This is a genomic window from Serratia sp. HRI (assembly GCF_010119335.3).
Classification (GTDB): domain Bacteria; phylum Pseudomonadota; class Gammaproteobacteria; order Enterobacterales; family Enterobacteriaceae; genus Serratia; species Serratia nevei.
Window position 1 is genome coordinate 1,946,479 of the sequence record NZ_CP083690.1, and the last position, 57,671, is coordinate 2,004,149.

Consider the following 57,671-nt stretch of genomic DNA (forward strand, 5'->3'; position numbering starts at 1 on the left):
CACCGCCGCCAACAACATCTCCTGCAACAAGGCCCACAGCAGACTCATGACCACCCCCGCAGATCCCACAGCGACATCGCCATCACCACCCCGATGCAGGTCGCCAGCGTCAGCAGGCTGGCCATCGCCCAGCGCGCCAGCCCGGTGTTGACGTGCCCCTTGAACATATCGGCCACCGCGTTGATCAGCGGGAAGCCCGGCACCAGCAACAGCACGCTGGCGGCCATCGCCACGCTCGAGGTGTCCTTAAACGCCGGCAGGCGCAGCAGCAGCCCGGAGATCGACGTAGCAACAAACGCCGTCAGGCAAAAATTGATCAGCGGATTCATATGGCGGGCGGTGAGAATTTGGCGCACCAGCATCGCCGTGCCGCTGGCGATAAAGGTCACCAGGAAGGCGTCAGCGCCGCCACCGTTGAGCATGCTGAAGCACCCGCAGGACAACCCCACCATCAGCACCACCAGCCAGCGCGGGTAGCGCAACGGCCGGATCCTGTCAAAACGGCGCGCCACGTCGTGCGCATCCGCCAGGTGGTGCTCGGCGAGGATCACGATATGCTGCACTTCGGTCACCACCTGCATATTGATGCCGCGATCGACGTTCTTGCGGGTGGTGGTCAGACAGGCGCCGTGGCTGAGGGTGGTCAACACCACCGCATTGGCGGAGATCGAGCTTTCCACGCTGTCCATCCCCAGCGCCAGCCCCAGGCGGGTCGACAGCTGTTCCACCACCGTGCTCTCGGCGCCGTGCTGCAACAGCAGCAGCGCGCATTGAATGCACAGGCGGGTAATTTCACGCTGTTGCCGGTGCGGCTCCGGCCTCTCTGTGGCGGTAGTCTGCTGCATGGTGCTCCATCGCTGGCGGTAGATGAATAATTATCATAGAGCCTAACAATACCTCATTGGGTTGATGCGCATCAGAGGAAGCGGCGTTATTATCGCCAGAACTCTGTCTTTTGCGCGAGACGTCCCCATGCTTGAAACTTCGCTGTTCGTCGCCGGCATTGCCGCCCTCGGCATGCTCTCCCCCGGCCCGGATTTTTTCCTGGTGATCAAAAACGCCGCCCGTTATCCGCGGCTGGCCGCCATGATGACCGCCTTCGGCGTGATCTGCGGCGTCGCCACTCACATGTCCTACTGCGTCGCCGGGCTGGCGGTGGTGATCACCACCACGCCGTGGCTGTTTAACCTGCTGAAATACGCCGGGGCGGTCTATCTGGTGTGGATCGGCATCCAGGCGCTGCTGTCGCGCGGCGGCGGCAAGATGAACATCAGCAATCTGCCGCAGCAGCAGGTCAGTCTGAAGAGCGCCTTTGCGCAAGGCTACCTGTGCAACCTGCTGAACCCGAAGGCCACCCTGTTCTTCCTGGCGGTATTCACCCAGGTGCTGCAGATCGATTCCGGTCTGGGCGACAAGCTGTGGTACGCGGGGATTATTCTCGGCCTGTCGGTCATCTGGTGGCCACTGCTGGTGTTCCTGATCCAGAGCGGGCCGGTGCGCCGCGGGTTGGAAAAGACCCAGAAGATCGTCGACAAGCTGCTGGGCGGTATGTTGATCGCCTTGGGCATCAAGGTCGCACTGAGCTAAGCAAAAAAAGGGGCGCCGATCTGGCGCCCCTACTCTTATCCTTTGGCTTCCACCACTTCATCCTCCGGCGCCTTGCCGTCGATACTGCCGCGCCAGCCGGTCTGCTGCACCCGCGCCAGCCGATTCTGATCCTGCTCGATGGCCGCGCTGAGCATCTCCTTGGCCCGCTGCAGGCTGGCGATGCGGAACTCGGTGTCCTGATAATTCTCCAGCGTGTCTTCCAGCATCTTCAGGTTATAGCGGCGGAACGTATCCGCCTTCTCGCGCGCCTCATAGGCGTCCAGCCCCAGCAGCTCAAGCGTTTCACGGCCGATACGCAGCGAGCTTTCAAAGGTTTCGCGCTCCGGTTTTTCCACCCCCAGCTGCCGTAGCTGATACCAGTGATCGACGTCGCGCGCTCGCGCCACCACCTTCAGATGCGGGAAGTGCTGCCTGGCCAGCTCGGTTAACGCCAGGCTGTCTTCCACGTCGTCGATGGCGTTAATCAGCACCTTGGCGTGGGCGGCGCCGGCGGCCTCCAGCAAATCCGCGCGCGTGGCGTCGCCGTAGAACACCTTGGTGTCGAATTTGCGCAGCGTCTCGATATGGTCCGGATCGTGATCCAGTACCACGGTGTGTACGCCGTTGGCCAACAGCAAGCGGCCGGCGATCTGACCGAAACGGCCGAAGCCGGCGATGATCACGCTGGCATTCTCGTCGTCGATAACGTCAGCCGGGCGCTCCTCTTTCGGCGCATTTTTCTCCAGCTGCGCGGCAATCACCAGCAGCAGCGGCGTGGCCGCCATCGACAGCGCCACCGCCAGCGTCAGCGACTTGGCCCATTCGACCGGCAGGACGCCGGCCAGCTGCGCGGCGCTGAAGATCACGAAGGCGAATTCACTGCCCTGCCCCAGCAGAATGGCGAACAGGCCGCGCTGGCGCTTCGGCACGCCGAGCAGCGGCCCAATCAGCCACAGCAGCGCCGCCTTGATCAGCATAAAGCCCAGCAGCAGCGAGGCGATCAGCAGCGGGTGATGGAACAGCGTGCCGAAATCGATCGACATGCCGACGCCGATAAAGAACAGCCCCAGCAGCAGCCCCTTGAACGGCTGAATATCGCTCTCCAGCGCGTGGCGGTATTCCGAGCTCGCCAGCAGCACCCCGGCGAGGAACGCCCCCATCGCCATCGACAGCCCGGCCATCTCCAGCAGGATGCCGAAACCGAACACCAGGAACAGCGCCACGGCGCTGAACACCTCGCGCATGCCCGAACGGGCGACGAAGTGCAGCAGCGGGCGGGTGACGTAGCGGCCGAGCAGCACCACTATCGTTAACGCGCCCACCACCTTGGCCGCCGACAGCACGAAAGCGCCCAGCGTGGTGGTGGCGCCGCTGCTGGCCAGCAGCGGGATCATCGCCACCAGCGGGATCGCCGCGATATCCTGGAACAGCAGCACCGCAAATGCGCTGCGGCCGATCGGCGACGGCGTCAGGTTGCGCTCGCTCATCGCCTGCATGGCGATGGCGGTGGATGAGAGCGCCAGCGTCAGGCCGATCAACAGCGCCACCTTCCAGTTGAGGCCGAGGAAGTAACAGAAGGCGCTCAGCGCCAGGCCGCAGCCCACCATCTGAATGCTGCCGCCGCCGAACACCGAGGCGCGCAGCGTCCACAGCCGCTTGGGATCCAGCTCCAGGCCGATGATAAACAGCATCAGCACCACGCCGATCTCGGCGAAGGTCAGGATCGACTCGGCGTCCGACACCAGCTTCAGCCCCCAAGGGCCAATGATGCAGCCGGCAATCAGGTAGCCGAGCACCGAGCCCAGCCCCAGCCGCACCGCGATCGGCACAAACAGCGCGGCGGAGCCGAGGTAGATCAGCCCCTCGATCATCATGTGGTGGTTATCCATGGCTGGCCTCCCGTGTTTCCGCTTCGGCATGTTCCATCAGGTAGTCGACCAACCGCTGCCGGTAGGCTTCGCCGGCGGCGAGCAGCGCCGGTTCGTTGCAGGTAAAAGTGTTATGCAGGGCGAAATAAGGCTGCCAGTTCATGCCGCAGTAAATCGCCGTGGCCTGCAGCGGCTGCGCCAGCGCGGCGAAGTTGGGAAAGTCGCCCAGCTCGAAGTGGTGCTCGTCGCCGCCGCTGGTCACCGCCCACAGGCAGTCTTTACCCACCAGCGCGTTGCCGTCGTGGCCGTAGGCCCAGCCGTGCTCCAGCACTTTGTCGATCCACAGCTTCAACAGCGGCGGGAAGCTGTACCACTGCATCGGATGCTGCAGCACCACCAGGTCGGCGCGCTCCAGCGCCCGCTGCTCCGCGTTGATGTCGATATTGAAATCGGGGTACAGCTCATACAGCGAGCGCACCTCTACCTCAGGGAGATCCCTCACCGCCTGCAGCAGGCGCTGATTGGCATGCGAATGCCGGGGATACGGGTGAGCATAAATTATCAGAATCATTGTTATCGTCGTTCCTTCGTTCCTTGCCAATACACCAAGCATATACCAATCACACAGGATGACAGTTTGCCCACTGATTGATAGCGGAAATTTTTAACGCCAGCCGACAAATTCGCTGAATAAAAAAGGCGCTGCATCTGCAGCACCCCTGGCGTAGCGTTATCGCGCGGTTATTTGCCGATGCGCGCGTGCATTTCCTGCACCGACGTGACCTGCTCGGTCGGATCCGCTTTCAGCGCCATCGCGGTGGCGAAGCCGCCGTTCAGCGTGGTGTCGTAGTGCACCTTGTACTGCAGGGCGCTGCGGCGAATCAGCTTGGAGTCTTCAATCGCCTGACGGCCGGCCGTGGTGTTGACGATGTAGGTGTACTCGCCGTTCTTGATACGGTCCTGAATGTGCGGACGCCCTTCGTGCACCTTGTTGACCAGGCGCGGGTTGATGCCCGCTTCGCCCAGCACCACCGCGGTACCGTGGGTGGCGTCCAGCTCGAAGCCCTGCTTCAGCAGGCTGGCGGCCAAATCGACCACGCGAGCCTTGTCGCCTTCACGCACCGACAGCAGCGCGCGGCCCTGCTTTTTCATGCCCGAGTTACTGCCCAGCATCGCTTTGGAGAAGGCTTCCGCGAAGGTGCGGCCCACGCCCATCACTTCCCCGGTAGAGCGCATTTCCGGCCCCAGAATCGGGTCGACGCCCGGGAATTTGTTGAACGGCAGCACCACTTCTTTCACCGAGTAGTACGGCGGGATAATTTCTTCGGTCACGCCCTGCTCAACCAGCGTTTTGCCCGCCATCACGCGCGCGGCCACTTTAGCCAGCGGCACGCCGGTCGCTTTGGACACGAACGGCACGGTACGCGCGGCGCGCGGGTTCACTTCAATCAGGTAGACTTCGTTGTCTTTCACCGCGAACTGCACATTCATCAGGCCGCGTACCTGCAGCTCGAACGCCAGTTTTTCCACCTGGCGACGCATCACGTCCTGAATTTCCTGGCTCAGGGTGTACGCCGGCAGCGAACACGCGGAGTCGCCGGAGTGCACGCCCGCCTGCTCGATATGCTCCATGATGCCGCCAATCAGCACGCGTTCGCCGTCGCAGATGGCGTCGACGTCCACTTCCACCGCGTCGTCCAGGAAGCGGTCCAGCAATACCGGCGCATCGTTGGACACGCTGACCGCGGTCTGGAAGTAACGGCGCAGGTCGGTTTCGTCATAGACGATCTCCATCGCCCGGCCGCCCAGCACGTAGGAAGGGCGCACCACCAGCGGATAGCCGATGCCCGCCGCCTTCTCCACTGCCTGCTCGATGGCGGTGACGGTGGCGTTGGCCGGCTGCTTCAGGCCCAGACGGTTAACCGCCTGCTGGAAGCGCTCCCGGTCTTCGGCACGGTCGATGGCGTCCGGGCTGGTGCCGATGATCGGCACGCCCGCGGCTTCCAGCTCGCGCGCCAGCTTCAGCGGGGTCTGGCCGCCGTACTGCACGATCACGCCCTTCGGCTTCTCGATGCGCACGATTTCCAGCACGTCTTCCAGCGTCACCGGCTCGAAGTACAGGCGGTCGGAGGTGTCGTAGTCGGTAGAGACGGTTTCCGGGTTGCAGTTGACCATGATGGTCTCGTAGCCGTCTTCGCGCAGCGCCAGCGAGGCGTGCACGCAGCAGTAGTCGAACTCGATGCCCTGGCCGATACGGTTCGGCCCGCCGCCCAGCACCATCACTTTCGGCCGGTCGTTGGTCGGGTTGGACTCGCACTCTTCTTCATAGGTGGAGTACATGTAGGCGGTGTCGGTGGCGAATTCCGCCGCGCAGGTATCCACACGCTTGTACACCGGATGCAGGCCGTGGCTGTGGCGCAGCTTGCGAATTTCGCTCTCGGCGACGCCGGCCAGCTTGGCCAGACGCGCATCGGCGAAGCCCTTGCGTTTCAGGGTGCGCAGGAACGCTTTGTTCAGGCCGTTGATGCCCGCTTCGGCCACCTGTTCTTCCAGGCGCACCAGCTCTTCAATCTGCACCAGGAACCAGCGGTCGACGTTGGTCAGGTTGAAGACGCCGTCAACCGACAGACCGGCGCGGAAGGCGTCGGCGATGTACCAGATGCGGTCAGAGCCGGCGTCTTTCAGCTCGCGGCGGATCTTGGTCAGCGCTTCCGGATCGTCCAGGCTTACTTTCGGGTCGAAGCCGGTGGCACCCACTTCCAGACCGCGCAGCGCTTTTTGCAGCGACTCCTGCTGGGTGCGGCCGATGGCCATCACTTCGCCGACCGACTTCATCTGGGTGGTCAGGCGGTCGTTGGCGCCGGCGAACTTCTCGAAGTTGAAGCGCGGGATCTTGGTCACGACGTAGTCGATGGACGGTTCGAACGATGCCGGGGTGCGGCCGCCGGTGATGTCGTTCATCAGCTCATCGAGGGTGTAGCCCACCGCCAGCTTGGCGGCGATCTTGGCGATAGGGAAGCCGGTGGCTTTCGACGCCAGCGCCGAAGAGCGCGACACGCGCGGGTTCATTTCGATAACGATCAGGCGGCCGGTTTTCGGGTTGACCGAGAACTGCACGTTGGAGCCGCCGGTTTCGACGCCGATCTCACGCAGCACCGCCATCGAGGCGTTGCGCATGATTTGGTATTCCTTGTCGGTCAGGGTCTGGGCCGGTGCGACGGTGATCGAATCGCCGGTGTGGATGCCCATGGCGTCGAAGTTTTCGATGGAGCAGACGATGATGCAGTTGTCGTTCTTATCGCGCACCACCTCCATCTCGTACTCTTTCCAACCGATCAACGATTCATCGATCAGCAGCTCGTTGGTCGGCGACAGATCCAGACCGCGTTCACAGATCTCTTCGAACTCTTCGCGGTTGTAGGCTATGCCGCCGCCGGTGCCGCCCATGGTAAAGGAAGGGCGGATGATGCACGGGAAACCGACGTCAGCGGCTACCGCCAGCGCTTCTTCCATGGTGTGCGCAATGCCGGAACGCGCGGTGTCCAGACCGATTTTCTTCATCGCCACGTCGAAACGGCGACGGTCTTCGGCCTTGTCGATCGCATCGGCGGTCGCGCCGATCATGGTAACGCCGAACTCGGCCAGCACGCCCTGACGCTCCAGCTCCAGCGCGCAGTTCAGCGCCGTCTGGCCGCCCATGGTCGGCAGCACCGCATCCGGGCGCTCTTTTTCGATGATCTTGCGCACCACTTCCCAGTGGATCGGCTCGATATAGGTCGCATCGGCCATTTCCGGGTCGGTCATGATGGTCGCCGGGTTGGAGTTGACCAGAATGACGCGGTAACCCTCTTCGCGCAGCGCTTTACACGCCTGGGCACCCGAGTAGTCGAACTCACACGCCTGGCCGATAACGATCGGGCCAGCGCCGAGGATCAGGATGCTTTTTATGTCTGTACGTTTTGGCATTTTTTACTGCTCCTGATTATTTGGCGTTAGAACGGTAAGTCTCAATCAGTTCGATAAAGTGATCGAACAACGGCGCGGCATCGTGCGGGCCTGGGCTGGCTTCCGGGTGACCCTGGAAGCTGAACGCCGCTTTGTCGGTGCGGTGAATGCCCTGCACCGTATGGTCGAACAGCGATTTGTGCGTGACGCGCAGGTTCGCCGGCAGGTTGTTTTCATCGACGGCGAAGCCATGGTTCTGCGCGGTGATCATCACGGTGTTGTTGTCCAGATCCTTCACCGGGTGGTTGCCGCCGTGGTGGCCGAGCTTCATCTTCATGGTTTTCGCCCCGCTGGCCAGCGCCAGCAGCTGGTGGCCCAGGCAGATGCCGAACACCGGAATGTCGGTTTCCAGGAACTGTTTGATGGCAGCGATGGCGTAGTCGCACGGCTCCGGGTCGCCCGGGCCGTTGGACAGGAAGATGCCGTCCGGATTCATTTTCAGCACCTCGTCGGCCGGGGTCTGCGCCGGCACCACGGTCAGACGGCAGCCGCGATCCACCAGCATGCGCAGGATGTTGCGCTTGGCGCCGTAGTCGTAAGCCACCACGTGGAACGGCAGTTCCGCGGCGGTTTTGGCTTCAGGCAGGTCGCCTTCAAGCGTCCAGCTGCCTTGCTGCCAGCTGTAGGCCTCTTGGGTGGTGACCTCTTTCGCCAGATCCATGCCCTTCAACCCCGGGAAACCTTGCGCCTTGGCCAGGGCCAGCGCGGCGTCCGGCGAGTCGGCGGCGATGATGCAGCCGTTCTGGGCGCCCTTCTCGCGCAGCAGGCGGGTTAATTTACGGGTATCGATATCGGCGATTGCCACGATGTTGTGACGCTTGAGGTAGTCGGACAGGCTTTCTTCGTTGCGGTAGTTGCTGGCGATCAGCGGGAGGTCACGAATGACGAGGCCTTGGGCGTGTACTGCGGAGGATTCTTCGTCGGAAGCATTGGTGCCGACATTGCCGATATGAGGATAAGTAAGAGTAACGATCTGGCGGGAATAGGAAGGATCAGTGAGGATTTCTTGATAACCGGTCATCGACGTATTGAAGACCACTTCCCCCACTGCCGTTCCCTCTGCCCCGATGGCCCGACCGTGGAATTGGGTTCCGTCTTCCAGAACCAATAGCGCTGACTTTATCAAAACACCCTCCGAGGAATAATCAATCACAATATTTGCATATTAATTCAGATATCGCGATCTAAATCAATGCAAAAACCGTCCGCGAGGCCAATTTTTGGCAAATTGGGCGCATTTTAATGATGAGTGCCCGGCTTGTCTACCCAAACTGCCATTTTTTGTTTTATTTTTGCAGTTCTCACCGCTCATGCGGCTTGAGCGGCGATAAAAACACAGAAAACCGGGGCTGGAAAACGGTTGCGAGGCTGAATGACGAAAAATGGCGCCAGAATGGGCTCCAAAGGACGCTAAAATGGGATCTGGTGGATAAAAACGGGATGATTAGCAAGGTAAACATCAACAAATAACAATCAATAAAATAAAATCACACCAACGCTTCATTTTTCATGTTAAAAAAAAGGACAATAAAATTATTGTCCGATTATCATAGCATTATGACAAACACAACCACATCACGATGGTATGCAAATCAATTACAACTGGTCCAAATTCAACACGTCACGCATATCAAACAGACCTTTATCCCGGTTATGCAACCAGGCGGCTGCGCGCACCGCGCCGCTGGCAAAAGTCATCCGGCTGGAGGCCTTATGGGTGATTTCCACCCGTTCACCGATGTCGGCGAACATCGCGGTGTGCTCGCCGACGATGTCGCCGGCGCGAATAGTGGCAAAGCCGATGCTTTTCGGATCGCGTTCGCCGGTATGGCCTTCGCGCGCATAGACCGCGCAGCTTTTCAGGTCGCGCCCCAGCGCACCTGCGATCGCTTCGCCCATGGCCAGCGCCGTGCCCGACGGCGCATCCACTTTGTGGCGGTGGTGCGCCTCAACGATTTCGATATCGGTATAGTTGCCCATCACCTGCGCGGCCTTCTCCAGCAGTTTCAACACCAGGTTGACGCCGACGCTGAAGTTGGCGGCGAACACGATGCCGATATGCTGCGCCGCATCGCGGATCGCCTGTTTGCCGGCGTCATCGAAGCCGGTAGTGCCAATCACCATCGCCTTGTGGTGCGCCACGCAAAAATCCAGGTAACCCCGGGTGCTTTCCGGGCGGGTGAAGTCGATCAAAATATCGAACTCGTTCGCCACCTTCTCCAGACTGTCGCTCACCTTGACGCCCAGCGCGCCGATGCCCGCCAGTTCGCCGGCGTCGACGCCGACCAGGCTGGAGCCCGGGCGCGACAGTGCCGCCCCCAACACCACGCCTTCCGCCTGCTGCACCGCCTGGATCAATTGACGGCCCATCCGGCCGCCGGCGCCCGCAATCGCAATGCGGATTTGTGAATCACTCATGCTTGCTCTCTTCTTGATTTGACGCCTATCCCATTAGGCTATCGATTCAGGGTAACCGCCCCGCTTCAGCGTCGCCAGAGGATTCATTTCATAATTAGAAAATTATGATATTCCTCCGTTCTCATCAGCGATGCTGTCGTGAGATTAACATTCAACCGATTTGGCGGCCTGCGACGATTGTACATAATCATGCAGTTTCCATGGCAAAAAAATGCAGAAAAAAGGCGCCGAAAACGGCGCCTGAGGAAGGAAGAACGGCGAGGTCAGGCAGTAATGGCGGCCACTTCGTTGGCGATCGCCGTTAGCGCGTCGTGGCGGGCATAATCCTCACGCACCAGCGCCGCGCGTTGCCGATAGATCGGCTGTTGCAGAATGCGCATCGTCGCCGCCAGGATCTGTTCGGCGGTCGGCGTACTGGTGTGCAGGCTGATGCCGCAGCCGGCGGCCACCACGCGCGCGGCCGCCTCCAGCTTGTCCTCGCCGGTGCCGGCGACGATCAGCGGCACGCCGCAGTCCAGCGCATAGTTGATCGAGCCGTAACCGCCGTTGGTGATCAGCAGCGCCGTCTCCGGCAGCCAGCGTCCGAAGGAGATAAACTCCCGCACTCTGGCATTGCCCGGCAGTGCCTCCATCAGCGCTTCCGTCGCCCGTCCGCCGGTCGTGGCCAGCACTCGCACCGGCAAATGCGCCAGCGCTTGCAGCGTCGGCACGATCAGCTGATGCAAATCGACATTGGCCAACGTGCCCTGAGACACGATCACCAGCGGCCGGCGGTCGTCCGCCTCCCACAGCGTCTCTTCCGCCGCCGGCAGGCAGCCGCTGCGCAGCGGGCCGACGAAGCGCACGCCGCTCGGCAGGTCGTCACGCTCATATTCCAGCGCCGTGGTAGCCAGCTGCAGGAAACGCTCGCAGCCGCCGATCAGCGCATCGGTGAACGGGCGATCCAGCGCCCGCCCGCCCGCCTGCACCAGCGCGGTATCGAAGCTCTGCTGTACTTCATCGAGCAGCACGCGCGTTTCTTCATCTACCAGCTGCTCACGGGTCAACGCCTTCGGCAGCAGCGCCGGCGGGATACGCGGGCCATAAAAAATAGCATCGCGCGAAGAATACGACAGCGGCGTAACGCCGATACCGAAGACCGGCGGCCGCTCGGCGGACTGCAGCAGCGGCAGCACGCCGTAGAAGCAGTTCTCCACCATCAGCAGATCGGTCTTTTCGGCGGCGATGGCCGCACGCAGCTGCCGATCCAGCAGCGGGATCGGTGCGGCGAAGAAATCCTTCAGCGCCAGCGCCATCTGCGCATTACCCGGCGGCAGCGCGGCGCGCGCCGGGAAGTGCTCTTCCAGGTGGCGATAGTCGAAATCCACCTGCGCGTCGAACGGCACGAAGTTCGCGCCCGCCGCCTCGGCGCGTTCGCGAAACAGCGCGCCGGTCATCACCCGCACCTGATGCCCCTGGGCAATCAGGTGGCGAGCGATGGCTAACATCGGGTAGACGTGCCCCGGAGTGGCGACCGCCGCCATCAGTATCCTTGCCATAATGCTCCTTTACGCTTCTGCGTTGGCCGGCTTCAGCGCCAGATTGGCGCACACCGGGTTGCTCTGAATATGCACGCGCTGCAAATGACGCGCGGAACGGGCGGTAAAACCCTCACGGCCGTGCAACAGCGAGAAGTTGTCCGCCACCACCACGTCGCCCTGCTGCCACTGATGGGCATAATAGTGACGCGGATCGTACAGGTGCTGCTGCAAAGTGTGATGGAACTGTTCCTGCTGCTGTTCCGGCACACCGTGATATTCCAGCGCATGCTGGTTGAGGAATTTTTTCCCCTCCGTCGGCGGTTCATTGTAGCGCATGATTAACCCCCTGCCGTTCGGGTGCTGCACCACCAGCGGCGAACAGACTTCACCGCCGTAATGCACCACCTGCTTGATGCGGTAGGTGATCGAGACCGACAGCCACTGATCCAGCAGCGCTTCGTCCGCATTGGCCAACAGCCGCGTGGTGTCGACGAAGGTGGTGCATCCGCCTTCGTCCTGAGAGGGTGCCGCCACGCAGTGGAACAGCTGGAACTCGGGGATGGTCGGCTTATACATGCCATCCCAATGCAGCGGGACGTAGCTGCTGTCGAAGATATGATCCTTGGCGTCCGGATGTTCCTTCACGTCCAGCACCGCACCGAACGGCCACATCATGATTTCGCCCCACTGTTCGGCATAGCGAGTCAGGACTTCCGCCTCGTTGAAACCGGAGTCGAATCCGCGCAGCACCAGCAAGTGGTGTTCCTGCGCCAGCGTTCGCAGCGCCGCCACCGGCAGATCGCCGATCTTTTGCCCCGGATGCTGCGGCGTCAGGATCGCGCCGAACGGGGTATTCGGTTGGATATGGCAATTAAGCGGTTGGTTGTTCATCGGTGATTCTCCTTGCATCGAATGTGCTGCTCACACGGCAACGTGCCGTTAAAAACGCGCCCGCCAGGATTTCGGGCGCAAAAGCCTGCGACGACCTCAGGCCATCTGTGGCTGCTCGATCAGGTAATGGCTCGGCGTGCCGCGGATCTCCACCAGTTCGCCGTCCAGGCTCTGCGCATCTTTACGCTTCATCAGCACGAACTGGCCGTTCACGTTGGCCGCCACGCCGTGCCACGGCGTCAGCCAGTCGTCTTTGGTCGGCATCATGTGGATGCCCATTTTCAAGCTGTCGACCGGCTGCGGGTGAATCGACAGGCGGATCGCTGCCGGGAAATGTTGCGCCAGCAGGTTGCCCCAGGCCCAGCTGCGTTGGATCACGCCGCAGGCGCGCTGCTTGGCGTCCTTCTGCAGCGCGGCGTTGGAACCGCTGTAGCCCGGCAGCTGACTGTCTTCATACAGGAAGCGCGTGATGGCGCGGTACAGCGAGAGGCCCTGTTCGTCCTGCATCAGCTGTTGCTTGATCGCCTCTTCCGATTCGGCGTAGCCCTCCACCAACAGCCGGCGCAGCAGATCGTAATCGTCGGTATGCTCCGCCAGGCCTTTGACGTCGCCGAGGTTGAACACGCTCAGGTGCGTCGCGCCCACTTCATGCAGCAGGCCTTCAATCTCGCGCTGATAGTGGTTGATCGCTTCGTCGCTGACGCGGATCAGATCGCCGAACACGTGGCCGTCGGAGCAGATAACGATATGCGCACCCGGCGGATAATAGAGTTGAATACGCTGGCACAGCGAATTGAGAAAGATCAGCGACAGCCGCTCCGCCATGTCCGGCACCGCGCCGATCACCTTGTTGGTGTTGGGCGACTTGGTCGGAAAGGCCGGCAGTACGAATTCGATGCGCTGCTCGTTTTCAATGAATGCCCGAATGCGCGGCAATTGCACCTGAGTGACCCGCTGTTCTTCTTCGGCAATTGAGGTGTCGCCACCGGGGAAACGGCGGCGGTATTGCAATAATTCACGTAGGATTTTTAACGCTATTTCATCTTTCTGAACGCTGTCCACAATGTGCTCCTGTTGCGATGCGGCGCGGGTGTATTATTGAAAAGCGCAATAAGATTTATCAAAAAGAGAAAAAACCTCTGCGTGATAATAATTAGCCCGGCGTTTATATGCTCCAGGCAATATAGAAGAGATGGTGCTATATTATTAGCCCGTATAATTCACAATCTTGGTTAAGTTGTGCTTAACAAACTATGAGCAATATTTTAAAACGCATGGCCATTTTCTCAAAAGTGGTCGATTGCGGCGCATTCAGCATGGCGGCAAAAGAATTGGGCATGACGACCTCGGCCGTGAGCCAACATATTCGCCAGTTGGAGGAACATCTGGGCATTCAATTACTGTTGCGGTCGACACGTTCATTGAGTCTGACCGAAGCCGGATTGTGCTTTTATGAAGATTGCCTGCTGATGATCCACGCCGCCGAACGCGGCCAACAACGGATCGCCGCGCTGCGTGGCGAACTGGTGGGTGAACTGCGCGTCGCCACCTCGACCGAATTCGCCACCCACTATCTGGTGCCGGCGCTGCAGAGCTTCCTCGACGAGCACCCGCGGCTCACGCTGCGGCTGGAAATCCACGATGAAAAGATAGACCTGATCGCGCAACGCATCGATCTGGCGATACGCGGTGGCGTGCTGGCCGACTCCAGCTACGTTTCCACGCGGCTGGCGCGCTGCCGCGAAGTGCTGTGCGCCTCGCCGGCCTACCTGGCGCACCACGGCGTGCCGGATTCGCCGCAGGCGCTGACGCATCACCACTGGGTGACCTTTACACCGCTCGGCAACCCGCAGTTTGTTCGTCTGATCCATCGCGACGGCAGTGAACACCGCATGCGCATGACCGGGCGCTTGTTCACCAACAGCGGTATGGCGATGAAGGAGTTGGCGCTGACCGGCAAGGGTATCATTCGCAATTTCTTCGCCAACGTTGAGCGTGAGTTGCTCAGCGGCGAGCTGATTGAAATATTGCCCGACTGGCGATTACCAGAAATAAATTGCTATGCCATTATGCCGCGTCGGGAGATTCAGCCATTAAAAGTCCGACGATTGCTGGAACATATGAAGCTTTATTTAAAGGAGAAAGGATTAAACGCCTTAGAACATATTCGGCAGGAATAAAATAAGAAACATCTGCAACACCTATTATTGTAATTATTGTAATCACCTTGCCAACGCCAGGCCTTATTTAGATTGCAGGCTAATGATACCTTGATTAATGACTTTTCGTCAGCTTATATAATTAATGACACCGACGCTATTTCAAATGCCCAGAATAAATTTGACTTTAGTTAGCAGAAAATTTGAATATGCGCAGAGTTTTATTTTCAATGCCATGCGAATGCCCAAAAAAAACGGGAAGCCTGAGCTCCCCGTTGTCATCCGCCGGCGCCTGTCAGTCTATCTGACGAACGTCCACGCGCAGCTCTTTCGGCACTTCGAACACGATGTTCTCTTCACGCCCGCTGATTTCATGCACGTCCATACCGCCCAGCGCTTTCAGGCGAGAGATCACCTCCTGCACCAGCACGTCCGGCGCTGAGGCACCGGCGGTAACGCCGATATGGCGCGCCCCGCTCAGCCAGCTCTCCTGAATATCCGCCGCCGAATCGATAAGATAAGCCGGTTTGCCGACGCGCTGCGCCAGTTCCGCCAGTCGGTTGGAGTTGGAGGAGTTTTTTGACCCCACCACCAGCACCACGTCCGCATCGCCGGCCAGGTTACGCACCGCTTCCTGACGGTTGGTGGTGGCGTAGCAAATGTCATCCTTGCGCGGGCCGATAATGCTCGGGAAACGCTGGCGCAGGGCGTCGATCACGTCCGAGGTATCATCTACCGACAGCGTGGTCTGCGTCATGAAGCACAGGTTGCTTTCATCTTTCACCTGCAGCTTCCACACGTCTTCCGGCGACTCGACCAGGTACATGCCGCCCTGCGGGTTGCTGTACTGGCCCATGGTGCCTTCCACCTCCGGGTGCCCGGCGTGGCCGATCAGAATCGCTTCGGTGCCGCGGCGGCTGGCGCGCGCCACTTCCATATGCACCTTGGTCACCAGCGGGCAAGTGGCGTCGAACAGCATGGTCAGATCGCGCGCCTTGGCTTCGGCACGCACCGCCTGAGAAACGCCGTGCGCCGAGAAGATCAGGATAGAGCCGTCCGGCACTTCCGCGATCTCTTCGATAAACACCGCGCCGCGCTCACGCAGGCTGTCGACCACGTAGCGGTTGTGCACCACTTCATGCCGCACGTAGATCGGTGCGCCATACAGTTCCAGCGCGCGTTCCACGATGCTGATCGCACGATCAACCCCGGCGCAGAAGCCGCGCGGGTTAGCCAGCAATATTTGCATGCATCTCCTCCTGCTGCGGATCGATCTCCAGCACTTCGATATCGAAGGTCACCGGATGGCCCGCCAGCGGATGGTTGAAATCGACGGTGATCGAATCTTCCGCCACCGCGCGCACCACGCCCGGCATTTCACTGCCGTCGATGGCGGTAAACAGCATGATGGTGCCCACGTCCGGCACGCCGGTTTCCGCGAAGTCGCGGCGCGAGAAGAACTGGACCAGATCCGGGTTCTCCGCGCCGAACGCCGCTTCCGGCTGCAGGGTAAAGGCGCATTTGTCGCCCGCGCGCAGGCCAAGCAGCTGCGCTTCCAGCGGTGCCGACAGGCTGCCGTCACCCAGGCGGAACAGCGCCGGCTTGCCGCTGCTGCGGGTGGATTCGGCGGTCGAACCGTCTTCCAGTTTCAGCGTAAAGTGAACCAGCACCGCGCTGTCACTGATAACCTGAGCCGTCATATTACTCACCTTTACTCTTTGCGTCTTTGTTCGCCGGCGACAGGAAACCTTCCAGCACGATCATCGCCGCGCCCACGCAGATGAAGCTGTCCGCCAGATTGAAGGTCGGGTAGTGCCAGTCACCGACGTAGAAGTCGATGAAATCGACCACGAAACCGTGCCACAGGCGATCGAACAGATTGCCCAACGCCCCGCCGATAATAAAGGCGTAGGCGATGTTGTTCAGCTTCTGCTGCGCGGTGCTGCGGTACATCATCACCAGCAGCACCGCAACGATGGCGATGGCGATGCCGGCGAAGAACCAGCGCTGCCAGCCGCCATGGTCGGCCAGGAAGCTGAACGCAGCGCCGTAGTTGCGCGCGTAAAACAGGTTGAACGACGGGATCAACGGCTGGGACTGGCCCAGCGTAAAGTTAGCGAGGATCCACTGCTTGCTGCCAAAATCCAGCGCCAGCACCGCCACCACAACCCACAGCCAACGCAGGCCGGTCGAACAAATTGATTTACTCATCAGGCGCGAGTTCTCAGGCAAAGTTACGCTTCTCGCCGTCACCGGCGACGTTGCTCACACAGCGGCCGCAGATGTCTGCGTGTTCCGCCACCAGGCCGATATCGGTGGTGTAATGCCAGCAGCGCGGGCACTTCTCACCCGGTGCCGTGCTGAAGGCGATCTTCAGCCCTTTCAGCAGCTCGGAAGCCTGCGCGTCGGCCGGCGCATCCGCCAATGGCGCAACGCTTGCCGCAGAGGTCAGCAGCACGAAACGCAACTCATCCTGCAGGCTGTTCAGGCGCGCCGCCAGCTCGCTGTCGGCATACAGCGTTACCGCCGCTTCCAGCGAACCGCCGAGGCGCTTGTCGGCACGCGCCTGCTCCAGCACCTTATTCACTTCGCCGCGCACTTTCAGCAGCTCGGCCCAGAAAGCGTCGTTCATCGGCTCGCCTTCCGCCAGCCCGAACAGGCCGTCGTACCACTCTTCGGTGAACACGTACTGCGCGCGTTTGCCCGGCATGAAGCCCCAGATCTCGTCCGCAGTGAACGACATGATCGGCGCCATCCAGCGCACCAGCGCTTCCACGATGTGATACAGCGCGGTCTGGCAGCTGCGGCGGGCGACGCTGTCGCTCTTCGCGGTGTACTGACGATCCTTGATGATATCCAGGTAGAAGGAGCCCATCTCGACCGAGCAGAACTGCATCAGACGCTGCACCACTTCATGGAAATCGTAGTTGGCGTAAGCCTGTTCAATATCCTGCTGCGCCGCCAGCGCACGGCCGACCGCCCAGCGATCCAGCACTACCATGTCTTCCGGCGCCACGCAGTCGGTGCTCGGCTCGAACCCGTTCAGGTTGGCCAACAGGAAACGCGCGGTGTTGCGGATGCGGCGATAAGAATCAGCGGAACGCTTGAGGATCTCGTCGGAGACTGCGATTTCACCGGTGTAATCGGTCGATGCCACCCACAGACGCAGAATGTCACCGCCCAGCTTGTTCATCACGTCCTGCGGGCTGACGGTGTTACCGATCGACTTGGACATCTTGCGGCCCTGGCCGTCGACGGTGAAGCCGTGGGTCAGCACTTCTTTATAAGGCGCCTTGCCTTTCATCGCGGTGGAGATCATCAGCGATGACATGAACCAACCGCGGTGTTGGTCGGAGCCTTCCAGATACATGTCGGCGCTGTGGCCCTGGAACTCAGGGCGCACGTCGACCACCGAAGCGTGGGTGGAACCGGAATCGAACCACACGTCCAGCGTATCCGGCACTTTCACGTAGTCGGCGGCTTCCGCGCCGAGGATGTCGGCCGCGTCCAGATCCCACCAGGCCTGAATGCCGTCTTGCTCGACGCGCTTGGCCACTTCTTCCATCAGCTCAACGGTGCGCGGGTGCAGCTGCTCGGTTTCTTTGTGCACGAACAGTGACATCGGCACGCCCCAGGTGCGCTGACGCGAGATGCACCAGTCCGGGCGGTTGGCCACCATCATTTCGATGCGCGCCTGGCCCCAATCCGGGATCCACTGCACGCCTTTGATCTCTTCCAGCGACTGCTGACGCAGGCCTTTCTGATCCATGCTGACGAACCATTGCGGCGTGGCGCGGAAGATGATCGGCGTCTTGTGGCGCCAGCAGCACGGATAGCTGTGCAGGAACTTCTCGACGTGCAGCAGTGCGCCTTTCTCACGCAGCAGGTCGACGATCAGATCGTTGGCCTTGAAGACGAACTTGCCGTCCAGCAGCGGGTAGGTGCCGGTCAGGTAGCAACCGTTCGGCCCTACCGGGTTGGCCACTTCCAGGCCGTATTTCTGGCCGATCACGAAGTCGTCCGGGCCGTGGCCTGGCGCGGTGTGCACCGCACCGGTACCGGCGTCCAGCGTCACGTGCTCGCCGAGGATCGCCGGCACGTCGAAGTCCATGAACGGGTGTTTGAAGCGCAGTAGCTCCAGAGCGGCGCCTTTGCAGCTGCCCAGCACCGTCCATTCGGTGATGCCGGCGCGTTTCATCACGCTTTCTACCAGCTCGGCCGCCAGGATCAGGCACTGGCCGTCAACCTGCACCAGCTGATAGGTGAAGTCCGGGTGCAGCGAGATCGCACGGTTGGCCGGCAGGGTCCACGGAGTGGTGGTCCAGATAACCAGGGAGATAGTCCCGTTGAAGTGGCTCACGCCGAACTTGGCCGCCACGGCAGCCGCGTCGGCCGCATGGAAGCTCACGTCGATCGACGGCGAAGTCTTGTCGTAGTACTCCACTTCCGCTTCCGCCAGCGACGATCCGCAGTCGGTGCACCAGTGAACCGGCTTGGCGCCTTTCAGCAGGTGGCCGTTGCTGATGATCTTGCCCAGCGCGCGGATGATGTTGGCTTCGGTTTTGAAGTCCATGGTCAGGTATGGGCGATCCCAGTCGCCCAGCACGCCCAGGCGGATGAAGTCCTTCTTCTGGCCTTCAACCTGCTCGGCCGCGTACTCGCGGCACTTCTGGCGAAACTCGGCCGCCGTCAGCTTCTCGCCCGGTTTGCCGTACAGCTGTTCAACCTTCAGTTCGATAGGCAGGCCGTGGCAGTCCCAACCCGGCACATAAGGCGAGTCGAAGCCGGCCATCCCTTTCGACTTGATGATAATGTCTTTGAGAATCTTGTTAACCGAGTGACCAATGTGAATGCTGCCGTTCGCATACGGAGGGCCGTCATGCAAAATGAAGGTTTTTTTGCCCTTTTTGGCAGTACGAATAATCCCGTACAGATCCTGTTCATACCAACGTTGCAGCATGCCAGGCTCGCGCTTGGCGAGATCGCCGCGCATCGGGAACCCTGTTTCCGGCAAGTTCAGGGTATTCTTGTAGTCACTCATTAGATTCTCGGTTCCGTTTTCGGCTATAGAGATTAAACCGGTGTCTGTAGCCCGAAGAACTTCCGGGCCGTCACCACATCATTGGCGATTTGCTGCTTCAGGGCATCGAGCGAAGCAAACCGTTGTTCATTACGCAATTTTGCGCGGAGCACCACCTCAATATGGCGCCCGTAAAGATCCATTGTGACATCCAGCAGATGCACTTCCAGCTGCTGGCGCACGCCGGCGACGGTCGGGCGCGTACCGATATTGGCCACGCCCGGCAGCGGCTGCGGCCCCAGGCCGTACACTTCTACCGCATACACCCCTTTCACCGGCGCTACCAGGCGCTTGAGCGGCAAATTGGCGGTCGGGAAGCCGATGGTGCGGCCCAGCTCGTCGCCGTGCACTACGCGCCCGGAAATGCTGTACGGGTGGCCCAGCAGGGTCTCCGCCAGCGGCAGATCGTCCTCGCTCAGCGCGGTGCGGATCGCGGTGCTGCTGATGCGCCGCTCGCCTTCGCGGAAGGTCGGGGTGCTGACCACCTCGAAGCCGTACTCTTTTCCGGCCTGCTGCAATAGCGGAAAATCGCCCTGACGCCCGGCGCCAAAGCGAAAATCATCCCCCACCATCAGGAATTTGACGCCCAGTTTTTCCACCAGCAGCTCGGCGACGAACGCCTGCGCGGTGTTGGCGGCAAAACGCGGATCGAACTTGACGCACAGCAGGTAGTCGACGCCCGCCTGCGCCAGGTAGTTGGCCTTGTCGCGCAAGCGCGTCAAGCGGGCCGGCGCCTTGTCGGCGGCGAACATCTCCAGCGGCTGCGGCTCAAAGATCATGACCATCACCGGCAGCCCGAGGCGTTTCCCTTGTTGCTTCAACTGCTCCAGCAGCGCCTGATGACCGCGGTGTACGCCGTCAAAGTTGCCGATGGTGAGCACGCAACCATGGTGGCGCGCCCGGATATTGTGAATGCCGCGAATTAGCTCCATAGCTGGCTCAAAACAGTGGAAATCGGCGGATTATACCTTGTACAGCCGGTAAGGTTAACCCGCGATTGGTGCCTTTATGTAATAGACATACCATACCGGAGATAATCTGCGCGTGAAACGGCTTCGCCGCAGTTTATCCGGCGCTGCCGGGCCGATTCTCGACCGCGGCCAACGGCTTGCGTCCGCCGCGGCAAAACATTGGCGAATTTTCTCGCGAAACACTGTATTCCCAAGAGCGAAGCTGGTAAAATCCTGCGCCATCACAACGTAGCGAGTGCCGCCTGTACAAACGGCGCTTATTTGCACAAATCCATTGACAAACGAAGGCTAAAAGGGCATATTCCTCGGCCTTTGAATTGTCCTCAATAGAATATATTTGGGAGTTGGACCTTGGCTAATATCAAATCAGCTAAGAAACGCGCCGTACAGTCTGAGAAACGCCGCAAGCATAACGCTAGCCGTCGCTCAATGGTGCGTACCTTCATCAAGAAGGTAGACGCAGCTATCGCAGCTGGCGACAAAGAAGCAGCACAAACTGCATTCCTGGTAATGCAGCCACTGGTGGACCGTCAGGCAGCTAAAGGCCTGATCCACAAAAACAAAGCAGCGCGTCATAAGTCAAACCTGACTGCACGCATCAACGCAATGCAATAAGCATTTCGTTATCTGCTTGATAAAAAAACCGGCTCAGGCCGGTTTTTTTACGCCCTGCGTTCACTGAACCGCTAGCAGGAAAACAGCGCCGAAAAGTCTTTGTTGCACACGCGCTGCACCGCCGGATGCTGGATCATGCGCTCGGCGAAGATGATGTAATACTCCTCCTGCACGCTGTCGATGCGCCCAATCTCCACCACGTTGTCATCGTTGTAGGTATCCTGCGCATACAGCGTCGGCGCCACGAAAATCGCATTGTGGTACATGCCGAAGGCCTTCATCAGCGCCGCATCGTCGAACTCGCCCAAGATCTCCACCTGAATGCCCTGCGTATTGAACCAGTTGAGCAGCTTGCGCCCCAGCATCGAGCGGCGGCCGGGGATCAGCAGCTTGCGCTGCTCCAGGCAGGCCGGGAACGGCAGCTCCGGCGCCGGCTGGCGGCAGAAGAAGCTGATGCCGCACTCGCCCAGCTTCAGCGAGAACAGCCCTTCCTGCTGGCTGGAGTCTACCGGGCAATCCGACAGGATCATATCCAGCTTGTGCTGGCTGAGCTGCTCCAACAGCATCTCGTGCGTCGATTCAAAACAGCGCAGGTGGATCTGTTCGTTATCCACCACTACCGCCGTTTCCAACACCTGGCTGACCAGGCGCTTCGACAGCGCGTCCGCCACGCCAACGTCGAACAGCAGGTTTGACTCTTTGCGGTAGTTGACGATATCCAGCATTTCCTGGCTGAGCATAAACATCTTGTCGGCATAGCGGAACACCAGCTGTCCCAGCTCCGAAGGCACCAACCCGCGCCCCTGGCGTTTGAACAGCTTGCCGTCCAACCGCTCCTCCAGCGCTTTGATCTGGCCGGTGATGGTCTGCGGCGTCAAAAACAACGCTTCGGCGGCACCGACCACGGAACCGGCCTTGCAGACCTGCCAGAAATAGTAAAGGTGATTAAAGTTGATATGCGACATCCTCACGAGCGGCTCTCCTTAACAACGTTTCGCAGCGGCAAACGGTGTGCCTTGACGAGCGACAAACTTCCTTTCCCTGCTTCAGACAACGTATAGCCCCATTAGTCCCAACGAAGAACGGCCGAAGGTGCACATATTTTATACCGCACAGCTCCGACCAGCCATTTTATTGTGTGCCCTTATCGGGCACACGCAGGATTAACGCACCCGCGGCAACGCCAGACGCAGCAGCCCATACCCTGCCACCGCCGCCGCAGTGGAGCCCAACAGGATCCCCAGGCGGGAATAGGTGCTGAGCGCCGCATCCGCATCGCCAAACGCCAGCGAGGCGATGAAAATCGACATGGTGAAACCAATACCACAGAGCACCGAAACGGCAAACACCTGTTTAAAACCGATCCCCTCAGGCAAGCGGGCGATGCCCATTTTCACCGCCAGCAGGCTGAAGAGGAAAATCCCCAGCGGCTTGCCGATAAACAGCCCGGCCGCAATCCCGACCGGCAACAGCGACGTCAACCCTTCCAGCGATACGCCCTGCAAAGAGACCCCGGCGTTGGCGAAAGCGAACAGCGGCAGGATCATAAACGCGACCCAAGGGTGCAGCTCATGTTCCAGCGTCTCCGACGGCGACGGCCCCTTCTTGACGTTCAGCGGGATCATAAAGCCGACGATCACCCCGGCCAGCGTCGCGTGTACCCCGGACTTGAGGATAGCTACCCACAACACCAGGCCGACCATCATGTACAGCGAGGTTTTACCCACGCCACGCCAGTTCATCACCGCCAGCAGCACCGTCGCCGCCGCCGCCACGCCCAGCGCCACCATCGACACTTCATGGGTGTAGAACAGCGCGATGATGATAATCACGCCCAGGTCATCGATGATCGCCAACGCCAGCAGGAACACTTTCAGGCTGGTCGGCACACGGTTGCCCAGCAGCGCCATTACGCCCAGCGCGAAGGCGATATCGGTCGCGGCCGGGATCGCCCAGCCCTGGCGGGTGACGTCATCCGCGCCGTTGAACAGCAAATAAATTAGCGCCGGTGCCAGCATGCCGCCCAGCGCGGCGATCGCCGGAAACACCGCCTTGTCGCGCCCGGACAGCGAGCCTTGCATCAGCTCGCGCTTGACCTCGAGCCCCACCACCAGGAAGAAGATGGCCATCAGGCCGTCGTTGATCCACAGCAGCAGCGGCTTGGCGATCTCCAGCGAAGCAATCTTCACCATCACCGGCAGGTTAAGGAATGCCTGATAGATCCCCTGCGCCGGGGTGTTGGCCATGATCAGGGCGACGATCGCCGCCGCGATCAGAATGATGCCGCCCGCGGCTTCCTGACGTAAAAATTGACGAATGATGTTGGTCACAATACGTCTCTCCAAATCTGTGCAGGGCGTAGCGCCCTGCGAACCACAGTCATGAAGTGAGTATAGAGGGCGTTTTAGTTCGAAAAAATAAGTTTATAAATGCTAAATAACTCGACAAAACCGATCAAAAGCACGAATAAGTCACATTATTTATAGGGAATTAGTGGTGCAACATGCAAATAAAAACCCCGGGACAGACGCCCGGGGTTCTAATATAAACCAGCAGAAACAGCAGGTTAGCGAGTCAGGTCGTCAAAGAACTTTTTCACCCCGTCGAAGAAGCTCTTCGATCGCGGGCTGTTCTTGTCACCGGACGGGCCACCCAGGCTCTCTTCCAGCTCGCGCAGCAGTTGCTTCTGCTTGTCGTTCAGATTGACCGGGGTTTCCACCACTACGCGGCACAGCAGGTCACCCTGGCTGCCGCCACGCACCGATTTCACGCCCTTGCCGCGCATGCGGAACAGTTTGCCGGTTTGGGTCTCCGAAGGCACCTTCAGTTTCACCCGGCCGTCCAGCGTCGGCACTTCAATCTCACCGCCCAGCGCCGCCATGGCGAAGTTGATCGGCACTTCACAGTACAGGTTGTTGCCTTCGCGCTCGAAGATCGGGTGCGCCTTCACCTGCACCTGAACGTACAGATCGCCCGCCGGTGCGCCGTGCTCGCCGGCTTCGCCTTCACCCGCCAGGCGGATGCGGTCACCGGTATCGACGCCGGCCGGAATTTTCACCGACAGCGTTTTGGATTTTTCTACCCGGCCGTGGCCGTGGCACTTGTTGCACGGATCTTTGATGATCTGACCGCGGCCATGGCAGTGCGGACACGCCTGCTGCACGGTGAAGAAGCCCTGACGCATCTGCACCTGGCCCTGGCCGTGACAGGTTGGACAGGTCACCGGCGAGCTGCCCGGCTTGGCGCCGCTGCCGTGGCAGACGTCGCACTCTTCCAGCGTCGGGATGCGGATCTCTTTGGTGACGCCACGTACCGCTTCCTCGAGGGTCAGCTCCATGTTATAGCGCAGATCGGAACCGCGGCTGGCGCGCTGACGGCGGCCTCCGCCGAAGATGTCGCCAAACACGTCGCCAAAGATATCGCTGAAGTCGGCACCGCCGCCAAAGCCGCCGCCGCCCATGCCGCCCTGTTCAAAGGCCGCGTGCCCATACTGGTCGTAGGCCGCGCGCTTTTGGTCGTCGGTCAGGACTTCGTAAGCTTCTTTAACTTCTTTAAACTTGGTTTCGGCGTCTTGTTCCTGGTTGCGGTCAGGATGGTATTTCATCGCCAGACGTTTGTACGCCTTTTTGATCTCACGTTCATCCGCCGTCTTGCTGACGCCGAGAATCTCGTAATAGTCTTTCTTCGCCATTCTTTCGCTTACCCTTAACATGCGTGCACGGGCGCAGAGTTGCCTCGACGCCCGTGCTGGTTTCCGGGAGCGGCATCTCGGCCGCCCCGTGCCCGCTTAAGGGCGATTATTTTTTGTCTTTAACTTCTTCGAACTCAGCGTCAACCACGTCGTCGTCTTTCTGCGCCGCGTTGTCCGCGCCGGCGTCAGCACCCTGCTGAGCCTGCTGCGCCTGGGCCATTTCCAGCAGTTTGCCGGAAACCTGCACCAGAGCCTGAGTCTTCGCTTCGATCTCGGCTTTATCTTCGCCTTTCACCGCCGCTTCCAGATCTTTCAGCGCCGCTTCGATCGCCGTTTTGTCTTCCGCCGGCAGTTTGTCGCCCGCTTCTTCCAGCTGCTTGCGAGTGCCGTGGATCAGGTGATCCGCCTGGTTACGTGTCTGTACCAGCTCTTCGAACTTGCGGTCGGCTTCAGCGTTCAGCTCGGCGTCGCGCACCATTTTCTGGATTTCGTCTTCGTTCAGGCCAGAAGATGCCTTGATGGTGATCTTCTGCTCACGACCGGTGTTCTTGTCTTTGGCAGACACGTGCAGGATGCCGTCGGCATCGATATCGAAGGTCACTTCGATCTGCGCCATGCCGCGCGGTGCCGCCTGAATGCCGTCCAGGTTGAACTGGCCCAGAGATTTGTTATCGCTGGCGCGCTTACGCTCACCCTGCAGCACGTGGATGGTTACCGCAGACTGGTTGTCTTCAGCGGTAGAGAACACCTGGCTGTGCTTGGTCGGGATCGTGGTGTTTTTGGTGATCAGCGGCGTCATCACGCTGCCCATGGTTTCGATACCCAGCGACAGCGGGGTCACGTCCAGCAGCAGAACGTCCTTCACATCACCGGCCAACACGCCGCCCTGTACCGCAGCGCCCACGGCAACCGCTTCGTCAGGGTTCACGTCTTTACGCGGCTCTTTGCCGAAGAAGTCTGCGACTTTCTTCTGCACCATTGGCATACGGGTCTGGCCGCCCACCAGGATCACGTCCTGAATGTCGGAAACCGACAGGCCTGCGTCTTTCAGCGCCACTTTCAGCGGCTCGATAGAGCGCGCCACCAGATCTTCAACCAGCGACTCGAGTTTGGCGCGAGTCACTTTGATGTTCATGTGTTTTGGACCGGTCGCGTCTGCAGTGATGTACGGCAGGTTAACGTCGGTCTGCTGAGCGGAAGACAGTTCGATCTTCGCTTTCTCAGCGGCTTCTTTCAGACGCTGCATCGCCAGCGGATCGTTGCGCAGATCGATACCCTGATCTTTCTTGAACTCTTCCACCAGGTAGTTGATCAGACGGCTGTCGAAGTCTTCGCCACCCAGGTGGGTATCACCGTTGGTCGCCAGCACTTCGAAGGTTTTTTCGCCGTCAACATCGTCGATTTCGATGATGGAGATATCGAAAGTACCGCCGCCCAGGTCATAAACCGCGATGGTGCGGTTGCCGACTTCTTTGTCCAGACCGTAGGCCAGAGCCGCAGCGGTCGGTTCGTTGATGATGCGTTTGACTTCCAGACCCGCGATGCGGCCGGCGTCTTTGGTCGCCTGACGCTGGGCGTCGTTGAAGTAAGCCGGTACGGTGATAACCGCTTCAGTTACCGGTTCGCCCAGGTAATCTTCCGCCGTTTTCTTCATTTTCTTCAGCACTTCCGCAGAGATCTGCGGCGGAGCCATTTTCTGGCCTTTCACTTCCAGCCAGGCGTCGCCGTTGTCGGCTTCGACGATTTTGTACGGCATGATCGCTTTGTCGCGCTGCGCTTCGTCATCCTGGAAGCGGCGACCGATCAGGCGCTTGATGGCGAACAGGGTGTTTTCAGGGTTGGTCACTGCCTGACGCTTAGCCGGCTGGCCAACCAGAGTTTCACCGTCCTGGGTATATGCGATAATAGAAGGAGTGGTGCGGTCGCCCTCGGCGTTTTCCAGCACGCGTGCCTTGGCACCATCCATAATTGCTACGCAAGAGTTGGTAGTACCCAGGTCGATACCAATAATTTTACCCATCTAAACGTCTCCACTAAAAAATTCATAATCAGTCAGGTTGCTAACCTATATGCGGGCGATTTTTTGCTTTTCAACTGCCCGATATCTCAGTGCGACCCGCGGTTAGCAACTGCGGTTGCAAATAAGATGGGGCCATCCAATCCGGCATCAAGGGGCAAGGCGAAAAAAATTTCTTTTTTTATCGTCATTCAGATCATTGTTTCCGGCTGCGGGGATCATTATGATGCGCGCGCTCTGGTGGAAAACTTCGATTTTTTGGCCATTCAGACCATTTATTATTTTACTTCGCTGTTTCCGTTAATTTTCTGTTATCGCAGAGGACTTATGCACACCAACAAGTTGGCGAATCCCGGCCCTCTCGGCCTGATGGGCTTCGGGATGACCACCGTCTTGCTGAACCTGCACAACGCGGGCTTTTTCCCACTGAACTCCGCCATCATCAGCATGGGGATTTTCTTCGGTGGCCTGGCCCAGATCCTGGCCGGTCTGCTGGAATACAAGAAGGGCAACACCTTCGGCATGACCGCTTTCACCGCCTACGGCAGCTTCTGGCTGAGCCTGGTCGGCCTGCTGCTGCTGCCGCGTCTGGGCCTGGCTGAGGCCACCGAGGCGCACGTGCTGGGCATCTACCTGGCGCTGTGGGGCGTCTTCACCCTGTTCATGTTCTTCGGCACCCTAGCCGCCAACCGCGTGCTGCAGTTCGTGTTCGCCAGCCTCACGCTGCTGTTCGCCCTGCTGGCCGTCGGCAACATCACCGGCAATCACGCACTGCTGACCTTCGCTGGCTATGAAGGCATCATCTGCGGCGCCAGCGCCATTTACCTGGCGATGGCCGAAGTGCTCAACGAGCAATACGGCCGCACCGTGCTGCCGATTGGCGAGCCGGCTCCGGCCCGCGTCGCGGCCTCGCCGGTCACGGCATAATCGCCCTTCCCTGATGAAAAAGCCCTGCAGTGCAGGGCTTTTTTTTGGTTCATCGCGCTTTACCGGGGAACGCTGCTTTGATTTTCAGGAAGAAGTAAGCGTTATCCCGGTATCCATAGGCCATCCGCTTCATCACTTTTATCTTATTGTTCATCCCTTCCAGCACGCTGGTATTCAACCTGTGTCTGGCACTCGCGATGATGCCACCGGCATACCCTTTCAGTTTCTCGGCGAAGTGTTGCAACGCCTTGATTCCGCTTTCCTGAGACTGCCTGTACCAGCTTGTCCAGCGCCTCCATGCCTCTTGTTCACTCGGGGCGTACCACAGTTCTTTCAGCGCGGTTTTCATCAGCCAGACCACATTCAACGGCTGATTCGCCTCCAGCAACTCCGTGAGCTTTACCTCATGCCCTTCGGGCAGGTTTTCTGGGTTGCGCAGCAGCAGCCAGCGGCTGCGTTTGATGACCTGACGCGATTTTGGGTTATCACGGAGTTGATTGGCCTGGTCGACGCGGACCCGGTCGATAACCTCCCGGCCATACTTTGCCACCACATGGAACAAGTCATAGACCACTTCCGCCTGCGGGCAGTGATGCCTGACCTCCAGGTCTAACGCCGTATTCATATCCATGGCGACAGACTGGATAGCGGCACAGCCTTCAGCGCCCAGCCAGACGAAGAAGGGGCGGAAGGCCGCTCTGCTGCGGCCTTCGCCCACCCACAACACCTGTTGCGTATCCGCATCCATCACCACGGTGGCATAACGATGTCCTTTGAACAGGGCGAACTCATCCATCACCAGACGGCGGAGGGTATGGCGCTGCGGCTCTGTCCGTTCCCGCAGCAGACGCCGGTAGTCGATATTCTTGACCGTATGCCAGTGCAGGCCGGTGAGTTGTGCAACGTGCTTAATCGGCAGTAAACGGACCAGTGACTCAACCCATACGGATAGTGTCGTGGTATATCTCTGGCGTTCAGGCAACCAGCTGATTTTTTCGGTGGTGACCCCGCAATGGGGGCAACACAGGCGCCGGACGGGGACGTTGAGCCAGACGACCCAATCGAGCAGCTGGCGTTCACGCACTCGGCGGAAGGAAACATCATGCACAACAGGCACCCGCCGCTCACAACGACGACAACAGGGCATGACGGCAGCGTCAGGCTGGAGCTGGATAAGCAGGGAGTTGGCAGAAGGATGCGAGAAGGAATTGACGATAAAGCCTTCCCAGAACAGGGAGCAAAGGTTAGCATTCATAGTGACGGCAGTTTTGAAAGTTTAGGGTGTGTTTTGGCGAATACAAACCTAAACGTTCTGACTGCCGTTTTCTATTGGTTCACGCTAAAGCGCGATGAACCTTTTTTTTGGTTCATCGCGCTTTACCGGGGAACGCTGCTTTGATTTTCAGGAAGAAGTAAGCGTTATCCCGGTATCCATAGGCCATCCGCTTCATCACTTTTATCTTATTGTTCATCCCTTCCAGCACGCTGGTATTCAACCTGTGTCTGGCACTCGCGATGATGCCACCGGCATACCCTTTCAGTTTCTCGGCGAAGTGTTGCAACGCCTTGATTCCGCTTTCCTGAGACTGCCTGTACCAGCTTGTCCAGCGTCTCTGCGCCTCTTGTTCACTCGGGGCGTACCACAGTTCTTTCAGCGTCGTTTTCATCAGCCAGACCACATTCAACGGCTGATTCGCCTCCAGCAACTCCGTGAGCTTTACCTCATGCCCTTCGGGCAGGTTTTCTGGGTTGCGCAGCAGCAGCCAGCGGCTGCGTTTGATGACCTGACGCGATTTTGGGTTATCACGGAGTTGATTGGCCTGGTCGACGCGGACCCGGTCGATAACCTCCCGGCCATACTTTGCCACCACATGGAACAAGTCATAGACCACTTCCGCCTGCGGGCAGTGATGCCTGACCTCCAGGTCTAACGCCGTATTCATATCCATGGCGACAGACTGGATAGCAGCACAGCCTTCAGCGCCCAGCCAGACGAAGAAGGGGCGGAAGGCCGCTCTGCTGCGGCCTTCGCCCACCCACAACACCTGTTGCGTATCCGCATCCATCACCACGGTGGCATAGCGATGTCCTTTGAACAGGGCGAACTCATCCATCACCAGACGGCGGAGGGTATGGCGCTGCGGCTCTGTTCGTTCCCGCAGCAGACGCCGGTAGTCGATATTCTTGACCGTATGCCAGTGCAGTCCGGTGAGTTGTGCAACATGTTTAATCGGCAGTAAACGGGTCAGTGACTCAACCCATACGGATAGCGTCGTGGTATATCTCTGGCGTTCAGGCAACCAGCTGATTTTTTCGGTGGTGACCCCGCAATGGGGGCAACACAGGCGCCGGACGGGGACGTTGAGCCAGACGACCCAATCGAGCAGCTGGCGTTCACGCACTCGGCGGAAGGAAACATCATGCACAACAGGCACCCGCCGCTCACAACGACGACAACAGGGCATGACGGCAGCGTCAGGCTGGAGCTGGATAAGCAGGGAGTTGGCAGAAGGATGCGAGAAGGAATTGACGACAAAGCCTTCCCAGAACAGGGAGCAAAGGTTAGCATTCATAGTGACGGCAGTTTTGAAGGTTTAGGGTGTGTTTTGGCGAATACAAACCTAAACGTTCTGACTGCCGTTTTCTATTGGTTCACGCTAAAGCGCGATGAACCTTTTTTTTAGCTGTAGGAATCGGCTCGCCGCTCCCCGGCTTCGCTGTTCAGGTCGCGATGCAGGTAGAAGCCGAGCAGCAGCCCGATGAGCGACAGCGCCAACACGTAGTAAGCGGGCGCTAACGGGGTCAATTTCATGATCAGCGTCACAAAAATAGGGGTTAAACCGCCAAAAATAGCGTACGAGACGTTATATGAGAACGAGATGCCGGTAAACCGCACTTCCGCCGGGAACGCCCGCACCATCACGTACGGCACGGCTCCCACCACGCCTACGCTGAACCCCACCAGCGCATAACAGGCGAACAGCATTTCCGGGCGTACGCCCACCGTCTGATAGAACAGCCAGCTGCAGCCGGCCAGCAGCACACTGCCGACCACCAGCGTTTTGCTGGCGCCGAAGCGATCGGCCGACAAACCGGCGACGATGCAGCCGGCGATCAGCATGATGGTGGCGATGCTGTTGGCCTGCAGCGTCAAGGCCGGCGCAATGCCGAACTGCTTTTGCAGATAGGTCGGGGTCATCAGGATCACCACCACGATGCCGGCGGAGAGCAGCCAGGTCAGCAGCATCGATACCACCACTTCCCGCTTGTGGTTGAGCACCACCGATTTCAGCGGCAGCTCCTCGGCCAGCGCTTTACGCGCCTGCATCTCGATGAAGATCGGCGTTTCCTGCAGCCAGCGGCGCAGGTACATCGCCACCAGGCCGAACATGCCGCCCAACAGGAAAGGAATGCGCCAACCGCCGCCGGCAATGCTCTGCGGGCTGAGCGTAGTGTTGATCACCGTCGCCACCACCGAGCCCAGCAGGATGCCCACCGTCAGCCCGGCGGTCAGCGTGCCACAGGCGAAGCCGATGCGCCGGCGCGGCACGTGTTCGGCAACGAAGACCCAGGCGCCCGGCACCTCACCGCCGATCGCCGCCCCCTGCAGCACACGCATCAACAGCAGCAGCAGCGGTGCAGCGATGCCGATGCTGGCGTAGGTCGGCAGCAGGCCCATCGCCAGCGTCGGCAACGCCATCAGCAGAATGCTCAGGGTAAACATCTTCTTGCGGCCGACCAGATCGCCGAAGTGCGCCATCACGATGCCGCCCAGCGGTCGGGCCAGATAGCCGGCGGCGAAAATGCCGAAGGTTTGCACCAGACGTAGCCACTCCGGCATGTCCGCCGGGAAGAACAGATCGCCGACCACGGCGGCGAAGAACACGAAGATGATGAAGTCGTAAAACTCCAGCGCGCCGCCCAACGCGGCCAACGTCAGCGTTTTGTAGTCTTGCCGGTTCAGCCGGCGATTAGTGTCGTGAGGCATAAGGTACCGTCGGTAAAGGCTGTAAAAATAAAAGCCGCAGGCTTTCTGTAAAAGAATCCTTACTATAGCGGCAAATTATTTTCACACCAGACGGACTGAAGCCGATCTCGCAGAATGCTGAAATTTAGAGGTTTATCTCGCGACGCGCGCTCTTTGGCCGAAATGCTGCTACCACCGCGGCGTGCGTTTCGACGTAAGGCCCGTCGAGCAGTTGAATGCAATAAGGCACGCTGGCGAAGATGCCGTGTACCACCGCATTGCCCTGCTCATCCTTTACCCCTTCCAGCGTTTCCTTGATCGACTTCGGTTGGCCGGGCAGGTTGATGATCAGCGCCTGTTTGCGGATCGCCCCCACCTGGCGAGAAAGAATTGCCGTTGGCACATAGTGTAGGCTGATCTGACGCATTTGCTCGCCGAAGCCGGGCATCACACGATCGGCGATCGCCAGCGTGGCGTCGGGGGTGACATCACGGCGCGCCGGCCCGGTACCGCCGGTGGTCAGCACCAGATGGCAGCCCATTTCGTCCACCAGCTCGCACAGCGTCTGTTCAATTTGCGTCTGCTCATCGGGGATCAGCCGGGTTTCCAGCTTGAACGGCGTCGCCAGCGCGCCGCTCAGCCACTCTTCCAGCGCCGGGATGCCTTTATCCTGATAAACGCCGCCGGAAGCGCGATCGGAAACGGAAACCAAACCAATACGTAAAATATCCATGCGTCACCTCTACAGCCTGATGGGGTCCGAACGGGTTCGTCTCCCGTTCTGTTGTCATTGCCGAGAGTATAAGGGCTTCCCCCGCCGGCGGGAGCGTCGGGCTAAAAAAAGGTGGCCTGAGCCACCTTTTTACTGTGCGATCTGCGGGAATTACAGCAGGTCGGCGATCATTTTTTCCAGTTTGCCCTGGTCTACGGCGAACTTGCGGATACCGTCGGTCAGTTTCTCAACCGCCATCGGATCCTGGTTGTGCTGCCAGTAGAACTCAGGTTCGGTCAGTGCGGCAGGACGCGCCTTCACTTCACCGGTGTAAGACAGTTTGCGCTCCAGCGTGCCTTCGCTCTCCGCCAGCTCTTTCAGCAGCGCAGGGGCGATGGTCAGGCGGTCACAGCCGGCCAGTTCGATGATTTCGCCGACGTTACGGAAGCTGGCGCCCATCACCACGGTGTTGTAACCGTGCTGTTTGTAGTACTGGTAGATTTCGGTCACGGAGATCACGCCCGGATCTTCGTGCGGGGCGAACTCTTTCTTGTCGCCGTTGGCTTTGTACCAGTCGAGGATACGGCCGACGAACGGCGAGATCAGGTAAACGCCGGCTTCGGCACAGGCGCGAGCCTGAGCGAAGGAGAACAGCAGCGTCAGGTTACAGTTGATGCCTTCTTTCTCCAGCTGCTCCGCAGCGCGGATGCCCTGCCAGGTCGAGGCCAGTTTGATCAGGATGCGATCGTTGCTGATGCCGGCTTCGTTGTACAGTTTGATCAGGCGCTTGGCCTTGGCCACGCTGGCGACGGTGTCGTAAGACAGACGCGCATCCACTTCGGTGGAGATGCGGCCCGGAACCAGTTTGAGGATTTCCAGACCGATGTTGACCGCCAGCTTGTCGGCAGCGTCGGCGATCTGCTGCTCGCGATCGCTGCTCTGGCCGCGCGCCCAGGCGATGGCTTCGTCAATCAGTTTGCGGTATTCAGGAATTTGGGCTGCATTGAGGATCAGCGAAGGGTTGGTTGTAGCGTCCTGCGGTTGATACAGCTTCATTGCCGCGATATCACCCGTATCTGCAACCACCGTGGTCAGCTGGCGCAGGGAAGTTAATTTGTCGGTCATGTTGGCATTATCTCATCGTTTGTGCATGAACTTTTGGCATTGTTCAACCATGCCCTACCCTGATAATAACATGCGCCAAGCCCGGTGCAAGGCTGGAAAACCGCGGCGCGCAAGCATCTGTTTTATCCTTGGGCGAGCAACCGTTTACGCCGATATCTTTCGCCATAACCGAGCGGATGGAAAGGCAATAACGTGCTATTGTCCGAATAAATTATGTTAAATTCGAAAAAATTGATGCAATTCGTCCGCTAATCTGCGAAAAATCTTAATCGACTGACGCCGGACCAATTCCAGCTAAGCTCTTGTAAAAAATAGGCCAATGTTTTTCACCTGCGGTGGATGCTGCAAGGTGCGCATTAAATTTCGATAAGAGGAGGGATCCCTTGACGGACCTGATGAACTTTATAAACAATATTTTGTGGGGATCGGTGCTGATTTATCTGCTGCTCGGCACCGGCATCTACTTCACGTTGCGCACCCGCTTTATCCAGCTCCGCCACTTCAGCCACATGTTCTCGGTGTTGAAAAACAGTAATAAAAGCGACAGCGCCGGCATCTCCTCTTTCCAGGCGCTGTGTACCACGCTGGCGGCGCGCGTCGGCACCGGCAACCTGACCGGCGTCGCCATCGCCCTGACCGCCGGCGGCCCCGGCGCCATCTTCTGGATGTGGGTGGTGGCGTTTATCGGCATGGCCACCTCCTTTGTGGAAAGCTCGCTGGCGCAGCTCTACAAAACCAAAGACGATAACGGCAACTACCGCGGCGGCCCGGCCTACTACATGGAAAAGGGCCTCGGCATGCGCTGGATGGGCGTGCTGTTTTCCATCTTCCTGATCATCGCGTTCGGCCTGGTATTCAACGCCGTGCAGGCCAACTCCATCGCCCAGGCCTCCGCCGTCGCCTTCCATTTGCAGCCGCTGCACGTCGGCATCGGCCTGGTGGTGCTGAGCGGGGTGGTAATCTTCGGCGGCATTCGCTCCATTGCCAAAGTGGCCGAACTGGTGGTGCCGCTGATGGCGGGCGCCTACCTGCTGTTGGCCCTCTGGGTGATTGGCCATAACATCGAGCACATGCCGGCGATCCTGGCGCTGATCTTCAAAAGCGCCTTCGGCCTGCAGGAAGCCGCGGCCGGCGCCGTCGGTTACGGTATCTCCCAGGCGATGACCCAGGGCGTGCAGCGCGGCCTGTTCTCCAACGAAGCCGGCATGGGCTCGGCGCCCAATGCGGCGGCGTCCGCCTCGCCTTATCCTCCGCATCCTGCCTCACAAGGCTACGTGCAAATGCTCGGGGTATTTATCGATACCATCGTCATCTGCAGCGCCACCGCGGCGATCATCCTCTCTTCCGGCATTCTCGATCAGCCGACCGACAGCATCAGCGGCATCGACCTGACCCAGCGCGCGCTGTCGACCGCCGTCGGCAGTTGGGGGACTCCGTTCGTCGCCATCGCCATCTTCTTCTTCGCCTTTACCTCGATCATCGCCAACTACGCCTATGCCGAGAGCAACCTGGTGTTCCTCGAGCACAACCACCCGGGCGGCCTGCTGATTTTCCGCTGTGTGGCGCTGGGCATGGTGATGTTCGGCGCACTGGCGGATCTGCCGCTGGTGTGGAAAATGGCGGATACCTCCATGGCGCTGATGGCCATCACCAACCTGACGGCTATCTTGCTGCTGTCGCGGGTGGCGCTGAAGCTGGCCGACGACTACCATCGCCAGCGCCGCCTGGGCAAGCTGCCGACCTTCGACGCCAACCGTTACCCGGAGCTGAAATCGCAGCTGGAGCCGGGCGTGTGGGACGACAAGCTGCCGCCGCGCTGAGTATTCCGGGGCGCGTGCGATGCGCGCCCCGCCTATTGGACCGATAGCCCCTTTTTCCCGCGCTTTTTGCTACAGTATGCGCACTTGGATAAACAGGATCTGGCCATGCTCGTTATTATTTCCCCTGCAAAAACTCTCGATTACGACAGCCCGCTGGCGACAGAACGCTTCACGCAGCCCGAACTGCTGGACAAGTCTCAGCGGCTTATCAAAATTTGCCGCGAGCTGACGCCGGCGCAAATCGCCAGCCTGATGAGCATCAGCGACAAGCTGGCCGGGCTGAACGCCGCGCGCTTTAGCGAGTGGCAGCCGAAATTTACCCCAGACAATGCCCGTCAGGCGCTGCTGGCGTTCAAGGGCGACGTTTACACCGGCCTGCAGGCGCAGGATTTCAACGAGGCCGATTTTGACTTTGCCCAGCAGCATCTGCGTATGCTGTCCGGTCTGTATGGCGTGCTGCGCCCGCTCGATCTGATGATGCCGTACCGGCTGGAGATGGGCATCAAGCTGGAAAACCCGAAAGGCAAAGATCTGTACAGCTTCTGGGGCGATCAGATCACCCAGAAACTCAACGAAGCGCTGGAGCAGCAGGGCGACGACGTGGTGGTCAACCTGGCGTCCGACGAGTATTTCAAGGCGGTGAAGCCGGCCAAACTGCACGGCGCGCTGATCAAACCGGTCTTCCTCGACGAGAAGAACGGCAAGTACAAGGTCATCAGCTTCTACGCCAAGAAAGCGCGCGGGTTGATGAGCCGCTTTATCATCAAGAACCGCCTGACGCGCAGCGAGCAGCTGGTGGACTTCAACCTGGAAGGCTACGCCTTCGACGAAGCCGCCTCGCAGGGCAATGAACTGGTGTTCAAACGCCCGGAGCAGGTATAAAAAAAGCCGTCGCAAGACGGCTTTTCGCATTCTAGCCTGCCGAACTTCAGGCCGGCAACGCCATCAGGAATTTGCGCAGCTCGGCAAAGCCGGCCGGCAGCGTGTGCGACAGCAGCGGCAGATCGGCCCGCAGCGCCAGCGCTTTCGGCAACGACAGTTCCTGGCCGAGGATCGCTTCTACGCTCTCTTTAAACTTGGCCGGATGCGCCGTGCCGAGGAACAGACCGAACTCCCCTTCCTGCAGCTGATCGCGCAGCGCGCGATAGGCAATGGCCGCGTGCGGTTCTGAGATATAACCCAGCTCGGCCAGTTCACGCATCGTTTCCTTGGTGGTCTCATCGCTGACCGCCGCGTGGCCCAGCGCTTTCAGCTGCCAGACCTTACGACGGAACAGCTCTTCCACGCGCGGCCAGTTGTTTGGCTGGCTGACGTCCATGGCGTTGGACAGCGTCGCGACCGTGGCGTGCGGCTGCCACTGGCCGCTGGTCAGGAAGCGCGGCACGGTGTCGTTGGCGTTGGTGGCGGCGATGAAGCGCTTCACCGGCAGCCCCAGCGACTTGGCCAGCAGCCCGGCGGTCAGATCGCCGAAGTTACCGCTCGGCACCGAGATGACCAGCTGATTGCGCGCTTCCTGCGGCAGCTGCGCCACCGCTTCGAAGTAGTAGCAGATCTGCGCCAGCAAGCGGCTGATGTTGATCGAGTTGGCCGAGTTCAGGTGCAGCGCGTCTTTCAATTCCCGATCGTCGAACGCCTGCTTCACCAGCGCCTGGCAAGCATCGAAGTCGCCGTCGATCGCTACGGTGTGAATGTTGCCGCCCAGGGTACAGAACAGCTTCTCCTGCAGCGGACTGATTTTGCCCTGCGGGTAGAGGATCACCACCCGGACGTTTTTCAGGCCGTAGAAGGCGTGCGCCACGGCGGCGCCGGTGTCGCCGGAGGTGGCGGTCAAAATGGTCACCGGCTGATCGCCGGCCACTTCCGCCAGCATCTGCGCCATAAAGCGGCCGCCGAAGTCTTTGAACGCCAGCGTCGGGCCGTGGAACAGCTCCAGGCAGGAGACGTCTTCGGTCACTTTCGCCACCGGCGCCGGGAACTCAAAGGCGGCCTGCACGCGTTTCTTCAGCGCCGCTTCCGGTAGCTCTTCGCCGATAAAGGCCGACAGAATGCGGCTGCTGCGGGTGACAAAGTCCTGCTCCAGGAGCTGATCGATCTCGGTCAGTTCGAACTCCGGCAGCTCCAGCGGGAAGAACAGCCCCTGCTGCTTGCCCAGGCCTTGCTTGATCGCCTGCGCGAAGCTGACTTGCTCGTTGTGATCCTTAAGGTTGTACAGTTTCATGCGTTATCCCAGTAGTCGAGCGCCTGCGGTATCCAGACGGCAAATATGAACAAAACCTTCGTCGTTTTGCAGATAGTGTTGTTGCAGCCAGGCGGCCATGCGTTGCGCGGTGGCGCCGTCGTTGCAGACAGCGAACAGCGTCGGGCCGGAACCGGAGATGCCGCAGGCCAGCGCGCCGATCTCCTGCGCCGCCTTGCGCGCTTCGGCGAAGCCCGGCAGCAGCCGGGTGCGGTACGGTTCGGCGATCACGTCCTGCATCAATTTGGCGGCCAGCTGCGGCTGCCGGGTGTGGCAGGCATGGATAAAGCCGGCCAGATAGCGGCCGTGGCTGATGCAATCCTGACGACGGTATTGCGCGGGTAAAATGGCGCGCGCTTCGGCGGTGGAGACCTTGATGCCCGGATAGGCCATGACCCACAGCCAATCGTCGAAGCAAGGCACCTCCTGGCTGATGATGCCTTCTTCTTCCAGCATCAGCTGCAGGCCGCCAAGGTAGCAAGGCGCCACGTTGTCGTAATGCACGCTGCCGGAAATGCGGCCTTCCAGCTCGCCCATCAGGCCGAGCAGCGTCGTCTTATCCAGCGGCCGATCGCAGAATTCGTTCATCGCCATCAACCCGGCGACCACCGAACAGGCGCTGGAGCCCAGCCCCGATCCGATCGGCATGTTCTTTTCCAACCGCATCGCCACCGGCACTTCGCGGCCGATCTCCTGGCAGAAACGCTCCCAGCATTGATAAACGATGTTCTCTTTCGGCTCTGCCGGCAGCTTGCTGACGAAGCGCCCGGCATTCTGCAAACTGAACGTCTCGGCGGCTTCGACGCTGACGCAGTCGCCCAGCAGCGTGCCGTCGATCGGCGAAACCGCCGCGCCCAGCACATCGAAACCGACGCTGACGTTACCGATCGAGGCCGGTGCATACACCTTAACCATATTAAACTCCCAACTTCCATGACAGTGTGCGCAGCAGATCGGCGAACACGCCCGCAGCGGTCACATCGTTACCGGCGCCGTAGCCGCGCAGCACCAGCGGCAGCGGCTGATAGTAGCGGCTGTAGAAGGCCAGCGCGTTCTCGCCGTTCTTCACTTTATACAACGGATCGTTGCCGTCCACTGCCTCGATGCGCACCTTGCAGCGCCCTTCGTCGATCAGGCCGACATAGCGCAGCACCTTGCCTTGCTCGGCGGCGTTGGCCACGTTGCGCGCGAACTCTTTATCCAGCTCCGGCAGCCGCGCCAGGAACTGATCCACGTCGCCCGATGCGTCGAAGGACGGCGGCAGCACCGGCTCGACCTCGATATCGCTCAGCTCCAGCTTGTAACCGGCCTCGCGCGCCAGGATCAGCAGCTTGCGCGCCACGTCCATACCGGACAGATCGTCACGCGGATCAGGCTCGGTGTAGCCGTTGGCCCGGGCCTGCAGGGTCGCCGCCGACAGCGACAGCCCGTCGTCCAGCTTGCCGAAGATAAAGGACAGCGAACCGGACAGGATGCCGGAGAAGCGCACCAGCTCATCGCCGGCGTTCAGCAGGTTTTGCAGGTTCTCAATCACCGGTAAACCGGCGCCGACGTTGGTGTCATAGAGGAACTTGCGGTGCGAACCGGCGGCGGCCGCACGCAGTTGCTGATAATAGTTCATCGACGAGGTGTTGGCCTTTTTGTTCGGCGTCACCACGTGGAAACCGTCCGCCAGGAAGTCCACATACTGATCGGCCACCGCCTGGCTGGAGGTACAGTCGACGATCACCGGGTTCAACAGGTGATACTCCTTCACCAGCCGGATCAGGCGGCCGAGATTGAACGGCTCCTGCGCGCCGGCCAGTTCGTCGCGCCAGCTGTCCAGCGCGATACCGTGCACGTTGGTCAGCATCACGCGCGAGTTGGCGATGCCGCACACCCGCAGGTCGATATGTTTTTGCTTCAGCCACGGCTGCTGGCGGTAGATCTGCTCAATCAGCGCCCCGCCGACGCCGCCGACGCCGATGACGAACACTTCGATCACCTGATCGGTGTTGAACAGCATCTGGTGGCTGACGCGCACGCCGGTGGTGGCGGAATCATTGCTGACCACCACCGAAATTGAACGCTCGGAAGAGCCCTGGGCGATGGCGACGATATTGATGTTGGCGCGCGCCAGCGCGGAGAAGAAGCGCGCGGAGATACCACGCAAGGTGCGCATGCCGTCGCCGACCACCGAGATGATCGCCAGGCGTTCCATGACGTCCAGCGGATCCAGCACGCCGTCTTTCAACTCCAGATAGAACTCCTCCTCCAGCGCGCGGCGGGCGCGCTGCAGTTCGCCCTGCGGCACGCAGAAGCTGATGCTGTATTCGGAAGAGGATTGGGTGATCAGCACCACCGAAATGCCGGCGCGCGACATCACGGCGAACACCCGCGCGGCCATGCCGACCATGCCTTTCATGCCCGGGCCGGAGACGTTGATCATCGCCATGTTGTTCAGGTTGGTGATGCCTTTCACCGGCATCGCGTCATCGGTGCTGTCTTTGCCGATCAGCGTGCCGGGGGCCTGCGGGTTGGAGGTGTTTTTAATCAGGCAAGGGATTTGGAACTGGGCAATCGGCGTGATGGTGCGAGGGTGCAGCACTTTGGCGCCGAAGTAGGAGAGCTCCATCGCCTCCTGGTACGACATCGATTTCAGCAGCCTGGCGTCCGGCACGGTGCGCGGATCGCAGGTATACACGCCGTCGACGTCGGTCCAGATCTCGCAACAGTCTGCGCGCAGGCAGGCGGCCAGCACGGCAGCGGAATAGTCGGAGCCGTTACGGCCCAGCACCACCAGCTCGCCCTTGTCGTTACCGGCGGTGAAACCGGCCATCAGCACGATATGGTCGGCCGGGATCGCCGCCGCGGCGATGCGCAGCGTGGACTCGGCGATGTCCACGGTGGACTCCAGGTAGTGGCCCTGCGCCAGCAGTTTCTCCACCGGGTTGATCACCGTGACCGGGTAGCCCTTGGCGCGGAATACCCCTTCCATGATGGCGATGGAGAGCTTTTCGCCGCGGCAGATAATAGCCGCGTTCACGCTGTCCGGGCACTGCCCCAGCAGCGAAACACCGTGCAGCACCTGCTTGAGCTGCGCGAACTCCTGATCGACCACGCCCTTCAGGCGATCGTATTCAAAGCCCGGCAGCGCCTGCGCCAGGCCGCTCAGCAGATCGGCAAAGATCCGCTCGGCGTCGCTGATATTCGGCAGAATGTCCTGGCCTGCCACCGTTTTGTCGATCATCGCCACCAGATGGTTGGTGATCTTTGCGGGGGCGGACAAGACCGTGGCTACCTGTCCCTGACGCGCGTTACTCTCCATGATGTCGGCGACGCGCAGAAAACGTTCTGCATTCGCCACCGAGGTTCCGCCAAATTTCAGCACTCGCATGTGTGATCTCTCCGAATTTAAGCCGAAAAAAAAGCCCGCACTGATTAGGTGCGGGCTTTTTTCTGTGTTTCCTGTGCGCGTCAGCCCGCCCCGTTACCTGTGGTATCGGTGGTGGTAATAATTGTGGTATTCAGGCTGATATTGCGCATGTTGTCTGTCTGTCTCATGAAATACTCTGTCCCCTCTATTGGTTAAAGCAATCGCTATCCCAAGTCAAACGATTTCTTTTTTTTGCTTATTTTCCGTTCAGCGGCGACATTGCGCGATACCGGAAGTAAAAAGCAAAATGACAGAACAAAAAAACAACTTAAAGCCGGTTTAATAGTGGATCACTCTGGGTAACCGCTTGACGAAGCCGCTATCACTTGGCGAGTTTTTTTTCGATGTCGTGCAGCAACGTATGCAACATCGCCGTATCTCGCTGTTGCAGCGCGCCGAGCCGCTGGTGCAGCCAGTCGCGCAATTTTTGGTCGTCGCCGACCTCCAATGCGTTCAACAGGGCATCGGCACGGCGGCGCAGCGCCTTGAGCTGCCCTTCCGACGCCGCCGTTTCCTTCGGCGTGCTGACGCCCATCAAGCTCGCCAGCTGGTAGCAGTACACCATCACCGCTTGCCCCAGATTAAGCGACGGATAGTCCGCCTGCATCGGCACGCCGGTCAGCAAATCCGCCAGCGCCAGCTCTTCGTTGGTCAGGCCGGAATCTTCACGGCCGAACACCAGCGCGGCCTGGCCGACCCACTGCTTACGCTCGCTCAACTGTGCCAGCAGCTCAGGCGGCGTGCAGTAGTAGTGAAAACGCGCGCGGCTGCGGGCGGTAGTGGCGACGGTGAAATCCACGTCCGCCAGCGCCTGTTCCAGCGTGGCGAACGTTTGCACGCCGTCGAGGATCTCGCCGGCCCCGTGTGCCACCCAGCGCGCCGCCGGCTGCAGGTGCGCCTCGCTGTCAACGATGCGCAACGACGTGAAGCCCATGGTTTTCATCGCGCGCGCCGCCGCGCCAACGTTTTCCGGCCGCGCCGGAGCCACTAAAACAATATGAAGCTGCATCACTCTTCCACCGAAGGCGGGCCTGCGTTTTTGACGGTGGCGCAGCGCCCGCTTATATTTACAATTGCGTAACAATAAACGCGTTAATAGCAACAAACAAGATTAAACGGCTCGTTGAGCTAATAAACCCGTCGTAATAGTCATTATTCGTGCTTATGTTTTACTGCATTTATTTATCAATGAGTTAAAACAAGACGATGATCAATAAGCGAATAATTGTATCCTATCGGGCCGGATAATGCTGAATCGTTCACAGAATTTGAGGTTCTGTGACTTAAACTGGCATTTCTGTAAGTGTTTTTCACAAATCTGTTAACGTGCTACAATTGAATTTGATATATGTCAACAAAGCGTAGTTTTGTTGGGTGATGAATTCGGCACGCGCTGTTATATTGCTGTTAATGGGGTTAGGATATGCGCCGATTTGGCACCCCAAGGGGTTGTAGGGAACAGCATCCCCACCAGGCTAGCGATCTTGTTGACATGAGATGGAAAGTGCATCAAGAACGAGTTTACGTACTTTAGTCATTTGCTGAGAGGGAACGTGGCGCTATCTCTGCCCTCCTCTAAGAAAACAGAGACTTCTGTACTTCCGATTTTCTATTTTGTTGGCAATTTTAGGTAGCAAATATGCAGACCCCGCACATTCTGATTGTCGAAGACGAGTTAGTCACTCGTAACACCCTGAAGAGCATTTTCGAGGCGGAAGGCTACATTGTTCATGAAGCCAATGATGGTGCAGAGATGCACAATATCCTGTCTGAAAATGATATCAATCTGGTCATCATGGACATCAACCTGCCAGGCAAAAACGGCCTGCTGTTGGCGCGCGAACTGCGCGAACAGGCCAGCGTCGCCTTGATGTTCCTGACCGGTCGCGATAACGAAGTGGATAAAATCCTCGGCCTGGAAATCGGCGCCGACGATTACATCACCAAGCCGTTCAACCCGCGTGAGCTGACCATCCGCGCACGCAACCTGCTGTCGCGCACCATGAACCTGGGCAGCCTGGGCGAAGAGCGCCGCCTGGTCGAGAGCTACAAGTTCAACGGTTGGGAGCTGGACATCAACAGCCGCTCGCTGATCAGCCCGGCCGGCGAACAGTACAAGCTGCCGCGCAGCGAATTCCGCGCCATGCTGCACTTCTGCGAAAACCCGGGCAAGATCCAGTCCCGTGGCGAACTGCTGAAGAAAATGACCGGCCGCGAGCTGAAGCCGCATGACCGTACCGTGGACGTCACTATCCGTCGGATTCGCAAACACTTCGAATCGACGCCGGACACGCCGGAAATCATCGCCACCATTCACGGCGAAGGCTACCGCTTCTGCGGCGATCTGGAAGAGTAATTCCGGCCTGCCGTCATGAAAACGGGGTTCAGCATGCTGAACCCCGTTTTTTTATTTCGTCTCGGCCCACGGCATGATCGGCACCGCGCTCAGCGCGTTCTTCGGCGAGCCGTCGATCACCTTGTCGGAGTAGCTCAGGTAAATCAGCGAATTGCGCTTGGCGTCGTAAAAGCGCACCACCTGCAGCTTCTTGAACACCAGCGAGGTGCGTTTCTGGAACACCACATCGCCTTCCGCCTTGCCGTTTTTGATCTTGTCGCTCAGCTCGATAGGCCCCACCTGCTGGCAGGAAATGGCCGCGTCGGCGGTGTCTTCCGCCAGCCCCAGGCCGCCTTTGATGCCGCCGGTTTTGGCACGGCTGATATAACAAGTTACATTTTTAACATCCGGATCGTCGAACGCTTCCACCACGATTTTGTGGTCTGGCCCCAACAATTTAAACACCGTATCAACGGAACCTACCTGCTCCGCCTGCGCGCTGCCAACGGTTGCGCAAACCAAACCGAATAAAAATATCCAGCCTTTTTTCATTTACTTAACTCCGATATAACCTTGCCACAAAAATAGGTTCGGCGATCGCCATTATTTATGTCTAAGCTCACGGAATCGGTTTTTTACGGATCCGCACCGTCCGTTTTAGCACAGAGCGTGACGAAAATCTTTGAGAGTCGCGGAGTAAAAAAATTGCTATGATGCGGCGGCGTTATTTCTTTGCGCCCACTACGGTGTACCCCAATCCAACTCTGGCGCAGCATGCGCAGCAGAGGCAAAGAGTGCAACGCATAATGGCTCATGGATCGGTCTGATAGCGCAGCACCAGCGTGACGAATCAACAGTTCGGGTTCCTACCCCCAAGCTTTACGAGGAAGATCTATGGATCAAGCCGGTATCATTCGTGATCTGCTTAGCTGGCTGGAAAGCCATTTGGACCAACCCTTGTCGCTGGATAACGTGGCGGCCAAGGCTGGCTACTCCAAATGGCATCTGCAACGGATGTTCAAAGATATTACCGGTAACGCCATCGGTGCTTACATCCGGGCAAGGAGGCTGTCCAAAGCCGCCGTCGCGCTGCGTCTGACCGGCCGGCCGATTTTGGATATCGCCCTGCAATACCGTTTCGACTCGCAGCAGACCTTCACCCGCGCCTTCAAAAAACAGTTTGCGCAAACGCCGGCGCTGTACCGCCGCGCCGAAGACTGGAACGCGTTCGGCATCTGTCCGCCGATCCGTCTGGGGGCCTTCACCTTGCCGCAGCCGGAATTCGTTTCGTTGCCGGATAAGCATCTGGTTGGCCTGACCCAAAGCTACTCCTGTACGCTTGAACAGATCACCACCGTGCGCACCGAACTGCGCTCGCAGTTCTGGCGCCAGTTCCTCGGTGACGTCGATACCCTTCCGCCGGTGCTGTACGGGCTGCACCACTCGCGCCCGAGCCAGGAGAAGGACGACGAACAGGAAGTGCTGTACACCACGGCGCTGGAGCCGGATCAGGTGCCTGACAAAGTACAGGAAGGCCAGCCGCTGGTGTTGCCGGGCGGGGAATTTGCGATGTTCAGCTACGAAGGGCCCACCGAGGGGCTGCAAGACTTCATCCTGACGGTGTACGGCACCTGCCTGCCGGCGCTCCAGCTGACGCGCCGCAAGGGGCACGACATCGAGCGCTTCTATCCGAAAGGCGAGCGCCGTCCGCATCAGGCGCCTATCGAGATCAAGTGCGATTACCTGATCCCGATTCGACGTTAACGCTGCAGTTCGTCCAACGCGGGCATGTCCAGATGCGTGACATCGCCCGCCGTTTCCACGATCCAGCCGGAAGCCAGCCACGGGCTCTGCTGGTGATCGACGCGCGACAGTGAGCAGTTGCGCAAGCGCAGGCGACGTTCCGCATAGGCCGGCAGCCCGAGCACCGTACTGATCAAACACCCCAACGCGATGCCATGGCTGACGAGCAGCGGCTTGCTGCCTTCCGGCAGCATCAGGCAGCTCTCCAGCGCGGCGCGCATGCGCTCGCCCAGCTCCTCCATGGATTCGCCTTGAGGGATACGGCCGTCAGGAGTACCATCGACCATCTGTTTGCGCCACTGCTCTTCCTGCGGCGTCAAACTGTCGATCAGGCGTTCTTCCAGAACCCCCATGTGCAGCTCACGCAAACGCGGATCGCAAATCACTTCGCAGCCACAGGCTTCGGCGATGATCTGCGCGGTGCGGCGCGTGCGCCCCAGATCGCTGGTAATGATATGCGTAATGCCTTCTTTGCTGACGCGCCTGGCGACCAGACGGGCCTGGTGTTCACCCATGGCGGTTAACGGGCTGTCGGACTGACCCTGGATGCGGCGAGCCGCGTTCCATTCCGTTTCGCCATGGCGAACGAGGTATACCTGTAACATTTTTGTTTTCCGTTATACTGCGTGAAATTTGCGTTTATCCCCGGCCCGGCGGCGCTTTTGCCGCTGCCCGGCGTATCGGCCAGAAGGATATCAAACCCGTTATGTACCATGTTGTCGCTGCAACTACCAACCCGGCAAAGATCAAGGCTATTCAACTGGCCTTCGACGACGTCTTCGGCGCGGGCCACTATCGCATTGAAGCCGTCGACGTCGCCAGCGGCGTCTCGCTGCAGCCGATAGGCAATCACGAAACGCGCACCGGCTCGCGCCAACGCGTCATGGAAGCGCGCCAGGTCAGGCCCGAGGCCGATTTTTGGGTCGGCGTAGAAGCCGGGATTGAAGAGAATATGACCTTCGCCTGGATGACCATCGAGAACCCGCACATCCGCGGCGAATCCCGCTCGGCGAGCCTGATGCTGCCGGAAGTCATCTTACAAGGTATTCGCGACGGTCGCGAATTGGGCAGCGAAATGGCGGCAATCACCGGCAACGCCGAGGTGAAGCGTCAGGGCGGCGCCATCGGCGTCTTCACCGACGGCCGGCTGAGCCGCACCAGCGTCTATCATCAGGCGCTGCTGCTGGCGCTGGTGCCGTTCCACAACGCCATCTATCAGCAATAACCCCGAGCCTGTTAGGGCGCGTCGTGCAGCAACTGCTGCTCAAGCCACTGTTTCAGCGCCGGTGAAGCCGCTTTCAGGCTGTTCGATCCGCGGGTGATGGTGGCAATCCCCGCGCCCAGTTCATTTTTCAGCTCACGCTGGCTCATCTCGCCGCGCATCAGTTCCTGAATGATCCGCACCCGAGTGCCCAGCGCGGTGCGCTCGTCCGGTGTCAGCATCAGCTGCAGCAGCGGTTGATGCAGTTCTTGCGCAAACGAATTCTGCAGCAGCGCGACAAAGCGCAGCCAATCCTCATTGCCTTGTTCTGAAAGAGCGGGGTCGTTTAACGATAATTGCGTCATGGCAGCCACCATACTATTTAACTAGTACAGCAGCATACCATAGGGCCGTCAAAATCAATAACGTCTCTGCCACTCGGCGTCGGTCAGCACCTTGGCCGGCCGGTGCGTCAGATAGCGGTAAAACGCGTCATAGGCCAGCACGTTCTTGACGTAGCCGCGGGTTTCCGAGAACGGAATGCTTTCGATGAACGCCACCGGATCGATCCGCCCTGCGCTGTTGCCCAGCCAGGTGTTCACCCGCGACGGCCCGGCGTTATAGGCGGCGGTCGACAGGATGCGGTTGCGGCCGAACTGCTGATAGACCGACTCCAGATAGCTGGTGCCGATGGTGATGTTGGTCTGCGGATCGAACAGCTGGCTCGGGCCGACGTAGCCGGGAATGTTGAACATCTGCACCGTATGCTGCGCGGTGCGCGGCATCACCTGCATCAGGCCGGAAGCGCCAACCGGCGACTGTGCCTTCGGATTCCAGGCGCTCTCCTGACGCGCTATCGCCATCGCATAGCTGGTGGTGATCCCCTTGTCATCGGTGGCGCGGCGGAACTCCTGCGGCCAGGCGACCGGGAAGCGTTCCTCCAGGTGATCCCACAGCTTGCCGACGATGGTCGCCTGCACGCTCAGATCGGCCCATTTTTGTTCAAAGGCGTAACGCGCCAGCGCCTCTTGTTCCGGCCGGCTGCGGCTGGCGACGTAGGAGCCCCACTCGCTGCGGGCCAGGTTGTCCATATTCCAGTACATCAGCTCGCGCACCCGGGCGACTTCCGGCCCGTCAGTCAGCGACGCGCGCGGCTTGGCCGCCACCGCCACCATCACCGGATAAGTGGCGTTCAGCTTCTGCGCCGCCACCATCGGATAGAAGCCGCGTTCGGTCATCAGGTTACGCAATATCTCCTCGCCTTCGGCGCGTTTCCCTTCGTCCATCAGTTGACTGGCGCGCCAGTAGCGCCACTCATCCTTGTTGCGCGACGCTTCCGGCAGGCGCGCCAGCCAGGTCGCCACGCCCTGCCGATCGCCGTTGCCCAGCGCCATGCGTACCCGGCGCTCCAGCAGCGAAGGCGAACGGCTGCGCAGGATCACCTGATCGCGCCACTGCGCCTGTTCAAAGGTGGCATCGCTGCCCATCAGGCGCCAGGCCACCGCCTCTTCCAGCCCCAGCCGCTCGTCGTCGCTCATTTTCTGCAGCCGCGCAAGCGTCGGGATCATCGCCCGCGCGTTTTCCACATCCTGCCGCGCCAGGCGCTCAAAGGCGATGCCGGTGGCGGCGCGGGTAAAGTCGGTCGGCCCCACGCTGCGGGCGAAGGCTTCCACGGTGGTCGGATCGTTTTGCAAGCGCACCAGGGCGTTGCCCATGGTCTGGTAGTCGGCCGGCAGTTGGCTGTAGAGGTTGCTGACCAGTGAACTGTTGCCCTCTTTCAGCGCCAGCTTCATGCGCGCCAGAATATCGAGCGGCGTCTGCTTGCCCGCGCCGCGCCAGACGCTGAACAGCCGATCGCAGGCGCTCGGCAGCGTTTTGCCGTTCAGCCACAGTTCGTCTGCGCCGCTCCAGGCCGCCTGCTGATCGCCGGTGGCCCACTTGGCATAGTAATAGTTGCAGCGCGCCGCCACCGGTTTGGGCGCTTGCGGGCTGAAGGCCAACAGGGTGCGCCAGTCTTCGCGACGCGCCAGCTCATTGACGAAGCGCGGCGCCAGTGATTTCGCCGGCGGCAGCGTCGGGTTGCGTTTGATAAAGTCGTTCACCTCGGAGAACCCCGCCTGACTCAGATCCTGCGTCAGCTCGCGGTATTCCAGGTAAGGATAAAGCGGGTAATCGCGCAGCGTCGGCATCAGCTGCGCCACCACGTCCATCTGATTGCCGTCCCACGCCTGTTTGATCTGCTGGTAGCGCTGACGTTGCGCATCCAGAGAATCCGCCAGCGCCGCGCCGGAAAACGCCGTCAGGCACAGCCCCATCGCCAACAGCCGTCGCTTGTCCACCTTGACCATCCTCGCTCTTTCCTCACTGGTTATACCGCAGGAGCCGCCCAGCTCCCCGGTGACCGCCGCGCCACGGCGCCGCGGGACAAAATAAAGCCGGGCGCACGGCCCGGACGCAGATATCTACCATAGACAGCGCAATCGCTTATCCATTCAATACTGTAGAAGAAGAAGTGTATCGCCATGACGGGAGTCAGGTAAAAACGTTTACTTTGGCTGACAAATCAGGCCGGCGGGATATTTCCAGCCACCGGATTTTTATTAGCCGCCCCGGCGCTTATTAGAGAAGTAAAATACTTTTTAATTATTAGCTATCACATTATTGCATTTTCGAAATGACGCAGCCGTTGCGCAAATCGCCTGACAGCTGGCCAAACGCGCCAACTTTGCAGAAAAGCGGTGGCAAACCCGGGTAGGCATTTTTATACTATCAAAAATAAGTAGGATAATTCCGAGAAAACAGCACATAAAGCGCCCAACGAAGACATCTTATAATACAATCCGCGCCAATTATGGGTTAGATAGTGTTCATTAGGCAGTGCGACTGACAGCTTTCAGCAAAACGATTGTCCCTTCAAGCGGGCCGGATTTTTCCTTGTCAGGCCACGGCCTGCGGGCGGTGGATCAGGCCGGAATGGCGGGTGAAAATGGCAAGTAAGACCGCGATAGCGATGCGTTGCGCAAAAAGCCCCGTGCCGGGCTTCCATGCCGCACGCCTGAATATCGGTCGCCTGTTGCTGATCGTTTTGTTGGTGCTGCTGACGTTGCCCGGGCCTGCGCGCGCCGCCGATGCTCCCTATCAAAAGCGCACGCACGCCGTGACGACCGTGGTGGTCGGCATCATCAGCTACGCCCGCTGGTCGCGTGAACCCAATCCGATCCGGTTGTGCGTGACCGCACCCACCCAGTATGCCGAAGGGTTGTTCGATCCGATCCTGCTCAGCGCCCCGCGTCCGATTAAAGCCGAGCGCGTGCCGTTCGACAGCCCAACGCTGAGTACCGGCTGCGATGTTATCTACTTAGGGAACATCACCGCCGCGCAGAGACAAAATTTCATGCAGCGCATTTCCGGCAACTCCATTCTCAGCATCAGCGAGAACGATAGCGAATGTTCCGCCGGCAGCGCATTTTGCCTGCAGATCGATGGGGATCAGGCCAGCTTCAAGGTCAACCTGGACGCCCTGGCGCGCAGCGGCGTGCGCGTCCATCCCAACGTGCTGCAGCTGGCACGCAAACAGGCGCCGCCGCTATGAGGCTGTTGCGTAAAAACCGCTCCGGCAATGCGCGCCCGACGCTGGGCCGAGTGCTGCAGCGGGTACATCTTGGGCTGGCGCTGATCGCCGTCGGCACCGCCGGCATCTTTTTGACGCTGGTGGCGCTGTTTGCACTGCGCGCCTATGCCAACCACAACCTGCACCTGATCGCGCGCTCCATCAGTTATACCGTCGAGGCCGCCGTGGTGTTTGAAGACCGCACCGCCGCACGCGAGGCGCTGATGCTGATCGCCTCCAACGAAGAAGTATCGGACGCGCGGATCCTCGACAACAACGGCAAGATGCTGGCCAACTGGCGCCATCCCACCGATGGGCCGCTGCACGGCCTGGAGCAGATCGTCGCGCACTGGGCGCTGCCCGAACCGGTCATCCTGCCCATCACCCACGAGGGTAAGCAGGTCGGCCAGGTCTGGCTGAGCGGCAACGGCGGCAGCCTGCTGCGTTTCCTGTTGCGCGGCATGGTCGGCATGATCGCCTGCCTGGTGCTCAGTACCTTGTGCGCCCTGGTGTTGTCGCGCCGCATGCTGGTCGGCATCGTCAGTTCGCTGGACGACATCGCCAACGTGGCGCACGCGGTGCGCCGCGATCGCACCTTCGGCCTGCGGGTGCCGTCGGCGCCGATCGCCGAGCTGCATGAGCTCAGCAACGATTTCAACGGCTTGCTCGACGAACTGGAGGCCTGGCAGGCCCACCTGAAGCAGGAGAACGACTCGCTGGCCCACCGGGCGACGCACGACAGCCTGACCGGCTTGCCGAATCGCGCCTTCTTCGAAGGGCGGCTGAGCCGCGCCCTGGGCGATATTGAGCCGCCGGCAAAATTGGCGGTGCTGTTTATCGACGGCGATCGCTTCAAGGAAGTGAACGACAGTTACGGTCACGCCGCAGGCGATGCGGTGCTGACCACCATTGCCGGACGCATTCGCGCGCAACTGCGCGAGACCGATCTGGTCGCGCGTCTGGGCGGGGATGAATTCGCCGTGCTGCTGGCGCCGGTACACGGCACGGAAGATGTCCTGCAGATCGCTGACAACATCATCGACTGCATGACGCAACCGGTCATTTTGCCGAACGACGAGGCGGTCATTACCTCTCTGAGTATCGGTATTGCGCTGTACCCTGATCACGCCTCGACGCCTCAGGGTCTTTTGCACGAAGCTGACGATGCGATGTATCAGGCAAAGCATCGTTATAACGGAGGCTGGCGGCTGGCTATACATAAATAAGAGCCCCGGCTATAACACTTGAACTAGGGATTTTGACTATGATACAGCAACTGTTTAAAGGTCGTTTTTCACTGCTGACGATGGTGTTCGTCGCCCTGCTGGCGCTCGCCGGCTGCCAGAGCAAGCCGCAGGGCCTGACGCCCGAGCAGATCGCGCTGCTGCAATCGCAGGGCTTCAAGCTGACTGACAACGGCTGGGAGTTCGGCCTGTCGGATAAGGTGCTGTTCGGCAACAACATCGGCAAGCTGAACCCGGAAAGCACCGAAACGGTGCAGAAGATGGGCCGTGCGCTGCTGAGCGTCGGCATCACCAAGTTCCGCCTGGACGGCCATACCGACAACTACGGCGAAGACAGCTATAACGACCAGCTCTCCCTGCGCCGCGCCGATGCGGTGGCCGATCTGCTGGCCAGCGTCGGCATTCCACGCGCCAATATCGAAACCCGCGGCATGGGCAAGCGCGATCCCGTTGCCGACAACCGCACCTCCAGCGGCCGCGCGGAAAACCGCCGCGTCGCGATCGTCGTCACGCCATAAGCCACCAATATGCGCCTTTATCGGCGCATAAACGGTTATACTTAGCGATCGCTGAGCGATGTCTGGGATCCGAGATCGAAACGGGCTACACTCATGCCGCCAGACATCCTATAAATACTGATATAGAGAGGCTTAGAGCAACGTGGCTCAATACGTCTATACCATGCACCGCGTCGGCAAGGTCGTACCGCCGAAGCGTCATATTTTGAAAAACATCTCCCTGAGCTTCTTCCCTGGGGCCAAAATCGGCGTACTGGGCCTGAACGGCGCCGGTAAGTCCACCCTGCTGCGCATCATGGCCGGCATCGATACTGACATCGAAGGGGAAGCGCGCCCGCAGCCGGGCATCAAGATCGGTTACCTGCCGCAGGAGCCGCAGCTTAACCTCGAACACACCGTGCGTGAGTCGGTGGAAGAAGCGCTGGCGGAAGTGGTCGGCGCGCTGAAACGCCTGGACGAAGTGTACGCGCTGTACGCGGAAGAAGGCGCAGACTTCGACAAGCTGGCCGCCGAACAGGGCCGCCTGGAAGAGATCATTCAGGCGCACGACGGTCACAACCTCAACGCCCAACTGGAACGCGCCGCCGATGCGCTGCGCCTGCCGGACTGGGACGCCAAAATCGCCCACCTGTCCGGAGGTGAGCGCCGCCGCGTAGCGCTGTGCCGCCTGCTGCTCGAAAAGCCGGACATGCTGCTGCTGGACGAACCGACCAACCACCTGGACGCCGAGTCCGTGGCCTGGCTGGAACGCTTCCTGCACGACTTCGAAGGCACCGTGGTGGCGATCACCCACGACCGTTACTTCCTGGATAACGTGGCCGGCTGGATCCTCGAACTGGACCGCGGCGAGGGCATTCCATGGGAAGGCAACTACTCTTCCTGGCTGGAGCAGAAAGACGCGCGTCTGGCGCAGGAAGCGTCCGCCGAAGCCGCTCGTCGCAAGTCGATCGAGAAAGAGCTGGAGTGGGTGCGTCAGGGTGCCAAAGGCCGTCAGTCCAAAGGCAAGGCCCGTTTGGCCCGCTTCGAAGAGCTGAACAACACCGAATACCAGAAACGCAACGAAACCAACGAACTGTTCATTCCACCTGGCGCACGCCTGGGCGATAAAGTGGTCGAAGTCAGCAACCTGCGCAAGTCCTACGGCGACCGCCTGCTGATCGACGACCTGTCGTTCTCGGTGCCGAAAGGGGCAATCGTCGGCATCATCGGCCCGAACGGCGCGGGTAAATCCACGCTGTTCCGCATGATGTCCGGTCAGGAACAGCCCGACTCCGGCAGCATCGTGCTGGGCGATACCGTCAAGCTGGCGTCCGTCGATCAGTTCCGCGACAGCATGGACGGCTCGAAAACCGTGTGGGAAGAAGTCTCCGGCGGGCAGGACATCATGCGCATCGGCAACACCGAGATGCCGAGCCGCGCCTATGTCGGCCGCTTCAACTTCAAGGGCGTCGATCAGGGCAAACGCGTGGGCGAGCTGTCCGGCGGTGAGCGTGGCCGTCTGCACCTGGCCAAGCTGCTGCAGGTTGGCGGCAACGTGCTGCTGCTCGATGAACCGACCAACGACCTGGATATCGAAACCCTGCGCGCGCTGGAAAACGCCCTGCTGGAATTCCCTGGCTGCGCCATGGTGATCTCGCACGACCGTTGGTTCCTCGACCGTATCGCCACCCACATCCTGGACTACCAGGACGAGGGCAAGGTGGAATTCTTCGAAGGCAACTTCACCGAGTACGAAGAGTACAAGAAGCGTACGCTGGGCGCCGACGCGCTCGAGCCGCACCGCATCAAGTACAAGAAGATCGCCAAGTAATACCCCAGGCGCCGCATGCGGCGCCTTTTTTTATTCCCGCGCCAGCTCGCGCGCGTAGTCGTCAAACGCCGGGTGCTGCAGCACCACATCGATAAAGCAGGCCAACGCCGGGGAATTCAGCTTGCGGCTCGGGTAGACCAGATACAGCTCATTGCCCTCCGCGCGCCACGCCGGCAAGACTTCCACCAACAGCTTCTGCGCCACCACCTCGCGGCTGAGAAACGCCGGCAACAGCGTGATCCCCGCACCGGCGATAGCGCATTCACGCGCATACAGCAGGTTGTCGGTGGTGTGCGCCAGCGGCAGCTGCCAACGGTAGTAGTCGTCGCCGCAGCGCAGGTTCCAGGCCGTCCAGGCGCGGTGGGCGATGCAGCGATGCTGTTGCAGCTGCTGCGGGTGTTCGATCGGCGGATGCTGCGCCAGATAGGACGGCGCCGCCAACAGATAGCGCGGCGCATACCCGAGACGGCGACCGATCAGCGAAGAATCCTGCGGCTTGCCGGTGCGCAACGCGGCGTCGAAGCCTTCCTGTACCAGATCCACCATGGCATCGGACACCGACACCTCCAGCGAAACGTCCGGGTACTGGCGCTGAAAATCCGCCGCCAGCCGCGCCACCAGGGTCGCCCCCAGCCCGGCGGGCGTCGAGATGCGCAGGCGGCCGCTCGGGTTATCGCGCAGCCGCTGCAGCGCCAGATCGGCGCGTTCGGCGGCGGACATCATCGCCTGACAATGTTCCAGATAACGCTCACCGGCGAAGGTCAGGTTCAGCTGGCGCGTGGTGCGGTTGAGCAAGCGCAGCCCCAGCGTCTGTTCGAGCTGGCTGATGCGCTGGCTGACGCTGGATTTCGGCAATCCCACGCGCTGTGCGGCGGCGGTGAAGCTGCCGCACTCCGCCACCAGCGCGAACAGCGCCATGTCCTGCAGCTGTTTGAATTCCATTGTTCACCTCAAACGAACACTCAGTTAGATATTGTCCATCTTATCACCCCACTGCCGCGGGTCTACACTGGGGGCATCATTTGAAAGGAGTACAATCATGTCGATAAAAGCCATTGCCGTAGACCCGCAGAACCCCGCCGGTTTCATCGAGATTTCACCGGAGATGCCGGTTCCCGGCCAGTACGATCTGCTGGTGGAGGTGAAAGCCGTGTCGGTCAACCCGGTGGACACCAAAGTGCACGCCGGTCTGCAGAAAAGCGGCCTGCAGCAGCCGCGCATTCTCGGCTGGGACGCCAGCGGCATCGTGGTGGGCGTAGGCAGCGGCGTCAGCGGCTTCAAGCCCGGCGATGAAGTATGGTACGCCGGCGACATCACCCGCCCCGGCAGCAACAGCAGCCACCAGCTGATCGACTCACGCATCGCCGCGCACAAGCCGCGCAGCCTGAACTGGGCCGAGTCCGCCGCCCTGCCGCTCACCGCCCTCACCGCCTGGGAGGCGCTGTTCGAACATCTAAACATTCAGGATGCGCCGGAGCACAAGACGCTGTTGATCATCGGCGGCGCCGGCGGAGTCGGCTCGCTGGCCATTCCGCTGGCCGCATTGCGCAGCAAGGTGAAAGTGATCGCCACCGCCTCAAGGCCGGAATCCGCCGCCTGGTGCCGTGAACGCGGCGCCGATCTGGTGGTGGACTATCGCGATCTGAAAGGCAACCTGGCGCAGCACGGCATCGAGCAGGTGGATTACATCCTGTGCCTGAACGATACCGACGGCCACTGGCCGGCGATGGCCGAGCTGGTCGCGCCGCTGGGCCATATCTGCACCATCGTCGAGAATGCGCAGCCGTTGGATCAAAACGCGCTGAAGCTGAAAAGCGCCGCGCTGCATTGGGAATTCATGTTCACCCGCAGCATGTTTACCACCCCGGACATCGCGCAGCAGGGGCGCATCCTGCAGCAGATGGCGCAGTTGCTGGACGAGGGCAAGCTGAGCACCACGCTGAGCGAAACCCTGCACGGGTTGACGGTAGACACGCTGACCGCCGCGCATCGACAGCTGCTCGGCGGCCATATGCAAGGCAAGCTGGTTATCGCTTACTAAGCCTGAATCGCGGCGGCGCCCTGCGCCGCCGTTACTGCGGGCGGACGAAGCCGACGCACAGCGTCTGCTCGTCGGCATGCGGATCGGCGCGGAACGTCAGCGTCTGCTGCCAATCGAGGCGCATCTTCGGCCAGTGGGCCAACTCACCGCCGAAGTCGCTGTGCGCGCAGTCTTCACCCAACCGGCCAAACAGGGCGACGCCGTGCTGCGCAATCTGCGGATAGCTGATGTTGACGTTGTAGATATTCGGGCGCGTATGATTGGACCAGCGCGTAATGGTCTGCGGCCGGGAACCGGCGTACACCGTCATCCACTGCGACAGGTATTCGCCGCCGACGTAGCGTAGATCGACGCCATACCGCTCCTGCCACTGCCGCTCCACCCCGGCGCTGAACGCCTTGATACCCACCATTTTCTGGCCGGCGTTGCGCACGTTGCCCAGCATCACCGCGGCATACCCCAGATAGACCGCCAGCGCTGCACACATCAGCCCGAGGGTCGCCGCGCGCAGTGAACGCACCGGCGGCTGACGGACGCAGCCGACCAGCAGCGCGGGCGCCAGCATGAAGAACGGCTGCAGCCACTCGGTCAACCGGCCGCCGACGTTGAAGGAGAACCAGAAAGTGATAATGCCGAGCGGCAACAGATAGATCCACAGCAGCACCCGCATCGGCAACGCCGATGGCCAGGCCAGCACCGCCCCGCTGCGCCGCAGGATCGCCCACAGCACCAGCGACGGATAGAACACCAGCAGCAGCGACTGCAGCATGTCGAGGTTGAGCTGCATTTTGATCTGCGAATCCACCCATTTGAAGGCGGCAAAGTCGTGGCTCCACAGCCAGAACACGTTCGGCAACACCAACGCCAGCCAGATCGCCACCGCCAGATAGAACTGCGGCTGCCGATAGCAGCGACGGACCTGCGGTACGAACAGCGTCGACAGCGCCACAAAATAGATGAAGGCGAAGGTCGAGTATTTCGCCATCATCGCCAGACCGGCCACCAACGCGAAGGCCGGCCACCAGTTGGCCGAACGCGAGATCGCCAGGTGGAAGAACAGCGCCATCCACGGCCACAGCATCACCAACAGGTAGTTGTCGTTGTAGGGAATAATGTCGAAATTGATGATGCCGGACAGGTTGAGCGTCAGCAGCGCCATCCAGGCCAGCGAGGTGCTGCCGCTCAGGCGCCGCGCCAACAGCCAGACGCCCAACATGCCGATGGCGATGGCGATGAAGTGCCCGCCATACCAGTAAACGTTCAGCGGCAGCCACGACAGCCAGATCGCCGGATGCATCGCCGCACCGACCAGCCACGGATTTTTCGGTGAACCCCACTCGCCGTTGAGGCCCCAGTTGAGCGCCTCGACGGCGTCGTAAGGCAGGGTAGGATCGAGATAAACAGTCAGCAGCGTCCAGGCTGCGGCATAGCAGACCAACCAGAGAGCGAGTAAGCGATAAGACATGTCTTCTTCTAAGCGTTATTGTAAAGAAAATCTTAACTTAGTCGCTGTCGAATGAACCATGTTTAAACAAGCCGTTAAATGTGCGCCTGAGTGGCGTTTCTGCCGCCTCGATCGCACATTACGCTAATTTTACTCAGCCTGCCGCGTGACGATGGGCGGGCGTGCTCAACCGGCCGGCGTCCGCCGCCAGCAGCTGTTGCACCAGCTCGACGCAGCGCAGGAAACGCTCTTCATAATCGCTGGACTCAACGTGCACGTACTCGATGTTGTTAGCGCGCAGCATCTCCTCCAGCAGGCGCTGGAACGCCAGGCGATCGGCAGTGCTGCCGAGGCTGCGCAGACCGTCCGCCACCCACGGCGTGTTGTTTTCCAGCAGGATCACCAGATCGAAACGGTATTCGTCGATCAGCGCCTGCACGAAGGGGTGCTCACGCCCTTCGTACTTTTTGCAAAACGCCTGCGTAGTCACGAAATCGGTATCGATAAACGCCACCTTGTTGGCGTACTTGACCGCGAAATCCACGTATTGCGCCTGCCCGAGGGCAATTTTGTCGTAGTCGGAATACTGCAGCGCCATCTCGTCGCCGCCCAGGTGCGAAAACACGTAATCGCGGCCATAT

At 60.0% G+C, this 57,671-nt stretch carries 50 protein-coding genes and 1 other annotated feature (2 of these 51 only partly in view); of the genes, 14 read left to right on the forward strand and 36 right to left on the reverse strand.

Going from position 1 to position 57,671, the window contains the following annotated elements:
- Both GF111_RS09480 and GF111_RS09485 read right to left on the reverse strand, forming a co-directional pair.
- Nucleotides 1–48: the 5' end (the start) of a threonine/serine exporter gene (locus GF111_RS09480; RefSeq protein WP_033637072.1), read on the reverse strand. Its footprint begins 417 nt before the window's first position; 48 of the gene's 465 nt are visible here — the first part of the coding sequence; its start codon is at nt 46–48; the stop codon falls past the left edge of the window.
- The gene (locus GF111_RS09485; RefSeq protein ID WP_038873396.1) at nt 45–845 is read right to left on the reverse strand and encodes a threonine/serine exporter ThrE family protein; all 801 of its coding nucleotides are present in this window, start codon (nt 843–845) and stop codon (nt 45–47) included. Before GF111_RS09485 ends, GF111_RS09480 begins: the two co-directional genes overlap by 4 nt.
- Before the next feature lie 127 nt (nt 846–972).
- Here GF111_RS09485 and GF111_RS09490 point away from each other — a divergent pair, with 127 nt between their 5' ends.
- Nucleotides 973–1,587 (forward strand): LysE family translocator, encoded by a 615-nt coding sequence (locus GF111_RS09490; RefSeq protein ID WP_038873393.1) that lies wholly within the window; start codon nt 973–975, stop codon nt 1,585–1,587.
- A gap of 35 nt (nt 1,588–1,622) precedes the next feature.
- Here GF111_RS09490 and kefC read toward each other — a convergent pair whose 3' ends face one another.
- The 8 genes from kefC to pvcA form a co-directional block, all read right to left on the reverse strand.
- Entirely contained in the window at nt 1,623–3,476 is a 1,854-nt protein-coding gene (gene kefC, locus GF111_RS09495) for a glutathione-regulated potassium-efflux system protein KefC (RefSeq protein ID WP_038873391.1), read from the reverse strand.
- Nucleotides 3,469–4,026: a glutathione-regulated potassium-efflux system oxidoreductase KefF gene (gene kefF, locus GF111_RS09500; RefSeq protein ID WP_038873389.1), complete on the reverse strand. Its 558-nt coding sequence runs from the start codon at nt 4,024–4,026 to the stop codon at nt 3,469–3,471. The genes kefC and kefF overlap by 8 nt, the downstream gene beginning before the upstream one ends.
- A 170-nt stretch (nt 4,027–4,196) precedes the next feature.
- Nucleotides 4,197–7,421 (reverse strand): carbamoyl-phosphate synthase large subunit, encoded by a 3,225-nt coding sequence (gene carB, locus GF111_RS09505; protein WP_038873387.1) that lies wholly within the window; start codon nt 7,419–7,421, stop codon nt 4,197–4,199.
- Between the two features lie 16 nt (nt 7,422–7,437).
- Nucleotides 7,438–8,586 (reverse strand): glutamine-hydrolyzing carbamoyl-phosphate synthase small subunit, encoded by a 1,149-nt coding sequence (gene carA / locus GF111_RS09510; RefSeq protein WP_048232622.1) that lies wholly within the window; start codon nt 8,584–8,586, stop codon nt 7,438–7,440.
- 470 nt (nt 8,587–9,056) lie between these two features.
- Nucleotides 9,057–9,878: a 4-hydroxy-tetrahydrodipicolinate reductase gene (gene dapB, locus GF111_RS09515; protein ID WP_038873380.1), complete on the reverse strand. Its 822-nt coding sequence runs from the start codon at nt 9,876–9,878 to the stop codon at nt 9,057–9,059.
- 263 nt (nt 9,879–10,141) lie between these two features.
- Complete coding sequence (locus GF111_RS09520) at nt 10,142–11,401, reverse strand: glycosyltransferase (protein ID WP_038873378.1); 1,260 nt, start codon at nt 11,399–11,401, stop codon at nt 10,142–10,144.
- 24 nt (nt 11,402–11,425) lie between these two features.
- Nucleotides 11,426–12,289 (reverse strand): TauD/TfdA family dioxygenase, encoded by an 864-nt coding sequence (locus GF111_RS09525; RefSeq protein ID WP_047729007.1) that lies wholly within the window; start codon nt 12,287–12,289, stop codon nt 11,426–11,428.
- Nucleotides 12,290–12,385: 96 nt separating this feature from the next.
- Nucleotides 12,386–13,351 carry an L-tyrosine isonitrile synthase gene (gene pvcA, locus GF111_RS09530; protein ID WP_047729009.1) on the reverse strand — a complete coding sequence of 322 codons (966 nt, stop codon included), beginning with the start codon at nt 13,349–13,351 and terminating at the stop codon, nt 12,386–12,388.
- Nucleotides 13,352–13,563: 212 nt separating this feature from the next.
- On the opposite strand from pvcA, the gene GF111_RS09535 reads away from it, so the two are divergent.
- On the forward strand, nt 13,564–14,469 hold the full coding sequence (locus GF111_RS09535; RefSeq protein WP_224217849.1) for a LysR family transcriptional regulator: 906 nt from the start codon (nt 13,564–13,566) through the stop codon (nt 14,467–14,469).
- A gap of 274 nt (nt 14,470–14,743) precedes the next feature.
- Here the strand turns inward: GF111_RS09535 and ispH are convergent, their stop codons facing one another.
- Genes ispH through ribF form a run of 5 tightly spaced genes read right to left on the reverse strand, consistent with a single transcriptional unit; the run spans nt 14,744 to nt 20,460 of the window.
- Entirely contained in the window at nt 14,744–15,697 is a 954-nt protein-coding gene (ispH, locus tag GF111_RS09540) for a 4-hydroxy-3-methylbut-2-enyl diphosphate reductase (RefSeq protein ID WP_038873368.1), read from the reverse strand.
- Nucleotides 15,678–16,148, reverse strand: a complete 471-nt coding sequence (fkpB, locus tag GF111_RS09545) for an FKBP-type peptidyl-prolyl cis-trans isomerase (protein WP_033637057.1) — start codon at nt 16,146–16,148, stop codon at nt 15,678–15,680. The genes ispH and fkpB overlap by 20 nt, the downstream gene beginning before the upstream one ends.
- A gap of 1 nt (nt 16,149) precedes the next feature.
- The gene (lspA, locus tag GF111_RS09550; protein WP_038873364.1) at nt 16,150–16,659 is read right to left on the reverse strand and encodes a signal peptidase II; all 510 of its coding nucleotides are present in this window, start codon (nt 16,657–16,659) and stop codon (nt 16,150–16,152) included.
- 13 nt (nt 16,660–16,672) lie between these two features.
- Entirely contained in the window at nt 16,673–19,489 is a 2,817-nt protein-coding gene (gene ileS / locus GF111_RS09555; protein WP_147190127.1) for an isoleucine--tRNA ligase, read from the reverse strand.
- Between the two features lie 32 nt (nt 19,490–19,521).
- Nucleotides 19,522–20,460 carry a bifunctional riboflavin kinase/FAD synthetase gene (gene ribF / locus GF111_RS09560; RefSeq protein WP_019455021.1) on the reverse strand — a complete coding sequence of 313 codons (939 nt, stop codon included), beginning with the start codon at nt 20,458–20,460 and terminating at the stop codon, nt 19,522–19,524.
- A gap of 390 nt (nt 20,461–20,850) precedes the next feature.
- Here ribF and rpsT point away from each other — a divergent pair, with 390 nt between their 5' ends.
- Nucleotides 20,851–21,114 (forward strand): 30S ribosomal protein S20, encoded by a 264-nt coding sequence (gene rpsT / locus GF111_RS09565; RefSeq protein ID WP_033637053.1) that lies wholly within the window; start codon nt 20,851–20,853, stop codon nt 21,112–21,114.
- 71 nt (nt 21,115–21,185) lie between these two features.
- Here rpsT and nhaR read toward each other — a convergent pair whose 3' ends face one another.
- From nhaR to dnaK, 4 genes are all read right to left on the reverse strand, one after another.
- Nucleotides 21,186–22,085, reverse strand: a complete 900-nt coding sequence (gene nhaR / locus GF111_RS09570; protein WP_004932962.1) for a transcriptional activator NhaR — start codon at nt 22,083–22,085, stop codon at nt 21,186–21,188.
- 192 nt (nt 22,086–22,277) lie between these two features.
- Nucleotides 22,278–23,444, reverse strand: coding sequence for a Na+/H+ antiporter NhaA (gene nhaA, locus GF111_RS09575; RefSeq protein WP_080490725.1), 1,167 nt, complete (start codon nt 23,442–23,444; stop codon nt 22,278–22,280).
- A 236-nt stretch (nt 23,445–23,680) separates the two neighbouring features.
- The gene (gene dnaJ / locus GF111_RS09580) at nt 23,681–24,805 is read right to left on the reverse strand and encodes a molecular chaperone DnaJ (RefSeq protein WP_004932969.1); all 1,125 of its coding nucleotides are present in this window, start codon (nt 24,803–24,805) and stop codon (nt 23,681–23,683) included.
- Between the two features lie 106 nt (nt 24,806–24,911).
- A complete protein-coding gene (gene dnaK, locus GF111_RS09585; protein WP_055312716.1) occupies nt 24,912–26,825 on the reverse strand; it encodes a molecular chaperone DnaK in 1,914 nt (637 codons plus the stop codon).
- Nucleotides 26,826–27,149: 324 nt separating this feature from the next.
- Here dnaK and satP point away from each other — a divergent pair, with 324 nt between their 5' ends.
- Complete coding sequence (gene satP, locus GF111_RS09590; RefSeq protein WP_025301520.1) at nt 27,150–27,749, forward strand: acetate uptake transporter; 600 nt, start codon at nt 27,150–27,152, stop codon at nt 27,747–27,749.
- A gap of 49 nt (nt 27,750–27,798) precedes the next feature.
- On the opposite strand, the gene GF111_RS09595 is transcribed toward satP, so the two are convergent.
- The 5 genes from GF111_RS09595 to tal form a co-directional block, all read right to left on the reverse strand.
- A complete protein-coding gene (locus GF111_RS09595) occupies nt 27,799–29,004 on the reverse strand; it encodes an ISL3 family transposase (RefSeq protein WP_071845311.1) in 1,206 nt (401 codons plus the stop codon).
- 112 nt (nt 29,005–29,116) lie between these two features.
- Nucleotides 29,117–30,322, reverse strand: a complete 1,206-nt coding sequence (locus GF111_RS09600) for an ISL3 family transposase (protein WP_047729874.1) — start codon at nt 30,320–30,322, stop codon at nt 29,117–29,119.
- A gap of 107 nt (nt 30,323–30,429) precedes the next feature.
- The gene (locus GF111_RS09605) at nt 30,430–31,737 is read right to left on the reverse strand and encodes an MFS transporter (protein WP_047729019.1); all 1,308 of its coding nucleotides are present in this window, start codon (nt 31,735–31,737) and stop codon (nt 30,430–30,432) included.
- A gap of 124 nt (nt 31,738–31,861) precedes the next feature.
- Nucleotides 31,862–32,449 carry a molybdopterin adenylyltransferase gene (gene mog / locus GF111_RS09610; protein ID WP_004932980.1) on the reverse strand — a complete coding sequence of 196 codons (588 nt, stop codon included), beginning with the start codon at nt 32,447–32,449 and terminating at the stop codon, nt 31,862–31,864.
- A 150-nt stretch (nt 32,450–32,599) separates the two neighbouring features.
- Nucleotides 32,600–33,553 (reverse strand): transaldolase, encoded by a 954-nt coding sequence (gene tal, locus GF111_RS09615; protein ID WP_047729021.1) that lies wholly within the window; start codon nt 33,551–33,553, stop codon nt 32,600–32,602.
- A 383-nt stretch (nt 33,554–33,936) separates the two neighbouring features.
- On the opposite strand from tal, the gene GF111_RS09620 reads away from it, so the two are divergent.
- Entirely contained in the window at nt 33,937–35,373 is a 1,437-nt protein-coding gene (locus tag GF111_RS09620) for a sodium:alanine symporter family protein (protein ID WP_147190129.1), read from the forward strand.
- 105 nt (nt 35,374–35,478) lie between these two features.
- A complete protein-coding gene (gene yaaA, locus GF111_RS09625; protein ID WP_038878578.1) occupies nt 35,479–36,255 on the forward strand; it encodes a peroxide stress protein YaaA in 777 nt (258 codons plus the stop codon).
- Between the two features lie 46 nt (nt 36,256–36,301).
- Here yaaA and thrC read toward each other — a convergent pair whose 3' ends face one another.
- The 5 genes from thrC to GF111_RS09650 form a co-directional block, all read right to left on the reverse strand.
- On the reverse strand, nt 36,302–37,591 hold the full coding sequence (gene thrC, locus GF111_RS09630) for a threonine synthase (RefSeq protein ID WP_147190131.1): 1,290 nt from the start codon (nt 37,589–37,591) through the stop codon (nt 36,302–36,304).
- A 3-nt stretch (nt 37,592–37,594) separates the two neighbouring features.
- The gene (gene thrB / locus GF111_RS09635) at nt 37,595–38,524 is read right to left on the reverse strand and encodes a homoserine kinase (protein WP_004932993.1); all 930 of its coding nucleotides are present in this window, start codon (nt 38,522–38,524) and stop codon (nt 37,595–37,597) included.
- A 1-nt stretch (nt 38,525) separates the two neighbouring features.
- Nucleotides 38,526–40,985: a bifunctional aspartate kinase/homoserine dehydrogenase I gene (gene thrA, locus GF111_RS09640; RefSeq protein WP_055317167.1), complete on the reverse strand. Its 2,460-nt coding sequence runs from the start codon at nt 40,983–40,985 to the stop codon at nt 38,526–38,528.
- A gap of 24 nt (nt 40,986–41,009) precedes the next feature.
- Nucleotides 41,010–41,127 (reverse strand) — a sequence feature (Thr leader region).
- Nucleotides 41,066–41,152, reverse strand: coding sequence for a thr operon leader peptide (gene thrL / locus GF111_RS09645; protein ID WP_071532847.1), 87 nt, complete (start codon nt 41,150–41,152; stop codon nt 41,066–41,068). Its footprint overlaps the feature before it by 62 nt.
- Nucleotides 41,153–41,346: 194 nt before the next feature.
- The gene (locus tag GF111_RS09650; protein WP_038878543.1) at nt 41,347–42,033 is read right to left on the reverse strand and encodes a tRNA/rRNA methyltransferase; all 687 of its coding nucleotides are present in this window, start codon (nt 42,031–42,033) and stop codon (nt 41,347–41,349) included.
- Nucleotides 42,034–42,663: 630 nt separating this feature from the next.
- Here GF111_RS09650 and arcA point away from each other — a divergent pair.
- Nucleotides 42,664–43,380 carry a two-component system response regulator ArcA gene (arcA, locus tag GF111_RS09655; protein WP_004933003.1) on the forward strand — a complete coding sequence of 239 codons (717 nt, stop codon included), beginning with the start codon at nt 42,664–42,666 and terminating at the stop codon, nt 43,378–43,380.
- A 51-nt stretch (nt 43,381–43,431) separates the two neighbouring features.
- On the opposite strand, the gene creA is transcribed toward arcA, so the two are convergent.
- Nucleotides 43,432–43,911, reverse strand: coding sequence for a protein CreA (creA, locus tag GF111_RS09660; RefSeq protein ID WP_038878540.1), 480 nt, complete (start codon nt 43,909–43,911; stop codon nt 43,432–43,434).
- 342 nt (nt 43,912–44,253) lie between these two features.
- Between creA and robA the strand changes: the two genes are divergently transcribed.
- Nucleotides 44,254–45,123, forward strand: coding sequence for an MDR efflux pump AcrAB transcriptional activator RobA (robA, locus tag GF111_RS09665; protein ID WP_038878537.1), 870 nt, complete (start codon nt 44,254–44,256; stop codon nt 45,121–45,123).
- Here the strand turns inward: robA and gpmB are convergent.
- Nucleotides 45,120–45,767, reverse strand: a complete 648-nt coding sequence (gene gpmB, locus GF111_RS09670; RefSeq protein WP_038878534.1) for a 2,3-diphosphoglycerate-dependent phosphoglycerate mutase GpmB — start codon at nt 45,765–45,767, stop codon at nt 45,120–45,122. The genes robA and gpmB overlap by 4 nt on opposite strands.
- A 101-nt stretch (nt 45,768–45,868) precedes the next feature.
- Here gpmB and yjjX point away from each other — a divergent pair, with 101 nt between their 5' ends.
- Nucleotides 45,869–46,387, forward strand: a complete 519-nt coding sequence (gene yjjX / locus GF111_RS09675; RefSeq protein ID WP_038878532.1) for an inosine/xanthosine triphosphatase — start codon at nt 45,869–45,871, stop codon at nt 46,385–46,387.
- Nucleotides 46,388–46,398: 11 nt separating this feature from the next.
- On the opposite strand, the gene trpR is transcribed toward yjjX, so the two are convergent.
- Both trpR and sltY read right to left on the reverse strand, forming a co-directional pair.
- Nucleotides 46,399–46,728 (reverse strand): trp operon repressor, encoded by a 330-nt coding sequence (gene trpR, locus GF111_RS09680; RefSeq protein WP_016929152.1) that lies wholly within the window; start codon nt 46,726–46,728, stop codon nt 46,399–46,401.
- A 54-nt stretch (nt 46,729–46,782) separates the two neighbouring features.
- Complete coding sequence (gene sltY, locus GF111_RS09685; RefSeq protein WP_047729027.1) at nt 46,783–48,711, reverse strand: murein transglycosylase; 1,929 nt, start codon at nt 48,709–48,711, stop codon at nt 46,783–46,785.
- Nucleotides 48,712–49,349: 638 nt separating this feature from the next.
- Between sltY and GF111_RS09690 the strand changes: the two genes are divergently transcribed.
- The 4 genes from GF111_RS09690 (at nt 49,350) to ettA (ending at nt 53,545) form a co-directional block, all read left to right on the forward strand.
- Nucleotides 49,350–49,955 carry a YfiR family protein gene (locus GF111_RS09690; protein ID WP_047730795.1) on the forward strand — a complete coding sequence of 202 codons (606 nt, stop codon included), beginning with the start codon at nt 49,350–49,352 and terminating at the stop codon, nt 49,953–49,955.
- Nucleotides 49,952–51,199 (forward strand): diguanylate cyclase domain-containing protein, encoded by a 1,248-nt coding sequence (locus GF111_RS09695; protein ID WP_038878524.1) that lies wholly within the window; start codon nt 49,952–49,954, stop codon nt 51,197–51,199. The genes GF111_RS09690 and GF111_RS09695 overlap by 4 nt, the downstream gene beginning before the upstream one ends.
- 38 nt (nt 51,200–51,237) lie before the next feature.
- Nucleotides 51,238–51,735: an OmpA family protein gene (locus tag GF111_RS09700; RefSeq protein WP_033649136.1), complete on the forward strand. Its 498-nt coding sequence runs from the start codon at nt 51,238–51,240 to the stop codon at nt 51,733–51,735.
- 142 nt (nt 51,736–51,877) lie between these two features.
- On the forward strand, nt 51,878–53,545 hold the full coding sequence (gene ettA / locus GF111_RS09705) for an energy-dependent translational throttle protein EttA (protein ID WP_025159620.1): 1,668 nt from the start codon (nt 51,878–51,880) through the stop codon (nt 53,543–53,545).
- 30 nt (nt 53,546–53,575) lie between these two features.
- Here the strand turns inward: ettA and GF111_RS09710 are convergent, their stop codons facing one another.
- Complete coding sequence (locus GF111_RS09710) at nt 53,576–54,487, reverse strand: LysR family transcriptional regulator (protein ID WP_038878520.1); 912 nt, start codon at nt 54,485–54,487, stop codon at nt 53,576–53,578.
- A 97-nt stretch (nt 54,488–54,584) separates the two neighbouring features.
- On the opposite strand from GF111_RS09710, the gene GF111_RS09715 reads away from it, so the two are divergent.
- Nucleotides 54,585–55,586: a zinc-binding alcohol dehydrogenase family protein gene (locus tag GF111_RS09715; RefSeq protein ID WP_038878518.1), complete on the forward strand. Its 1,002-nt coding sequence runs from the start codon at nt 54,585–54,587 to the stop codon at nt 55,584–55,586.
- A gap of 31 nt (nt 55,587–55,617) precedes the next feature.
- Here GF111_RS09715 and GF111_RS09720 read toward each other — a convergent pair whose 3' ends face one another.
- Both GF111_RS09720 and nadR read right to left on the reverse strand, forming a co-directional pair.
- On the reverse strand, nt 55,618–57,051 hold the full coding sequence (locus tag GF111_RS09720; protein ID WP_038878515.1) for a glycosyltransferase family 39 protein: 1,434 nt from the start codon (nt 57,049–57,051) through the stop codon (nt 55,618–55,620).
- A gap of 133 nt (nt 57,052–57,184) precedes the next feature.
- On the reverse strand, nt 57,185–57,671 hold the final stretch of the coding sequence (nadR, locus tag GF111_RS09725) for a multifunctional transcriptional regulator/nicotinamide-nucleotide adenylyltransferase/ribosylnicotinamide kinase NadR (protein ID WP_038878512.1). 785 nt of this gene lie beyond the right edge of the window; the window shows 487 of its 1,272 coding nt (coding positions 786–1,272); its start codon lies off the right edge, out of view; the stop codon is at nt 57,185–57,187.

Coding starts and splice junctions, on each gene's coding strand:
- GF111_RS09485 (WP_038873396.1), bottom strand. CDS start 845: ATGCAGCAGACTACCGCCACAGAGAGGCCGGAGCCGCACCGGCAACAG.
- GF111_RS09490 (WP_038873393.1), top strand. CDS start 973: ATGCTTGAAACTTCGCTGTTCGTCGCCGGCATTGCCGCCCTCGGCATG.
- kefC (WP_038873391.1), bottom strand. CDS start 3,476: ATGGATAACCACCACATGATGATCGAGGGGCTGATCTACCTCGGCTCC.
- kefF (WP_038873389.1), bottom strand. CDS start 4,026: ATGATTCTGATAATTTATGCTCACCCGTATCCCCGGCATTCGCATGCC.
- carB (WP_038873387.1), bottom strand. CDS start 7,421: ATGCCAAAACGTACAGACATAAAAAGCATCCTGATCCTCGGCGCTGGC.
- dapB (WP_038873380.1), bottom strand. CDS start 9,878: ATGAGTGATTCACAAATCCGCATTGCGATTGCGGGCGCCGGCGGCCGG.
- GF111_RS09520 (WP_038873378.1), bottom strand. CDS start 11,401: ATGGCGGCGGTCGCCACTCCGGGGCACGTCTACCCGATGTTAGCCATC.
- GF111_RS09525 (WP_047729007.1), bottom strand. CDS start 12,289: ATGAACAACCAACCGCTTAATTGCCATATCCAACCGAATACCCCGTTC.
- GF111_RS09535 (WP_224217849.1), top strand. CDS start 13,564: ATGGCCATTTTCTCAAAAGTGGTCGATTGCGGCGCATTCAGCATGGCG.
- ispH (WP_038873368.1), bottom strand. CDS start 15,697: ATGCAAATATTGCTGGCTAACCCGCGCGGCTTCTGCGCCGGGGTTGAT.
- fkpB (WP_033637057.1), bottom strand. CDS start 16,148: ATGACGGCTCAGGTTATCAGTGACAGCGCGGTGCTGGTTCACTTTACG.
- lspA (WP_038873364.1), bottom strand. CDS start 16,659: ATGAGTAAATCAATTTGTTCGACCGGCCTGCGTTGGCTGTGGGTTGTG.
- ileS (WP_147190127.1), bottom strand. CDS start 19,489: ATGAGTGACTACAAGAATACCCTGAACTTGCCGGAAACAGGGTTCCCG.
- ribF (WP_019455021.1), bottom strand. CDS start 20,460: ATGGAGCTAATTCGCGGCATTCACAATATCCGGGCGCGCCACCATGGT.
- dnaJ (WP_004932969.1), bottom strand. CDS start 24,805: ATGGCGAAGAAAGACTATTACGAGATTCTCGGCGTCAGCAAGACGGCG.
- dnaK (WP_055312716.1), bottom strand. CDS start 26,825: ATGGGTAAAATTATTGGTATCGACCTGGGTACTACCAACTCTTGCGTA.
- satP (WP_025301520.1), top strand. CDS start 27,150: ATGCACACCAACAAGTTGGCGAATCCCGGCCCTCTCGGCCTGATGGGC.
- GF111_RS09595 (WP_071845311.1), bottom strand. CDS start 29,004: ATGAATGCTAACCTTTGCTCCCTGTTCTGGGAAGGCTTTATCGTCAAT.
- GF111_RS09600 (WP_047729874.1), bottom strand. CDS start 30,322: ATGAATGCTAACCTTTGCTCCCTGTTCTGGGAAGGCTTTGTCGTCAAT.
- GF111_RS09605 (WP_047729019.1), bottom strand. CDS start 31,737: ATGCCTCACGACACTAATCGCCGGCTGAACCGGCAAGACTACAAAACG.
- mog (WP_004932980.1), bottom strand. CDS start 32,449: ATGGATATTTTACGTATTGGTTTGGTTTCCGTTTCCGATCGCGCTTCC.
- tal (WP_047729021.1), bottom strand. CDS start 33,553: ATGACCGACAAATTAACTTCCCTGCGCCAGCTGACCACGGTGGTTGCA.
- yaaA (WP_038878578.1), top strand. CDS start 35,479: ATGCTCGTTATTATTTCCCCTGCAAAAACTCTCGATTACGACAGCCCG.
- thrC (WP_147190131.1), bottom strand. CDS start 37,591: ATGAAACTGTACAACCTTAAGGATCACAACGAGCAAGTCAGCTTCGCG.
- thrB (WP_004932993.1), bottom strand. CDS start 38,524: ATGGTTAAGGTGTATGCACCGGCCTCGATCGGTAACGTCAGCGTCGGT.
- thrA (WP_055317167.1), bottom strand. CDS start 40,985: ATGCGAGTGCTGAAATTTGGCGGAACCTCGGTGGCGAATGCAGAACGT.
- thrL (WP_071532847.1), bottom strand. CDS start 41,152: ATGAGACAGACAGACAACATGCGCAATATCAGCCTGAATACCACAATT.
- GF111_RS09650 (WP_038878543.1), bottom strand. CDS start 42,033: ATGCAGCTTCATATTGTTTTAGTGGCTCCGGCGCGGCCGGAAAACGTT.
- arcA (WP_004933003.1), top strand. CDS start 42,664: ATGCAGACCCCGCACATTCTGATTGTCGAAGACGAGTTAGTCACTCGT.
- creA (WP_038878540.1), bottom strand. CDS start 43,911: ATGAAAAAAGGCTGGATATTTTTATTCGGTTTGGTTTGCGCAACCGTT.
- robA (WP_038878537.1), top strand. CDS start 44,254: ATGGATCAAGCCGGTATCATTCGTGATCTGCTTAGCTGGCTGGAAAGC.
- gpmB (WP_038878534.1), bottom strand. CDS start 45,767: ATGTTACAGGTATACCTCGTTCGCCATGGCGAAACGGAATGGAACGCG.
- yjjX (WP_038878532.1), top strand. CDS start 45,869: ATGTACCATGTTGTCGCTGCAACTACCAACCCGGCAAAGATCAAGGCT.
- trpR (WP_016929152.1), bottom strand. CDS start 46,728: ATGACGCAATTATCGTTAAACGACCCCGCTCTTTCAGAACAAGGCAAT.
- sltY (WP_047729027.1), bottom strand. CDS start 48,711: ATGGTCAAGGTGGACAAGCGACGGCTGTTGGCGATGGGGCTGTGCCTG.
- GF111_RS09690 (WP_047730795.1), top strand. CDS start 49,350: ATGGCAAGTAAGACCGCGATAGCGATGCGTTGCGCAAAAAGCCCCGTG.
- GF111_RS09695 (WP_038878524.1), top strand. CDS start 49,952: ATGAGGCTGTTGCGTAAAAACCGCTCCGGCAATGCGCGCCCGACGCTG.
- GF111_RS09700 (WP_033649136.1), top strand. CDS start 51,238: ATGATACAGCAACTGTTTAAAGGTCGTTTTTCACTGCTGACGATGGTG.
- GF111_RS09710 (WP_038878520.1), bottom strand. CDS start 54,487: ATGGAATTCAAACAGCTGCAGGACATGGCGCTGTTCGCGCTGGTGGCG.
- GF111_RS09715 (WP_038878518.1), top strand. CDS start 54,585: ATGTCGATAAAAGCCATTGCCGTAGACCCGCAGAACCCCGCCGGTTTC.
- GF111_RS09720 (WP_038878515.1), bottom strand. CDS start 57,051: ATGTCTTATCGCTTACTCGCTCTCTGGTTGGTCTGCTATGCCGCAGCC.